Here is a 55575-nt window from a genome sequence, read left to right as displayed (position 1 = left end):
CTTCCCAGGCCTCTTGCCGGGCAGCCTCGGCGCCATCCAGGCCATCAATCGGCCAACCTTTGGGGATGATCCAGCGTCCGGTGTCCCGGCTGGTGATCAAAAGAACCTGCAACCCGTCCTGTGTTTCGCGGGTGCACAAGGCGCCAAACTGCACCCGATGGGGGCGCAGGAACAGAGGCCGGGCGACCTCTTCCCAAATATTTCGCAGCCATTTTGTCATGTTTGTCGTTCGCGAACCCGGGTTTTACCTGAGCAGCCCACATAGCAATGAAACAGATAATCTTCAATGAACGCCCGGAATCTCCGTGCTTTCCGCATCTTCATGCCAAGAATTTTCGACGAAAATTCCCGACGGCTGCCTAATTTCGACGTTTTGCGCGCAAGGTGGGGTCGGCCTTGGTCGGATCTTCGGGCCAAGGGTGTCTGGGATATTGCGCGCGCATGTCTTTGCGCACATCCGCGTATGACCCAGCCCAGAAACCGGGCAAGTCGCGCGTGATCTGGATGGGTCGTTGGGCCGGTGAAAGAAGCGTGATCTTGAGGGCCTCACCGCCAATGACCGGATGGCGCGTGACGCCAAACAGTTCCTGCAGCCGCACCGAGATTTCCGGTACTGCACCGCCATAATCTATCGGCACCTTTCGCCCCAGAGGAGTTTCAAACGACCCTGGAGCGCGCCGGTCCAGTTCCTGCGTCTGGGCCCAGTCCAGTCGGGCGCGCAACGCTGGCAAAAGGTCGAAACGTTTCCAGTCTTCAGCATTGCGGACGCCGGAAAGCATCGGCAACAGCCAGTCTTGCAGCGTGTCGGTCAACCCCTCGATCGAGAAATCAGGCAGCTCTGCGCCTTCGGTCCGGACCAGTTCCACCCGTGCCGCCAATCGCGCAGCGGCCCCGTTCAATCGCAGGCCAAGATCACGGACGCCATCCAGCATCGCCAATGCAACTGCTTCGTCCGGAACCTCTTTCCAAACACGATCACTCAACGTGATTGCGCCGAGCCGTTCTTGTTTGCGCGCAACGACACGGCGGTCACGTTTTGACCAGTCGCAGACCTCGATCCAGGTGATCTGATCCTCGAACAGGTCACGAATTTCCTTTTCCGAGATCTGTGCGGCCATGCGCACCTTTGCTTCGCGGGGGTTGCCATCGGTATCGGTCACAACCAGATAAGGCGCGGTGGCCAGCGTATCGCTGCCATCCAGCACAACACCCTTCCCTCCTGACAACACATAACGCGGCTCATCCCCTTTGCGCCGTTGTCCAATGCGATCGGGATAGGCGAGTGCGGCTGTTGCCGCTGGGCTGAAGTCGGATGGGGTGCCTTTGGATCGCAGTCGCTTGGCCTCGGTCTTTATCCGTTCCAACGCACCAATGTTGACCTGCCAGACACGGTTACACTGAAAGGCGCGCACATCCCGTATGGCTTCGAGCCGGAGCAGCATATCCACCGGCGCACCGCGCAGAGGGTCGCGTTCGGCCATCAGGGCGGCCAAGGGCGCAGCGCCGGGGCCTGCCTGTTCCAGCATATGCCCCAGTCGCGGGTGCAGAGGTAACGCAGCCAGTGACCGCCCGTGGTCGGTGATCCGCCCCTTTCCATCCAGCGCGCCCAGCATTGTCAGCAACGTGCGGGCCTCTGCCATCGTGCCCTCGGGTGGAGGGGTCAGGAAAGACAGTTCTTCGGGGTCCGCCCCCCAAAGTGCCAGTTCCAGCGCCAGGCCGGTCAGGTCGGTTGCCTCGATCTCGGCCGGGGGATAGGCGGCCAGCGCGCCTTCTTCGCCCTTCGACCATAAGCGATAGCACTTGCCTTCGGCGACACGACCAGCGCGGCCAGCGCGCTGCGTTGCCTCGGCGCGCGTCACCCGCTCGGTCACTAGTCTGGACATACCCGAACCCGGATCGAAACGCGCCCGCCGAGCCTGTCCCATGTCCAAGACCACGCGAATGTCTGGAATGGTCAACGAGGTTTCGGCAATGGACGTAGCCAAAACCACTTTGCGACCGGTTTCGACCGGTGCAATCGCTTGGCGCTGGGCAGCAAAAGGCATCGCGCCGAATAGTGGTCGCACCGTAGCTTTGCTGGATAACCGGCCAGCCAAGGCGGCCTCTGCCCGGCGGATTTCGCCTTCTCCGGGCAGGAACACCAACATCCCACCTTCTGTTTCGCGCTCGGCCTGAACCACAAGATCGACCAATGCGTCTAGCTTTCGCGCCTGATGTCCTAGCGGTCGGTCCAGCCAACGTGTTTCGACCGGGTAGCTGCGCCCTTGGGACGTAACAACGGGGGCCTCCATCAACCGTCCCACAGGCTCAGCGTCTAGCGTTGCCGACATTGCCAGCAGGATCAGATCGTCCCGCAATGCCCCGGCGACCTCAAGGCACAAGGCCAGGCCGAGATCCGCGTTCAGGGAACGTTCATGGAATTCATCGAAAATCACCGCACTAATGCCGGGCAGATCGGGTTTGACTTGCAGCATCCGGGTCAGGATACCTTCGGTGACGACCTCGATCCGGGTCGATTTCGATACCTTCGCCTCGCCTCGCACGCGATAACCAACTGTGTCGCCCACGCGCTGTCCCAGCGTATCGGCCATGCGCTCAGCAGCAGCCCGGGCCGCCAGGCGGCGTGGTTCCAGCATCACGATCTTGCCATCGCATAGCCCCGCCTCGAGTATCGCCAGCGGCACTCGTGTTGTTTTCCCCGCGCCCGGAGGTGCCTGCAGCACTGCGCGGCCCGAAGCCTTTAGGGCGGCAAGAAGGTCAGGAATGGCGTCGTCGATGGGCAGGCGTATCATGCGGGCTTTATCCGCCAACGGTACGACAAGGTCCAGTTCCGTCTCTTATGCCCGGAAAGCGTATATCCCAGAGGTAAATTCTTGTGCGCTCTGGTCTGGACAAACCCCTCATTGGGACGGCAACTAGAACTGCCGCAACTGATTGGGGGCGAAATGGAACTGGACAGCCTGAGTGACAGGATTTTGAACGGAGACCGGCGCGCGCTGGCCCGTGGCATCACGCTGGTGGAAAGCGGTCGCGCCGATCATCGTGCGCAGGCGACGGAACTGCTGACCAGATTGACCAAAGAGGGCCGCCAGGCCCTGCGGATCGGATTGTCAGGGACGCCCGGCGTCGGCAAGTCCACGTTCATCGAGAGCTTTGGCATGATGCTGACAGGGCAGGGGCTGCGCGTTGCGGTTCTTGCAGTTGATCCCAGTTCGACTCGGTCGGGCGGGTCCATTCTGGGGGACAAGACCCGGATGGAACGCCTGAGCCGCGAGAAAAACGCCTTTATCCGTCCATCACCCAGCCAGTCGCACCTGGGCGGTGTTGCCCGCCGCACACGTGAGGCCATCGCTTTATGTGAGGCCGCTGGGTTCGATGTTGTTTTGATCGAAACGGTTGGTGTCGGGCAATCGGAGACGGTTGTCTCCGAGTTGTCGGATCTGTTTATGCTGTTGCTTGCCCCGGCGGGCGGTGACGAACTGCAGGGCGTCAAGCGCGGTATCATGGAAATGGCCGACATGATCTTGGTCAACAAGGCGGATGGTGACCTGAAATCTGCCGCCACTCGCACCTGCGCCGATTATTCCGGGGCGCTGCGTCTGTTGCGTAAACGCCCCCAGGACCCGGAAGGGTTTCCCAAGGCGATGACTGTCTCAGCGGTCGAGGAACATGGGCTGGCTCAAGCCTGGGAGGAGATGCAGTCCCTCAGTAAATGGCGCCGTGAAAATGGCCACTGGGAGGTCAACCGCGCCACGCAAGCACAATATTGGTTCGAACAAGAGGTTCGGTCTGCCCTTCTGGCACGCCTGGCGACTCCACAAGCGCGCTCGGAAATGGATCGTCTGGGCTCGCAGGTCAGCACTGGTCAGCTCAGTCCGTCGGTTGCGGCGGAACATATGTTGTCTGCTTTAGTCGCTGGCTAAGGCCTTATTCAAGCCTTTGATCTCATTACATTTCTGATTTCGGATCGGTGGGTAATCGCCCATAGGTTGCAAGTTGACCCAAATTTGATGCAAACTCAGGTTAAGGCCGCGCATCTGTCGCCAGGCCGGATATGCGGGAACCGTCAGCTATGCCCGATATTACTGGGACCAACGGCAACGACGATATCGACGTTAACAATGACACGGGGACCCTGAACGGTTCACCGGCTGGAACTCCGATTGATAATATCCGCGGCCGGGGTGGCGACGATGACGTCGACATCAATAACAGCGCGATTACCGGGAATGTCATCGGCAATGCCGGCTCTGACACGATCACCGTCACCAGCAGCACCATTGGTGGCAGGATTGCCAGCGGGTCGGATGACGATACTGTCGATATCAGTGGCTCGAGTGTTGGAAACATCCGGCTGGGGAGCGGCAACGATACCCTGAATTTCACCAGCACCAGCGTCAGTGGCGATTTGAGTGGCGGCGGCGGAACCGACACGTTGAACTTGCCTGTGGGTACCGTCATCACCGATACCAATTTTGGCGTCATTAACGTCGTAGATGGCGTAGGCTATACCCTGTTCAGCGGGACATTCACCCTACCATCCGGTATCACGGTCACATATTCTGCCTTTGAGAACGGAAGTGGCGTTCCTTGTTTTACCCGTGACACGCACATCCTGACGCAGGACGGCATGAAAGCAATCCAAGCGCTGCGGATCGGGGACATGGTCCCGACCATGGGGTGCGACCCTCAGCCTATACGCTGGATCGGTCGTCGACAGTTTGACCGCGCTGCCTTGCTGGTAAATCCCAGGCTCTTGCCGGTACGAATCCTTGCAGGTGCGCTGGGCGAGGGTTTGCCGCATCGCGATCTTCTGGTCTCACGCCAGCACAGGATGCTGGTGCAGTCCAGAATCGCGGAATGCATGTTCGGCACCACCGAAGTTCTGATTCCGGCGATCAAACTGACCGCACTGCCGGGAATCTATATCGATGAGGCCGTGCAATCGGTTGAGTATTTTCACCTGCTATTTGATCGCCATCATGTCATCTTTGCCGAAGATGCCCCAACCGAAAGCCTGTTCACCGGAGTCGAGGCCCTGAAATCCCTCGGATCGGAGGCGCGGCGAGAAATTTTCGAAATCTTTCCGGAACTGATCGAAAATCATGATGAAAACCCGGCCCGGTTCATTCCATGTGGACGCCAACAGTCCCACCTGATCCAGCGGCATTTGAAGAACAACAAACCCTTGCTTCAACGGAATGGCGCCTAGGTCTTATAGAGTTTAAGATGGGTGCAAAGATTTCGCACGGCCCGTCTTGACCCTTCCTGTGATTCCCACTAAACGCATCCAACCAGTTTTCGGGCGCGACTTCGGGTTGCGCCCCTTGTGATTTGGCCACGGGTCCTGTACCCAGCCCGCAGATACAAAGGAAGAAACCATGTCGCGCCGTTGCGAACTGACCGGAAAAGGCCCGATGACTGGCAACAATGTCAGCCACGCCAAAAACAGAACTCGTCGTCGTTTTCTGCCCAACCTGAACGACGTAACCCTGCAGTCGGAAACCCTGGGTCGTGGCGTCAAGCTGCGTATCTCAGCCGCTGCCCTGCGTTCAGTTGACCACCGTGGTGGTCTGGATGCGTTCCTGGCCAAAGCCAAGGATGACGAGCTGTCCACCAACGCACTGAAAGTGAAAAAAGAAATCGCCAAGGCTCAAGCTGCGGTCTAAACGTTCTTTTTCATCAAAGATTTCGACCCTGTACCCGAACGGTGCAGGGTCTTTTCTTTTGTCTGATTGAGTTTAGACGATTTCGCCGTCAGAGCGTGATCTTGTTCACATACAGTGTTCTGATGTTTGAATATGTTTGTTCATATTCTATTGGCGGAGTTCGATCTCATGTCTTTCAAATCCTTTGATTCCCTCTCCCTGTTGGCGGCCTTTTTTGGCAAGACGTTTGGGACATGTGTGCGGATGCAGCGTCAGGTGAACAGGTTGCATACCAGCCTGACCAAAGGGTCTGTCAAACGTCCTGGATTGGACAACTGACCTCGTACTGACCAAAATGACCCGAGGGCTTCTTGCGCATTCGATTGTGCTTGAAGCCCTTTTTGTCTCGGGCATATACCGAAGGCAGGATGAAACACTTTCGGAACAGATTTCTATCATTTGCCCTGTCGCTGCTGGTCATTCTGACTGGTCAGGGGGTGGCTGCTTCGCGTGGCGTTGATACCGCAGTCGGACAGATGGTGCTGTGTACTGGTGTTGGTCCTGTTGTGATCTATATGGATGCCGAGGGGCAACCGGCGAAGCCCCCGCATTTCTGCCCCGACTATGCGCTGACGTTACTGGGTGCTATTGCCGTCGTTTCACATGTGCTGCCCGATGCACCAAGTTATGCCGGGCCATCTTTAGAGCGCGGCGACAGGAGCCTAATAGCAGCGCCCGTTCCGTTTCAGCCCGCCCGCGCGCCACCTGCAAGAGCCTGATTAAATTTAACTTTTTCAGACACTTGACATAGGAGAGGCGCAATGTCCCTCACTTCCAAACTTTTGGCAACCCTGGCTGCGGCCGCATTTGCCACCACTGCAATGGCGCAGGAAACCATCACACTAGAAGATGCCTATGCGCGCTCCGCTGGCAAAACGGCGAAAGCGGGCGCGGCCTTTATGGTGATTCAGAACACGGGCGAGGCGGATGACCGTCTTGTTCGTGCGGAATCGGAGGCGGCTGCACGGGTTGAGCTGCACACGCATCTGATCGATGCCAACGGCGTGGCGCAGATGACCCATGTCGAAGAGGGGTTCGTCATCCCTGCCGGTGGTGCGCATGCGCTCAAGCGTGGGGGCGATCACGTGATGTTCATGGGATTGGTTGCTCCGTTTGAACATGGTGCAACTGTGCCTGTGACGCTGGTTTTTGAAAAAGCCGGTGAGGTTGAGATCGACGTGCCGGTTGATCTGGAACGAAAAGACATGGGCGCCCACTCGAACTAAGGTCACGTCAACCTTCAAGCCGCTATGCGGCCGTCATCCACGCGTCAGGCCGGGCTTTGCCCGGCCTGTTTGCCTATCGCTTCAACGGTTAACAACCCGCATCGAAACGCGGTCATGCGCCCGTTTGAAGCGCACTGCCAGAAAGAACATCACGGCGGCGAAAGCCAGAGCGGAAAAGGCAATGGCCCACCCCAGTGCGACCATGCCACTGCCGGGCCAGAACAACAGCACCAACCCAATGATCAGCGCAATGATCCCCGAGTTTCGCACCGTCACGGCATCCGGGTTGTTGCTGGGTATCTGCCGCCATGCCAGCAACGAACCGATGCCGACGATCAGCGCCCAAGCACCCAGCAGGAAAAACGTCAGCCGCGCAACACCCTCGGGCCAGATCAACAGGACAAGTCCGATCAACAGTGCCCCGATGCCGACACCGCCGATCAATCCGCGCCGTCCAAAGCCCAGTAGGGTCAGGCCGCCATCTAGAACCAAAAGCAGGCCGACCAGTCGCAACAGCAAAGAGATACTGCCCGTTGGCCAAAACAGCGCGGCGATCCCCAATGCTCCGGCTAGACATCCGCGCAACAGGAAGGTCCACCACAGATTTGCCAGTTGGTCGCCAAATGTATCGCGGCCCTCCATACTGGAATCGTCCAGGATTTCTTCGCGCGTGTGGTGGGGGTCGGTCATGGGAGCCTCTTATTTCGATTGTCGTATCAATAATTTTGGTGCCGGGCTGGCGGGCTAAGATTCGCGCAGCAGCTTTTGAACCCAGCGTGGCACGGTTTCGGATGCAGGGCCAAGTATCACCTGATCGAAACTCGAGGCGCCGGATGACGGATCTAGGTTCAACTCGACGGTTCGTGCGCCTGACATTGTCGCCTCGTGCACAAATGCTGCGGCGGGGTAGACCTGACCCGAGGTGCCGATTGAAGTGAAGATTGTAGCATTGGCCAGGTGATCGTAGATCAGGTCCATAAAATAGGGCATCTCACCGAACCATACAACATCGGGTCGGGCGGTTGGGCCACCGCAGGCGGGGCAGGGTTCACCCACCGACATCTCGGGCGGGGCGACCCAGCGGTGATCGCAGGTGGTGCATAAGGCCCCAGCGAGGGTGCCGTGCATATGGATCACATTCTCGGATCCTGCGGCTTCGTGGAGGCCGTCGACATTCTGGGTCACGATGATAACCTTGCCGGGCCAGTTGCGTTGCAGATGGGTCAGCGCGGTATGGGCCGGATTGGGTTGCGCCTGTGCGGCCTGCACACGGCGCGCGTTGTAGAACTTGTGCACCACCGCCGGATTGCGGGCAAAGCCTTCGGGCGTGGCGACATCCTCGATCCTGTGCTGCGCCCACAGACCTCCTTCGTCGCGGAATGTGCCCAGCCCGCTTTCGGCGGAAATCCCGGCACCGGTCAGAATGACGATCTTTTCCATTTCCGCCTCACGCGTTACACCCGGTTGTATGACACACCGTATCCTTTTCGTCTGTTTGGGCAATATCTGCCGGTCTCCGGCCGCCGAAGGTGCCTTTCGCGCCCGTGCGCCGCATCATGCCACCGACAGCGCCGGAACCTCTGGCTGGCACATCGGAGACCCGCCTTATGGCCCAATGCAGCAGGCTGCTCATGCCCGTAGTATCGACATCAGCGATCTGCGCGCGCGCAAATTCGTGGCCGAAGATTTTGACCGCTTTGACCTGATCATCGGAATGGATGCAGAGAACCTTACCAATATCGAAAACTTGCGTCCCCGTGGCAACAAAACTCCGGTTCGCTTGCTGACTGATTTCGCTACTGAGACAGGCGCGGATCATGTGCCCGATCCGTATTACACCCGTGATTTCGAGGGCACGCTGGATTTGATCGAAAAGGCCGTCGCAGGTCTTGACGCACATCTGAGGGCTTAGTTGTAGATGCTCTGATGTCTTCGACATTCAGGTGTAAAATCAATCGACGCCTGCATCGGGGCCAAGCTCACCTGTTTGGTTCTTTCGCAATCACAGTGGATAAGGTACGTGTCGTCCGGCTTCTGGTGATCGCAATCGCACCCAAAACCAAAGCGCAGGCTACGGCCTGTGGTGTTGTGATTGCTTCGCCAAAGGCAAGAAAGCCCACAGCAAACATTGTCGGCAATTCAATGCTGCCGACGACCGCAGTTTGAGAAGCGCCGATCAACGGCGAGCAGATCGTATAAATGAGCTGTGGCACAAGCGCTGTGACCAGGCCAATTCCGACGATCAAAATCCAGTCGGATTGCCCCTGCGGGAGCAACTTGGCAACATCGGCGTTCAACATCAGCGGCAACAGCCCGAGAACCGATCCCAAGGAAACCGAAGCAATGCGCGCAAGCGGTGCGATGCGGGACAACCTGTGAACCAAGACACATATGCCGAAGCCGAACCCGATTGGCGCTGCTAGCGACATCAGAAGCGTTGGTATGTGCTGTATCGGAACGGATGCGGGCGATCCTGCAATGAGTGCCGCCAACGTAATGAGGCCCGAGGCGAACAATGCGCGCCTTGTGGGTGTATCGGCGAACAAAGCCCAGGCAATGATCAGCGTGAAAACCGGATAGGTCATATAGAGAACGCCCACAGTCGATGCGGGTAATGTCTCGAGCGCCGTCACATATCCAATCCATCCAAGGCCCATTACCGCTCCTGCCGAAAGCCCCCAAGCAATCTCGCGCCAAGCGTTTCGGTGTATAATAAGAACAGGCAGCAGCAGAATTGCCGTAACGATGTAGCGATAGAACGCGACGGCATAAGGCGCGACGCCTTGCTCGGTCAGCCCTCGGCTAAAATAAGGAACCAGCCCGAAACAAATTGAGGCGAAAAGAACGCCGGCAACCGCAATCGGATAGGGAATAGTTGGTCTGGTCTGTGTTGATATCGTTGCCATTCCAATTTGCTATCACAGGTTTGCGACTGCTGTAGCAGAGATTCGTCGAGCGGTTGCTTCGGTTCGCAAAGCTAACCCTAGTTCAGTTCTGTATGGAGATGGTGGCAGAAACACACGGCGCGTTGGTAAATATGCTTCCAATATCTGCGGTACCCTACACTAACTCATCACCTTCAACTGCCCGCCCAGCCACGGCACCTGCGCGACTGCCGGATCAACAATCTGGCTCCGCATCAGCCGTCGGATCATGTCTGCAACCTCTTTGGGTACTTGGTCCGACCAGTCAGAGCGGGTGAACAGCGAAATTGTGCGGGCGAAGTCACCGAACGGGACCGGATGCGCCTCCATCCCGTCATGAAACCGGGTCGCACGCATATATCCCAGTGGTGTTGTGATCGTCCAGCCAAGCCCCTGTGCGACCATTGCCATCAGCGCCTGGTGCGAGCCGATTTCAAACCGTTCCTCGAATTCCATTTGCTGGCGCGCCAAATGCGCCTCGATCTGGCGGCTGATCAGCTGATCTCGGGCGTATCGCAGAAAGGGCAGGTCCTGTATTGAATTCCCCACACCCTTTGGGGTCACCAGAATGAAAGGGTCCTGAACCAGAGGGTATTCAATCACACCCTTCAGGACCTCTCCGGAATGCGCGGATACAGCCATATGCAGCCTCTGCGCCTCTAGCTCGGCGAACAGGTTTAGGCTGGGCAACGTGATCAGTTTGAATTTCGACCGGGTCAGGCTGTCGGCCAGCAAGGTCGCCAGCCGCGGGGTCAGATCGTTGTCGAAATCGTCTATCAAACCGATGGAGAGGGTGGTCAGATGCCCCAGATCCATCACGGTCAGTTCGCTTTGGGCCATTTGCAGTTCGGCCAGCACGACCTCGGCCCGCGCCAGAAAGCTGCGGCCGGCTTGCGTTAAACGCATTGGTCGTCGCCCGTGATCGACCAGATCAGTGCCCAATGCCTTTTCCAGATTGCGCAACTGCTGAGAAACCGAAGGCTGGCTGAGCCCCGTGATCTCGGCGGCCTGTGCCACCGATCCTGTCCGCGCCAAAGCCTCGAACACCTCAAGGCCCCGCAGGGTCAGCCCTTTCATTACCATCTGATACACCTTTCGCTGCGCCATATCTGAGGTGCAGTGCGCATCAGGTCAAGCAGCGTGACCAGCTTAGTTGCAGATTGCCTGCGCCATCTGGCCAAAGTTCTTGTACCGATCCCACAGCGCATCATCGCGCGAAGTCTGCGACATCTTCAACTCCTGCGCCTGATGGGGGTCGGTGAACCACTTGGCGACGGTCTTCTGATCACCACGCGTCAACGCCTGATCCGCGACGCGCTGAATGCAGCTGCACCGCGCCCGCGTCGCCGCCGACCGATCAGACGCCAGACACGCCCGTTTGATCTGCGCAGCCTCGCTGGGTGCCGGAGCCATCGCCGTCAGCGATGCCGCACAAAATGCGATTAGGAGGAACTGTTTCATGCTCTTGCCTCGTTTTTGCCTGCCCGGACGGGTCTGATGCCCCTCTTGGTCTGTGGCGGAGTATGAATCAAAGTGGATTTCGGATCAATCATGTGCTGCGAAAAAGTGATTGCGCACATAATTGATGTCGCGTTTTCTGGCCTGACTTCGCTTAGAACTATATCGTGAGACCAAAATGCTAAAGAAATACGGGCGTACATTCCACTTGCCGCAATCTCCCGGTGCTACAAGCGATGACAAGATCATGTCGAGTGTTGATGAGTTGGCATCAGCGGACGAAGTCGTCTTTACCGAAAAGATGGACGGCGAGAATACGACAATTCACAGCCAAGGCTGCCACCCTCGCAGCATCGACGCAAGATATCACCCGTCGCGAGACTGGGTGAAGGCTTTCGCAGCTGGTATCGCACCGCAACTTACTTAGGATGAGCGCATTGTTGGCGAATATCTATTCGCACGTCATTCCATCGCGTATTTGGAATTGCCGACTTATTTTTTGGGATTCGCGTGGATCAAAGCTGGCGTCGTTCAGCCATGGGATGCGACGCTGTCACGCTTTACAAAACTTGGAATCAGCCCTGTTTCCGAACTGTATCGGGGACGGCTCTCAGCTCAGGTCGTCGCTGATGTAATTGCAGCCCTAGATCTAGACACACAAGAGGGGTTTGTCGTTCGCACAACAGCAGCATTCGAGGAAGAAAACATGCCCACTTATCTCGCGAAGTACGTACGTGAAGGTTATGTGCAAAGTGAGACGCATTGGATGAATGCTGAACTGGTTAGAAATGGGCTGGTCTGATCGGATCGAAGCCTAGCAACTAAAGGGTTTCGTCGGGTCTCGTCCTACCTTGACCGCAGCCCATTTCCGACGCATATCCCCAACCCATGACAGACCTCGCTCACATCCGCAATTTCTCCATCGTCGCGCATATCGACCATGGCAAATCCACCCTTGCTGACCGGCTCATCCAAGAGACCGGGACAGTCAAGGATCGTGACATGAAGGAACAGCTGCTCGACAGCATGGATATCGAGCGCGAGCGCGGCATCACCATCAAGGCCAACACGGTCCGCATCGACTATACCGCCGACAATGGCGAGAAATACGTGCTGAACCTGATCGACACCCCCGGCCACGTGGACTTTGCCTATGAGGTCTCGCGGTCGATGCGTGCGGTCGAAGGCTCTCTGCTGGTTGTGGACTCGACCCAAGGGGTCGAGGCGCAGACGCTGGCCAATGTGTATCAAGCCATCGACGCCGATCATGACATCGTGCCGGTGCTGAACAAGATCGACCTGCCTGCGTCCGATTGTGACCGCGTGGCCGAACAGATCGAGGATGTGATCGGCATCGACGCGTCTGAGGCGATTCAGGTCAGCGCCAAGACCGGGCAGGGCATCCATGAGACGTTGGAGGCCATTGTCACCCATCTGCCGGCCCCCAAGGGTAATCTGGATGCACCGCTCAAGGCGATGCTGGTCGATAGCTGGTACGACGCCTATCTCGGCGTCATCGTTCTGGTCCGCATCATGGACGGCACCCTGAAAAAGGGCATGCGCGTCAAGTTCATGTCGAACAACACCCTGCACCATGTCGACCGCGTTGGCGTTTTTCGGCCTGAGATGGAGATGGTCGACAGCCTCGGCCCCGGTGAGATCGGCTTTCTCACCGCCTCGATCAAACAGGTCCGCGACACCCGCGTCGGTGACACGATCACCAATGACCGCAATGGCGCAGAAATCGCGCTGGACGGCTTTAAACCCGCGCAACCGGTGGTGTTCTGCGGTCTGTTCCCCGTCGACAGTTCCGAATTCGAAGATTTGCGCGATGCGATCGACAAGCTGGCCCTGAACGACGCCAGCTTTAGCTTTGAAATGGAAACCTCGGCCGCACTTGGCTTTGGCTTCCGCTGCGGCTTCCTTGGCCTTTTGCACCTTGAGGTCATCCGCGACCGCATTGAACGCGAATATGATATCGAGCTGATCACCACCGCGCCGTCGGTGATCTATCACGTCTACATGAAAGACGGTGAGATGATCGAGCTGCACAACCCCGCCGACATGCCCGACCCGTCAAAGGTCGACCATATCGAGGAACCACGCATCAAGGCGACCATCCTTGTGCCGGATGAATTCCTGGGCGACGTGCTGAAACTGTGCCAGGACCGCCGTGGCATCCAGATGGACCTGACCTATGCGGGCTCGCGCGCGATGGTCGTCTATGACCTGCCACTGAATGAGGTCGTCTTTGACTTCTACGACCGCCTGAAATCGGTGACCAAGGGCTATGCCTCGTTTGACTATCAGATGACCGGTTATACCGAGGACGCGCTGGTCAAGATGTCGGTGCTGGTGAATGACGAACCGGTCGATGCGCTGTCGACCATGGTTCACCGTGACCGGGCCGAGATGCGGGGCCGGGCGATGTGCGAGAAGCTCAAAGACCTGATCCCGCGCCACATGTTCAAAATCCCGATCCAGGCCGCCATCGGCGGCAAGGTCATCGCGCGCGAGACCCTCTCGGCCCTGCGTAAGGACGTTACTGCCAAGTGTTACGGAGGCGACGCCACGCGGAAACGCAAACTGCTGGACAAGCAGAAGGCGGGTAAGAAGAAGATGCGTCAGTTCGGGAAGGTCGATATTCCGCAGGAGGCGTTTATCTCAGCGTTGAAGATGGATAGTTGAGGCCTGCCTACCTCTTTTGGAATTGCTTGGGCTGCAAGAGGAATATGTCTCTGACGCCCTTTCGCCGAAATTCAACGAAACGATATGTTATTCCGGAAACGAGAAGCAATGCCAAAAAATAAAGCATCAGTATTGGCGTGAATATCCAGTTCTGGCTTCCCCAGATGTGATTGAACACATGAATGATCTGCCAGTGCCAGATATACACGCTAAAGCACATCATGCCCAAAACCTGAAGTCCTCGGATCTCTAAGAAACTCCGCAGAGTTGAGTTGGTTTTTTGGGCGCGAAGGGCTAAAATCAGCAGCGCGATACCCAGAGAGAGAAATAGATTTGCGAATGTCTGGGAAATGGCTGGAAAATCACCTGTGACGCGTCCGACGGAAAGTACAAAGGATAGATATATCATTAACACCCCACTTGGTAGTAAGATGCGTCTTTTCAAGGCGAGTGCATGATTGTCATCGGTAACGTGTATCCAAAAATGTGCTGCGAGCATACCAATACAAAAGTCTGAAAGCCTCCCAGGCAATGTGTCGGAAACACTGTTTAAGTATTTCCCGTTAACCTGAAATTCCACCGATCCATAGACGTTTACCGCAAGCGAAAGAATGATCAAAAGAGCGGACGCATTGGCAATACCCAAGTAACGCATTAGTATCAGGATCGCTGGAAATAAGATGGAAAACCAAATCTCGATACCCAAAGACCACAATGGAGGGTTCATTGGCGGGAAAAATAATTCTGGACTGGGAAAGAGGACAAGTACATAGGCGATTGAATGGATCAAGAACCTTGCGATTGGTTCGCCGACAAATGCGACAAGACACACAAGAACGTTCAGGTAGTAGAGTGGGAGCAGGCGCACGGCCCGCTTTTTTAGAAATCTCACGCTGTCGATTTGTAGATTGGCGGATCGCGCGAACGGAAGGAACAGAACGAACCCGGACAGCACGAAGAATATGTTTACACCCAACCAGCCGGAAAACTGAAATGGTTGGATCGCGAAAAAGTAAAACGACGAAGTTTTTTCTAAGGGTATTGGTGTATAATGAGGCTGAATGAGATGGTGATACAGGACCATCAGAATAGCAATGCCGCGTAACCCGTTAACGTACCCTATTTTGTCCTGATCAGCCATTCTGGTCATGTAATAAACTCAAACTCACAAACACTTACGACCCGCAGCATAGTAGACTGGCGCTAAGTGCACCAGCCCCGCATAGGGACACGCGATTTTGGTTGCGCCGCACGAGATAAAAGTCGCGAAAAGGTTTTTTTGTTTCAACCAAAGCAGTGTTTGGATGATGTCTTGAAAAAATTGTATTAGACAGTTAAAGACTGTGCCAATCAGGAAAATGGCAACTATTCTTTTGACCTGCTCTACAGAATTGTTACCAGATCATATCCTGCGAGTATTCGTTTTGAGGTACTATCTGTGCTGATACCATGTTCCTCTCACTCTGACCCAGATCAAAGACCGCATGCGCTCTCAATCCTAGGATCCGCGGAAGTTGAATCCCTGATATGAGGCCCCCATGCTTCCCCTGATGCTGATCGTACATATCTTCCTTGGCTCCACCTTTGCCGGGTCCGCTGTGATTGCGGTTCTGTCGATGGGGTATACGACGCTATACCCTATCCTGATCGCTGCCGGAGCTGGCTTTATTGCGGCTTTTCCGGTTTCGTATCTGGTGACCCGAAAGATCGCGGGATAAGGCCTGTTCGGCCCATTGTGACCAACCTCACAGCCGCATCCCGGCTGGCCTGCTAGAGTTTAGTTGCGGAACCCTAGCAGGAGGCGCAGATGTCCACATCCATGATCCCCTTCATTGCCCTCGGGTCAGCGGGTCTCTATTCCGTTGCCATGGTCGCGATGAAGTTCTGGTGGAAAATCCCTGGCCTGGGGCTTGGCCTGCTGATCGTCGCGACCCTGCTGGCCGGGGCGACGCTCGAACTCGCCGCGCTGCGCGACGAACGGTTGGGCATAATCTATACTGGAATTCTGGGGGCCGAGGTTGTTCTCATCGCCATCGCCTCATTCTTTCTGTTTGGCGAAAACTTCTCGCATCGCGAAGTGTTTGGCATTTCCCTGGTCGTGATCGGCACCGCGCTGGCCTGGGCCTAAGCGCGACAAACTGGTTAGGCTTTTTTAAAGCCTTCATGAAGCTTCCTTTAGGTAAGTTGCAACCGGCCCTCAGCCACCCAATCTGTGTAAAAGGCCAGCGAAAGGCCCAGCACAGGAGGTGAGCCAGTGACAGCAATTTCAACTATCGAAGCGGTAAATGCCCCTTCATCTAGGTTGGCTGCGTGGGCTGGCGCAAGATCCTTGGGCTGTATGTAATCTTGAATTTGCGTAGCCTGCGCGATCGAACGAGTTCCGGGCTCGTCTCTGGTCTCCAGGTGAACTGAAGCGTCTCTGGTCCGGTTGGAATTTAGGGGGTACTGGCTGCGAATTGCCGCAGCGCTTAGTAGGTAGCCCAACCGGGTCGGAGCGCTTCTCAAATTCAGAACAGGCTTTCAGCGCAAAATGCGGGCAGGTGGCCCTGATTGGTCAGAAAATGCCTCGGTCCTCGGAGGCCGTGGCCAAAGAGCGACCCGTTCACGGCGGGTTTGATTCGAAATATCAGGGATCGGATCGGCGCAATCGCTCACCAAAACCCCCAGAAGGGTCGTGCAGCCCGTTTGCGCCTGCAGAAAGAGTCCAAAATCCCGGGCCAAGCACGCAATTTCACTTGTCCAATCGCAACTCTGCGCAGGAACGTAAAATCTAGAGTTATCCACATTACTCTCCAGCGAGATATCAACAGTTTATCCCCGACTATTTTTTATGCTGCAGTGCTATTTTCTTGCCCGTTTATGACCGCGATGTAACAGTCAGGTTACCGCAGAGGTTCTTAGGATCCTGGGTGGGACGCAAAGGCCAAGGGGGTCGCTGCGGTGAAGGGAAATCTTAGGATTTTGTTCTACTGCAAAGACTTACCGGTGCGTGATCCGCTGATTTGGGCGTCAAGTTTGAAACAGGTGATCAAGCTCTCAGAAGGTTAATGCGTGCTGTGCGGGGCCCTCGGGCTCTGTTCAGCGGCTGTGGCCCCTTAGGGGGACAAAGCAACTGGATCGGGGCGTCCCTCGGGCGTGTCGAACCGGTAAGGCGTCAGGGGTGCCCTATGGGCACATGCAAAGACCGCGTCTGCGCACCTGACGCCTTTTCCTTTTTCCGGGCCCCGGATTCATACAGGCAGCGATTTAATTCCCCCTAAAACGGGAACGGGGTTCTTGCGTTTAAGCAAGAACCCCGTGATCGTGTCAGAAATGCAATGCCGCGTCTATGCACCTGTGTCCGCAAGGATAGCGGGTCCGGGTGCAGAGAGCAACTATATCTTGTATGTCGCCCGATCTTGATCGCTACATTCCGAATGGAATCAGATGTTTTCCTGAACCTCGGTGGCTGCGCCCTGAATTGCGTCACCTGCTTTTTCAATATCTTTACCGGCGCCTTTAGCGGTTTCACATGCGGCGAGTGTGCAAAGGGCCAGTCCAATAAGTGCGGCTCGGATCATAGGTCTCTCCTTTTGTATAAGTCCCGATTTTCGTAGCAGTTTTGCTAATGGTGAACCAGAGTTTTGAACCGGCATTCTATTCTTTACGAAAAAGTGGCCCGATGGCTGCTGTCACCAGAAAGATCACAGCTGCGGCGCAGACGATGCTGGGCCCGGCCGGAGTGTCGGCAAGATACGCACCGCACAGCCCGACAAGGGCGGCAGCTGATCCGATGATTGCGGCCCCGAATGCCATATTTTCAGGTGTTTTCACCAAAGATCGTGCACCGGCTGCCGGGATGACGAGCAGGGCGGCAATCAACAGAACCCCTACCACTTTGATTGCCACGGCAACGGCCAGCGCCATGGTCAGCGTCAACCACACCTCCTCGCGCTTAGGGTCAATGCCGGATGCATAGGCCATGTCCGGGTTCAGCGTGGCGACAAGTAGGGCTGACCAGCGCCAGATCATGACTGCCAGGATCAACGCGCCGCCGCCCCAAATGGTTGCCAAATCGCCTTTGGTGACAGCCAGGATATCACCAAACAGAAAGGCATTTAAATCCAGCCGGACGTCGGACAGCAAGGCGACGGTGACTAGCCCTGCGGCCAGGGCTGTATGCGCTATTACGCCTAGTAATGTATCCATCGCCAACCCCTTGCCACGCAAAAGCGTGACGGTAAGCCCCATGGCAAGCGCTGACGCCACAATCGACGGCAGCATCGGAAGCGAAAATGCCAGAGACAGTGCCACACCCAGAACAGCCGCGTGCGCTGTGGCCTCGCCCAGATAGGCCATCCGGCGCCATACCACAAAGCACCCCAAAGGGGCCGCCGCGAGTGCAACGCCAATACCCGCCAGCGCCGCACGAACCATAAAATCGTCTAACATCAGTTGGTTGTTTCCTGGTCGTGGTGGTGGTCATGGTCGTGCGAATGGCTGTGTTGATGTTGGTAAAGGGCCATCATGCCCTTGGTTCCGCTGCCAAATAAGGCCCGGTATTCAGGTGCGTCCGCGACGGTATGAGGCGACCCCTCGCAGCATATATGTCCGTTCAGACATAGCACACGGTCTGAGGCCGCCATGACAACGTGCAGATCGTGACTGACCATCACGATCGCGCAACCAAGGTCGCGTCTGACCTGCTCAATGCGTTGATAGAAGGCAGCTGCACCCGGTTGATCCAGGCCTTGCGTCGCTTCATCCAAAAGCAAGACCTGAGGATCGTCAAGGAGTGCGCGCGCCAGCAGAACTCGTTGAAATTGACCGCCCGAAAGCTGGGTCATTTGCCGGTTGCGCAGATCCGGGACGCCCGCTCGTTCTAGTGCATCCAGCGCTTTGCGGGCCGAGATCCGTTTGGGTAAGCCCAGGAAACGTTGCACGGTCATCGGAAAAGCGGCGTCCAAAGCCAGTTTTTGCGGGACATAACCGATGCGCAGGCCGGGCGCGCGGCTTACCTGGCCTTCTGATGGGGTAATGGCCCCAATGATCGCCCGTAAAAGAGTCGACTTACCAGATCCGTTGGGCCCCACAATGGTCACGATCTCTGCTTCGGAAACTGCCGCATTCACATGTTCAAGGATCGTGCGGCCGTCGATCCGAATGGACATGTTTTTCAATGAAATAAGAGGGGTATTCATGCCGCCGACCCTACACATTCGGGACATAGGCCCTCGGCCTCGACCACTACTCGTTCGATTTGAAACCCCGAGGTGTTCGCCGCAGCGCCCAATCGACCCTGTGTCAGCTCGGTTTCCGTTTCAGCCACTGCTTTGCAGGACCTGCAGATCAGAAACGCGGGGACATGGTCATGGGTCGGGTGGGCGCAGGCTGTATAGGCATTCAGTTGCTCGATACGATGCACGAACCCGTTTTGCACAAGGAAATCCAGTGCACGATACGCGACCGGAGGTTGCGACCCGAGCCCTTCTGCAGCTAGCACAGCCAGAATGTCATATGCGCCCATTGCCCGGTGCTTTTCCAACAGGATCTCAAGAACACGGCGTCGGACAGTGGTGAATTGCAGGCGCTTTGTTCTGCACTTGTTTTCGGCCTGAGACAGCGCAGTGTGAACGCAGTGGGCGTGATCGTGTTGTCTGAATCCAACAGTGCTCATGGCGGGACTCCAATGATTTTCAACTTGATATGTAATAACGTCCGGATTAACAAGCGTACAACGAATGTAATAACATATCATTTCGGAGGGAATATGTTCCGACCCACACTGTATTTGTTCTCAATCGCGTTTGCAGGCCAAGCTATTGCTGAAGCGCCAAGCGTGGCCGTCGATATTGCGCCTGTTCATTCGCTGGTCGCCCGTGTGATGGATGGCGTGGGTGAGCCCAGTCTGATCATTCCGCCCGGGGCGTCACCTCATGATCACGCTATGCGGCCTTCTGAGGCGCGGTCTTTACAGTCCGCCGAGATCGTATTCTGGACTGGAGAAGAGCTGACCCCTTGGCTGGCTAAACCCTTGGGTGCGCTGTCGCCGGATGCACTGCACGTCTCTTTGTTGGATGCCGATGGAACAATTCTCTATGAATTCCGGGATGCGACCGATCATGATGACCATGATGACCATGATGACCATGCGGATCATGATGGCCACGACGATCACGCGGATTACGACGATCATGCGGGTCATGACGATCACGACGACCATGCGGGCCATGCAGACGACCATGGCCATGATCACGAAGGGGTTGACCCCCACGCCTGGCTGGATCCCGAAAATGCACGTATCTGGGTTCAGGTAATTGCCGCAACGCTCTCAGAGGCGGACCCTGAAAACGCCGATTCTTATCAGCAGAACGCGGCGACCGCAGATCGGGAACTGATTGAACTGAAAGAAAAAATTATGACAGATCTGACAGATATGCAGACGCTGTCATTCATAACGTTTCATGATGCCTATCAGTATTTCGAAAAGCGATTTGGGCTGGAGTCATCCGGCGCAGTCAGTCTTGGCGATGCGTCCTCTCCCGGGCCGGCGCGATTGGCGGCTTTGCGTGAAAAGGTTGAGCATGAAGGAATTGTTTGTGCCTTTTCCGAGCCACAATTTGACACAAGGCTGGTACGGACAGCGATCGAAGGAACCGGGGCCACGATCTTTGAATTGGATCCCGTAGGCGTGAGTCTTGACACGGGAATTTCGCACTATGACAGTTTGCTAATGGCCATGTCCGCCGGCTATCAAGACTGTTCCAAAAGTAAGTCGTAAGTAGCCGGGATAGCGGATTGCTCTTATTCTTCGTTGCAAAAGAGTTCGTAGACAACCTCTAACATCCGGCGTGGCCGTTCATCGGCAAGTCTATAAAAGATCGCCTTGCCTTCGCGGCGAGGCGTCACCAACCCTTCAAGTCGCAACCGCGACAGTTGTTGCGAAACAGCGGCTTGCCGCGCCGAAAGCAGCTCTTCCAGTTCTGTTACTGACTTTTCTCCCGATACCAGGTGGCACAGGATCATGAGACGCCCTTCGTGGCTGATTGCCTTGAGAAAATTTGCAGCATGCGTTGCATTCTCAACCATTTTGTCGAAATTTTCCGGAGATATTTCCTTTGAAAGTTGTGGAAGGGCCATCCTCTGTTTCCTTACCAGCCCACACTTTGGGCGCCTGTTTGTGTTGCTGCCTGGAGAAGGTCGCAAGTCAGCTAGTTATGAACATTTACTCTCATATGCATGAATCAAAATGAGGTGAGGGGAAAAGGGGAACTTGTGAGAGTTCGACGCAGATTTCGACTTTGAAGAGCGTATCGCTTTAGTCACCGCTGAATATCTATTTGCATTTGCAGGGCATGAAGTTTCCTGCACCCCTTGCAGCCCCACTGTGGCGATACTAAGACTCAGGTAACAGATTTTCGGGTAGTGTCCCGATCCATAGCAAAGCAGGCAGGTTTCTTATGTTCGATCCCGTTGACACATACATGAACACGCTTGTCCCAATGGTCGTTGAGCAGACCAGCAGGGGTGAGCGCGCATATGATATCTTCTCGCGCCTTCTGAAAGAGCGGATCATCTTTATCAACGGCCCGATCCACGACGGGATGAGCCATCTTGTGGTTGCTCAGCTGCTGCACCTTGAGGCGGAGAACCCGAACAAGGAAATCTCGATCTACATCAACTCGCCGGGTGGCGTGGTCACCAGCGGTTTGTCGATTTACGACACAATGCAGTATATCAAGCCGAAATGTTCCACATTGGTGATCGGTCAAGCGGCCTCGATGGGGTCGGTTCTGCTGGCCGGTGGTGAGAAGGGCATGCGCTTTTCCCTGCCGAATAGCCGCATCATGGTGCACCAGCCCAGTGGCGGATATCAGGGGCAGGCAAGCGATATCATGATCCACGCAGCTGAGACGCAAAAGCTGAAGGATCGCCTGTATGATATCTATGTACGCCATACTGGACAGACCAAAAAGGCCGTTGAAAAGGCGCTGGACCGTGACAACTTCATGAGCCCGGAAGAGGCTAAGGAATGGGGTCACATCGACGAGATCGTTGAAAACCGCGCCAAGATGAGCGGCGAAGAGAGCTAAGCCCAGACCCCTCGTGTCGCCGATACGGGGGGTATTTTGAGATTGTAGCCGCCACAGTGCTGGCCTAAGCTGCACGAACAGGCGCAAGCGCGGCCCCGCAAGGGGCATAGGATGGAGCCCGAAAGGTAGATCATGGCGACGAATTCAGGCGGTGACGGCAAAAACACGCTCTACTGCAGCTTCTGTGGCAAAAGCCAGCATGAGGTGCGTAAGCTGATTGCAGGTCCGACCGTGTTCATCTGTGATGAATGCGTCGAGCTGTGTATGGACATCATCCGCGAAGAGACGAAAGCCAACGGGCTGAAATCTTCTGACGGAGTGCCGACGCCGAAAGACATCTGCGAAGTTCTGGACGATTATGTGATCGGTCAGGCTACGGCCAAGCGGGTTCTGTCAGTAGCGGTTCACAACCACTATAAACGATTGAATCACGCTCAGAAGGCCGGCAGCGATATCGAGCTGGCCAAATCCAACATCCTGTTGATCGGCCCGACAGGCTGCGGCAAGACGTTGTTGGCGCAAACTCTGGCGCGCATTCTGGATGTGCCCTTTACCATGGCCGATGCGACCACGCTGACCGAAGCCGGTTATGTGGGCGAGGATGTCGAAAATATCATCCTCAAGTTGTTGCAGGCCAGCGAATACAATGTCGAACGCGCGCAGCGCGGCATCGTTTACATCGATGAGGTCGACAAGATCACGCGCAAATCCGAGAATCCCTCGATTACGCGCGACGTGTCGGGCGAGGGCGTGCAGCAGGCGCTGCTGAAGCTGATGGAAGGCACCGTCGCCAGTGTTCCGCCGCAAGGTGGACGCAAGCATCCGCAGCAGGAATTCCTGCAAGTGGACACGACGAATATCCTGTTCATCTGCGGTGGTGCCTTTGCGGGTCTGGATAGAATTATCGCACAGCGCGGCAAAGGCTCGGCCATGGGCTTTGGTGCCGATGTGCGGGACAATGATGACCGCGGCGTGGGTGAGATTTTCAAAGAGCTGGAGCCTGAAGACCTGCTGAAATTCGGTCTGATCCCGGAATTTGTCGGACGTCTGCCAGTTCTGGCCACGCTTGAAGATCTCGACGAGGATGCGCTGGTCACCATTCTGACCAAACCCAAGAACGCGCTGGTCAAACAGTATCAGCGTCTGTTCGAACTGGAAGATGCCGAGCTGGGCTTTACCGACGATGCGCTCAAGGCTATCGCCAAACGCGCCATTGAACGGAAGACCGGTGCACGCGGGCTGCGCTCGATCCTTGAAGATATCCTTCTGGACACGATGTTCGAATTGCCTGGCATGAAGAACGTGACCGAGGTTGTCGTTAACGAAGAGGCTGTATCTTCGGACAAACAGCCGCTGATCATCTATGCGGATGCGGCGGAATCGGCTTCGGCCGGGTAATCACAGAATTTGAATTGCAACAGATGGCGCGGTGATCCCGCGCCATTTTGTGTTTGGGAGGGCAGGATGACGATAAGGCGAATTTCCTCGGGCGGCCAATATGAGGCCAAAGTCGGCTATTGCCGGGCAGTGGTTGCAAACGGTTTTGTCTTTGTTGCCGGGACCTGCGCACAAGGCGAAATCATTCCCAAAGATATCGTCGGACAGTGCAAATCCGCGCTGCAGGCGATTGAAAAGGCCTTGGATGAGGCTGGATCAAATTTGGCGCATGTGGTTCGGGTAAACTACTACCTTCCGGACATGTCAGAATTTGAACTGTGCTGGCCCTTGCTGGTTGAGGCATTTGGTGAAAACCCGCCGGCGGCGACAGTGACCGAATGCAACCTGATCACGCCAGAGGACCGCATCGAGATTGAAGTGACCGCAGTTTTGCCGGATTGATGCGCAACGTTACCCTAGCACTGGACCTTGGCGGACCTTTGGTCCATATCTGCAGAGACAAAAATGCCGGAGGCAGCCGATGGGAATCCTGAACAGTCTTTTGCGCGCCGTGACCTGGTGGAACGGGGCCACCCTGAACACCCAGATTTACACCGCGCGCAAAGGCGTGAAAGTCGGTGAAGATAATGAAGGCAATATATTTTATCGTACCGCGGATGACAGCAGGCGTTGGGTGATCTTCAACGGCGAGGCCGAGGCCAGCAGGGTTGATCCCGATTGGCACGGTTGGTTGCACCGCACCTGGGACGAACCGCCAACCGACAAACCTCTGGCACATAAATCCTGGGAAAAACCGCACCAGGAAAACCTGACAGGAACCGCGCTTGCTTATGCACCGGCGGGGTCTTTGCGCCGCCCGGATCCGGTCGAGCGTTCGGATTATGAGGCCTGGAACCCGGAATAAGACGAGGCGAGCAATGTCATCTTACAAAGTTTCAGAAGTTTTGGTCGGAGGCGCGGTCCTGGCCGGGGCAATAGCGTTTGGCGTTTATGCGAGCCAGTCGACAGGCCTGTCCCAGGGCGGTTCTGGTTATGAGCTTAACGCCTCTTTCCGCTCGCTCGAAGGCGTCGGCGTCGGAACGGACGTGCGGCTTGCCGGGGTCAAAATCGGCACCGTGACAGGAGTGGCCCTGAACCCGGAAACCTATCGGGCGGACACGACTTTTGCGATTTCTGATGGAATTTTGGTCCCCGATGACAGTGCTATCGTGATCTCATCCGAAGGGTTGCTGGGTGGTAACTTTGTAGAAGTCATGCCAGGCGGATCGCCCTTTAACTTTGAACCGGGCGATCAGGTCGAGGATACACAGGGCGCAGTCAGCCTGATTTCGCTTTTGGTTAAGTTCGTCGCCGGAGATGGCGGCGAATGAAGCGATATGCTCTGATCGCGGCAATACTGGCAGCCTCTGGGGTAGCGGCACAGCAAAAGGTTCAATCCGGACCGGGTGCAATGCTCAGAGGGCTGGATAAGGTCAATGGCCAGACCGTTGATGTCGAACTGCAAAACGGCCAATCCAAGACAGTCTTTGGGCTGGATGTCGCACTGGGTGATTGCCGCTATCCTGCAGATAACCCAACAGGGGACGCGTTTGCCTACCTGACCATTTGGGAACAAGGCGGAACGGATCAACTGTTTGACGGGTGGATGATTGCCACCTCGCCAGCCCTGAATGCGCTTGATCATTCGCGCTATGACGTCTGGGTGATCCGCTGTATCACGCCATCCGGCGATTGATCGAGATCAGCAGAGAAATCTGCTGCAATAGTCACTGCCTCTTCCAGCGCGTTCCGATACTGTGCCCGTGGCACCTCGATCGCGCCGAGCGAGGCGAGATGCGCGGTTAAAAACTGTGTATCGAACAGTTTGAACCCGCAGGACCGCAACCTATCGACCAAATAAGCCAGTGCAATTTTTGAGGCATCCTTGCGCCGGGAAAACATGCTTTCGCCAAAGAAGGCAGCGCCAAGAGTAACGCCATAAACGCCCCCAACCAAATTCGGGCCGTCCCAGATTTCCAGTGAATGGGCGTGACCGGATTGGTTCAGCTTTTGGTAAAGGGTGCGAAGTTCCTGATTGATCCAGGTATCCGTGCGATCAGCGCAGCCATCAACAACGCCGGGAAAATCCCTGTTGATTGACACCGTGTACCCACAGTTCCGAATCCTGCGGGCCAAGCTGCGTGAGATGTGAAATCCGTCCAGAGGGAAGATGCCGCGAAACTTAGGATCAACCCAGAACAGGTCCGGATCATCGCGATGTTCAGCCATCGGGAAGATACCGATGGAATATCCATGGAGCAGTAATTCCGGGGAAAGGCTCATGCCAGGCGCCTCAGGGTCGGAAAGCGATAACCTTCCGACCCAGCAGAGTTAGTCGGCCATATTCTCCGCAAGCCAGTGCTCCAGCCAGTGGATGTTATAATCACCGCTTTGGACGTCACTTTCTTGCAGAAGTGCGTGGAACAAGGGAACCGTCGTGTCGATTCCGTCCACGATCAACTCACCCAATGCGCGTTCGAGACGGGCCAGTGCTTCGGGCCGGTCGCGGCCCTGCACGATCAGTTTGGCGATCAGTGAGTCGTAGTAGGGCGGGATCGTGTACCCGTCATACAACGCTGAATCCATCCGCACACCCAGACCGCCCGGCGCATGGTAGGCCGAGATTTTTCCGGGGCAGGGCGAGAAGTTTGGCAATTTCTCGGCGTTGATCCGAACCTCGATGGCGTGACCATTGATTTTCAGATCATCCTGACCGAATGACATTGGCTGACCAGCCGCAACGCGGATTTGTTCGCGCACCAGATCCACGCCAAAGATGCCCTCAGTGACCGGGTGTTCGACCTGTAGGCGGGTGTTCATCTCGATGAAATAGAAGTCGCCATTTTCGTACAGAAATTCGATCGTACCTGCACCGATATAGTTGATCTTGGCAACCGCATCGGCACAGACCTTACCGATCCTTGCGCGTTCTTCGGGGGTGATGCAGGGGCCGGGTGCCTCTTCGAATACCTTTTGGTGGCGGCGCTGCAGGGAACAGTCGCGCTCGCCCAGATGAACCGCTTGGCCCTTGCCATCGCCAAAGACCTGAATCTCGATGTGGCGCGGCGTGGTCAGGTATTTCTCAATATAGACCTCGTCATTACCAAAGGCGGCTTTGCCTTCGGCGCGCGCGGTCATAAAGGCGCTTTCCATCTCATCCGCACTCATCGCGACTTTCATGCCGCGTCCGCCGCCACCGGCGGTGGCCTTGATGATTACAGGATAGCCGAATTCTTCACCGATCCGCTTGGCTGCGGCCAGATCCGGCACGCCACCATCTGAACCAGGCACACAGGGAACGCCCAAGGCCTTCATCGTGTCCTTGGCGGTGATCTTGTCACCCATCACGCGGATATGCTCAGCGGTGGGTCCAATGAAGGTGATGTCGTGATCTTCGACGATCTGCACAAACTCGGCATTTTCAGACAAAAAGCCGTAGCCTGGGTGGATCGCCTGAGCGCCAGTGATCTCGCAGGCTGAGATGATCGCAGGCACCGACAGATAGCTTTGTGGGCTGGGCGGGGGGCCGATGCAGACCGATTCGTCCGCCATGCGTACATGCATCGCGTCACTGTCTGCGGTTGAATGGACGGCGACTGTCTTAATCCCCATCTCGCGTGCGGCGCGGATGACGCGCAGGGCGATCTCGCCTCGGTTGGCAATCAGGATCTTGTCGAACATGGGGCCGCCTTACTCAACAATGACCAGAGGAGTGCCGAATTCCACAGCATCGCCATCACCCACCAAAATACGCTTGATAGTGCCGGATTTAGGCGCGTGGATGTGGTTCATGGTTTTCATCGCTTCGACGATCAGCAGCGTGTCGCCTTCGGAAACACTGGCACCGACGGAGATGAAGGACGGCGCACCCGGCTCGGGCTGCATGTACACGGTGCCGACCATGGGCGAAGTCACGGCGCCCGGATGGCTGGCTGGATCGTCACTTGCTGTGGGTGCTTCAGCTGCTGCAGGTGCGGCTGCCGGGGCTGCGGCTGGCGCGGCCGCCGGGACCGCAACCTGGACCGGAGCGGCGACGGGTGACATGCGGCTAACGCGTACGTTCAGGCTGTCATCTTCGCCATAATCGCGCTTTACCTGCAACTCGGTCAGGTCGTTTTCCCGCAGCAGTTCGGCCAGTGCCTTGATAAACGCCACATCCGCTTCGTGTTTGGTATCTGTCATGAGTGTCCTCGACGGTTCCCCTTTGGCCCGTCTGTTTCGCGCGGGCTTTGGTCTGATTACGCAGCGTTATAAGCTAAGCGTACGGCCATGAAAAGCACAGTCTCGGCCTGTCAGATGGGGGTTTTGCTGAAGATTACCAGTGGTAAACAGCGTTACAGCGGCATTCCGGAGAGTTTCGCAACCAGTTCAGGCAGTTTACGTGCCCCGAATTTTTCAAGCAGCCGCGCACGGTAGGCTTCGATTGTACGATAGCTCAGGTTCAGTTCCGCACCGATTTCCTTGGCCGACAAGCCCTTGCAGGACAGAATGGCAACCTCGCGCTCACGGCTGGTTAGCTCGACCAAAGGGCGTTCCTCGGAAATATCCGAAAAACTCCAGATGCCATGGCGGAATGGATCTTCAGGCGTTAGCGAACGTCCGCGCGCGCGGCACCAGAATAAGTCGCTATCGCGGCGACGCATGACCCTCTCATCCGTGTAATATCCGGTGTCGCGCATGATTTGCAGGCTCCGTGCGCCGATACGTTCCCAATCTGCGACAGAAGGGTAGAGATGTAGCAGGGGCATGTTGCGGTAATCGGCCTCTTCACCGCCGAAAGTGCGTGCGAACTGCAGATTGCACCGGCGGATCACGCGGTTCTCCAACTCGACCAATCCGATCGGCGCATATTCAAAGGCTGGGTCGCTCATATGTCCATGGTGCAGGTGTTTTTCCGAAAATAGAAGGGGAAGGCCTGTGTTTTTCGAAATATGCAAATGGGTTACACCGCGGTCCGGGTGTTTGGAATTGCGGGATGCGTTTGTGAAGAAAGTAAACTGCCCAAGAAAATTTATTGCTAAATACTTATATTTAAATAATACTTTTGAAAATGCTCCTGAAGTTGACCAAAGGAGCCAGCGGAAAAAGAGGAAATTTTGCGGGACACGTTAACAGGCAGCCGTATTCGCGAAAGGCGGCAGATCGCCGGATTGCGTCAGGCCCAGCTTGCACGGCAGGTTGGAATCTCGGCATCTTATCTGAACCTGATCGAGCATAACCGCCGCAGGATCGGAGGAAAGCTGTTGGTGGATATCGCTGCGGCCCTGACCGTTGAGCCTTCGGTGCTAACCCAGGGGATCGAGGCGACGCTGATTTCTGCGCTGCGCGAGGCTGCGGCAGATGCTGTTGGCCAGAAAGCCGAAGTGGACGGGCTTGAGGAGTTCGCAAGTAGGTTTCCAGGGTGGGCGGGCGTTTTGGCGCAAATGCACAGCCGAGTGGTGTCGTTAGAGCGAACGATTGAAACCCTGTCGGATCGTTTGACCCACGATCCTCATCTGGCAGCATCCATGCACGAGGTCCTTTCGACAGCCGCCGCGATTCGTTCCACCGCTGCCATTCTTGCTGAAACGCAAGAGATTGAACCCGAGTGGCAAGACCGATTCCACCGGAACCTGCACCAGGATGCCGAACGGCTGGCCGATAGCTCCAAATCGCTGGTGGCCTATCTGGATGATTCCGAGGGGGCCGAGGATCGTCGCGGCGTCCCTCTGGAAGATGTCGAAGCATTTTTTGACAGGCATGATCACCATTTCCCGGAAATCGAATCCGGAGGCGGAAGCGCAGATGTTAATCTGAATGAGATTGATTCCTCTGCCGCGCGAAAAGTGGCGCGGGATATTCTGGACGTTTACGAATCCGACGCTCGGCTTTTGCCTCTGGATGCGCTCAAAGGGGCTTTGGATCGGGGAGTTACAGATCCTTTGCTTTTGGCAACAGAGTATTCAGTCGACATCGCCACCGTGCTGAGGCGGCTGGCCGCCTTGCCCAAAAGGTATTTGTCGCGCCCGACCGGGCTGGTGATTTGTGATGCCTCGGGCAGCATTTTGTTCAGCAAATCGGTGCCCGGTTTTGCCATGCCCAGATTCGGCGAGGCGTGTCCTCTGTGGCCGCTGTTTCAGGCGCTGAACCGGCCGCTGGTTCCGATCCGAAAACGGATCGTCCAGTTGGGGCGAACGGCTGCGGAATTCGATTGTTATGCCTATGCCTGGCCGCAATCCATTTCCGGCTATGATGATGCGCCGGTTTATCGTTCTGTCATGCTGGTTCGATCCGTCGAAGAAAGCCCTCAGGGCAGTCAGGCGGTTGCCCATGTTGGCCCAAGTTGCCGGGTCTGCCCCAATAAGGACTGTGAATCGCGCCGAGAGCCCTCGATTCTGAGCGAAGGTTTTTGACAGTTTCGTGACACTGCGCATAAGCTGTTTCGGACAGGTTGACAGTGGTGCAGCCCGTCTCGGGGAGGAATGAAATATATGAGCCGAAAGGTTCTGTTGATCGAGGATGAGCCGAACATTGCTGAAGCCATTCGGTTTTTGCTGACCCGCGAGGGATGGCAGGTTGAAACGCATGCTGAAGGGACGGATGCGCTGCTGGTGATTCAGGGCGCGAAGCCCGATCTTGTGATTCTGGATGTGATGCTGCCGGGCAAAAGCGGGATGGAGATTTTGCGCGACTTGCGCGAACTCGAAGAACTGCGAAATCTTCCGGTTCTGATGCTAACGGCTCGTGGCCAATCGAAAGATCGTGAGATGGCCGAGAATGCAGGGGTCAGCCGGTTCATGACAAAGCCGTTTTCCAATGCAGAAGTTCTGACCGCCGTCCGCGATTTGCACGCGCAGGCCTCGCGGTCATGAGCATGCAGGACGACCGCCAACCATCTGGTGCGCGGCCGTCGCTGTTTCTTGAGCGCCAAAGTTACCGCCGACGCAGGCTAACCGACGCCGCCCGTTTATTGCCCATATTGGGGGGCGCGCTGATTGCGATTCCGTTGCTGTGGCCGCGTGGGGGCGATGCAGCGGACGGAGTGCCGCTGTCTTCTGCGATTCTCTATATCTTCACATGCTGGGCGGTTTTGATCGTTGTCAGCGTTCTCTTTGGGTTCGCCGCAAGACGCATATCAACCGGCGATGATTCCGAGCCAGGTCAAGACTGATGGCAACGCTGAACGTGCTGATCCTGGTTTGTTTAGGCTATGTGGTGCTGTTGTTCAGCGTCGCATTTGCCGCCGACAGAATGGCCGCGGCGGGCAGGGGGGCGTGGCTGCGATCTCCGTTGATCTACACGCTGTCGCTGTCGATCTATTGTACCGCCTGGACCTTTTATGGCGCGGTAGGGAACGCCGCCCGGTCGGGGCTGGAGTTCGTAACGATCTATCTGGGACCCACGTTGGTCATGATCTGTTGGTGGTGGGGATTGCGCAAGCTGGTTCGAGTTGGCCGCAGCCAGAGGGTGACCTCAATCGCTGACCTGATTTCGTCTCGCTATGGCAAGTCGAACACTCTGGCGATTTGCGTCACAATTCTGGCCGTGTTGGGCGGAACGCCCTATATTGCGCTGCAACTTCAATCCATTACGCTGTCATTCTCAATCTTTGCCGAGGCCGACCCAAGTGGTCTTTACCGCGAAGGGTCCAGTGTGTTCTGGGTAGCGGCGGGGCTGGCGGTGTTCGCCATTCTGTTCGGTACCCGCAATCTGGATGCCAACGAACGCCATCATGGCGTTGTCACAGCCATCGCATTGGAATCTGTCGTTAAACTCTTTGCGCTGCTGGCCGTGGGCATTTTCGTTGTCTGGGGTATAGCCGGAGGAGTCGGTCCGATGATGGACCGCATCGATGCCTCTGAGATCGGGCAGTGGAATGTGAATGCCGGACGCTGGACCACGTTTATATTTCTATCGGCTGCGGCCTTTGTGTGTCTGCCGAGGATGTTTCAGGTGATGGTGGTGGAGAACGCCGATGAAGGGCATCTGAGGACAGCCGCATGGGCCTTCCCCCTGTATCTGCTGTTGATGAGTCTCTTTGTCGTGCCAATCGCGGTCGTAGGATTGGACCTTTTGCCCGAAGGATCGAATCCGGATCTGTTCGTGCTGACGGTGCCCCTGTCGCAGGGCAATGAATGGCTGGCGATGCTGTCCTTTATTGGCGGCTTTTCATCCGCCACATCGATGGTGATTGTCACGGCAATGGCCCTATCGACCATGGTGTCAAATCACGTCGTGATGCCGATCTGGTTTAGCCGGCAGGAGGGCACTGGCGCCGTATCCGGTGATGTCCGCAATGTGGTTTTGCTGTCCCGGCGGATTTCAATCGCCGTGATCATGGTGCTTGGGTTCTCGTATTACCGCATTTCCGGCGGCGGGGCCGCGCTGGCCTCGATTGGTCTGGTGGCCTTTGCCGGGATTTCCCAGATTTTGCCTTCGCTGGTTGGCGGGCTGTTCTGGCGCGGGGCGACGCGAACAGGGGCTCTGATCGGACTGACGGTCGGGTTCTTGTTGTGGATCTACACGCTGTTGTTGCCCGGCATGGGCAGCGCGATTATGTCGGATAGTGTCCTGCAGAACGGACCGTTCGGATGGGGCTGGTTGCGCCCGCAGGCCTTGTTCGGGATCGACGGAATGGACCCGATGGTGCACGCTGTGTTGTGGTCGCTGTCGCTGAACACGCTGGCATTTTGCGCGGCCTCTTTGCTGAGTTTTCCAAGCCCGCTCGAACGTTTGCAGGGGGCGCAATTCGTCAACGTATTCGACCATTCGGTTGCGCTGCGCGGTTGGACCGGATCGGTAGCGCAAAGCGAAGACCTGATGATCATGACCCAGCGCATTTTGGGCGCAGGTCCGGCGCAAGAGTTCTTTCAGGCGCAGGCGGAACAGCAGGGTGGGCGTTCCAGCCTGCCCGAACCTACGCCTGGGTTTTTGGAGCGGTTGGAACGTGAACTCAGCGGCTCGGTCGGGGCGGCGACAGCGCATGCGATGATCGGGCAGATTGTTGGTGGTTCCTCCGTTTCGGTCGAGGATTTGCTCGCCGTGGCCGACGAATCCGCGCAGATGTTGGAATACTCCAGCCAACTGGAAGCGAAATCCGCTGAACTCAGCCGTACGGCGCGCCAACTGCGTGAGGCGAACACCAAGCTGACGCAAATTTCCGAACAGAAGGACGGGTTCCTCAGCCAAGTCAGCCACGAATTGCGAACCCCCATGACCTCGATCCGAGCATTTTCCGAGATCATGCGGGATACCGAAGGTCTGACCAGCGAAGAAAGAACGCGTTACGCTGCCATCATCCATGACGAGGCGCTTCGGTTGACACGGCTGCTGGATGACTTGCTGGACCTGAGCGTTCTGGAAAGTGGGCGAGTCAATTTGAACAAGAGCGGTGACACCCTGCGGTCGGTTTTGGATCGTGCTGTGTCCAGTGCCTTGGCTGGAACCAGCCAGAAACTAACCGTCCGGCGGTCGAAAACCTCCGAACGCGTTCTCCTGCATACGGATTTGGACCGTCTGGGGCAGGTGTTTATCAACCTGATTTCGAACGCTCAGAAATATTGTGATGCCAAAGAACCGGTTCTGACCATTTCCGCGCATGATGTCGGCGGACAAGTCGTCATTGATTTTGCTGATAACGGCACCGGCATTCCCCCGGATGCCCGGCAGATGGTTTTTGAGAAATTTGCCCGCGTCGGAGGCGACAAGGCAGGTGGTGCGGGGCTGGGATTAGCGATCTGCCGTGAGATTATGCAAAGACTGGGGGGCGATATCAGCTACTTGCCCGGCCATGGTGGGGCTGCGTTCCGGGTCAGGCTGCCACAGGCCTACCGACAGGCTGCGCAGTGACGGCTGTATAAACAGGTTGGTAACTATCACCGGGTTAGACCTGAAAGAGAATGCAGGAACAATCAGCGGTTTTAGGCATGACGCAATCTGTCAGCGCGGCTCTGGCGCGCAAGCTTTCGATCAGTCAGGAGGAAAAGGGTGACAAGCCTCGCTCGATCCTCCGTGCGCTGCGTCTGGCTTTTGCTCGCGCGGCAGAAGATCGTTTGCAGCTGCCGTTGTCGGTAATCGGCGCCAAACAATCCTGTCGGCCACCAGGTGGGCTGACACAGTCTTTGGATGAGGATTGGATATTGCTGCTCTTTTCAGGCTCAGACAGCAGCTTGGCTGCGATCTGCATGGATATAGGGTTAGTGTCGGCTGTCGTGCAGGCTCAGACAATAGGCGAGGTGATGCCGGGAGCGCCTTCTGCGCGGGGGTTCACCGATACGGACGCGGCCATGGTGTCCCCTTGGATCGAAGAGGGGCTGTCCCGCGCGGCATCACTTGTCGAAACGGCGAGTGACCGCATGTGCCTGATCGGTTTTGAATATGCTTCGCGCCTTGCGGATCTGCGAACTTTGACCCTGGCGATGGTGGAAGAGGAATACCGAGTTTTTGAACTGACAGTCGAACTTGGCGGTGGGCTGAGACAAGGTCAGCTTTCAGTACTGTTGCCTATCCGACCGGCTGAAACGGCCGAGACGGAGGTGATTCATGATGAGCCAGAGGGCAGGCTTGATCAGGCATCGGGCGTGTTGAGAGCAGATTTGAATACGGTGGTCTGCCGGATGCCCTTGTCCCTGGCGACGCTGACAGAACTGGCGGTGGGGGATGTGTTGCCATTGATCGGGGCGCGGCTGGATCGTACCGAGATTGTGGCGATCGACCGCAGCCGGGCCGCGATCGGACGGCTCGGCCAATGCGGAGGACTGCGTGCGGTGCGCCTGAACGAAACCTACCAAACTCAGACATTTTCCCAGCCCGAAGCAAATGAGTTCCTTGAGGCGAGTTCAGCCAGTATACACGAAGAGGGGCCAACCGAACACGGGCAGGAAACAATGCCATTTTCCCGCGGCGCGCTGGGCCTAGAGGGGACAGAATTGAACCTCGAGAATTCGGAACACATGGTTGCCGAGATATCTCAACTGGCTGGTTTATCTGGGGATGAAAGCGCGCTGAAAGGCAGTTAGCAGACGGCTCAAGTCACTGATCTGCGTATTTCTTCCAAGGTTGGACGCAGGTTGTCCAACGCATAGCCTGCCTTGGTCGTCGCCTGAAGGATGTCTTCGGTGCTCATGCTTTCGCACTGCCCCAATGCCCAGATCACAGAACAACGCGTGCCCGATGCACAATATGCGAGAACCGGACCGGCACAGGATTCTGCCAGGTCACGTTGCAAGGAGACGTTTTCGGGCGTCATGGTCTGATGCGTCAGCTCTAGCACTTCGTATTCCAACCCGGCAGCACGCACGGCCTGTCCGATAGCATCTGACTGGAGATCCTCGGGAACTTCGCTGTTCGGCCGGTTGCAGATCACTTTGACAAAGCCTGCCTCGACAATAGTGGGAACATCCTCGACCGAAATTTGCGGCGAGACGGCATAGCGGGGGGTTATCGGTCGAATCTCCATGGCTACTGCTTAGGTCGCGTTTACGGTTCTGTCCAGTTTTGCACCTACGGCAGGAGCGGCATACATCCCTGCGAGCATGGAAATCAGAAACACAACGCCTCCGGTTCCGCCATACGTAAGAGACGCGATGGCTGGACCGGGACACAGTCCCGCTAATCCCCATCCCATGCCAAACATGACCGATCCGATGATAAGGCGGCGATCCAGTTCATGCTGCACCATTGTCGGGAAATTCCCACCCGACAGCGGTTTGCGATCTGGAACCAGCCTCCATGCGATCATCATGGGCACAATGGCTCCCCCCATCACAAATGCGAGTGTCGGATCCCAGTTGCCGAAAATATCCAGCCACCCCTGCACCTTGGTTGTGTCAGTCATGCCGGAAATCAACAGGCCTGCTCCGAACAAAGAGCCCGAAAGAAGCGATATCAGATTGCGCATCAGATCAACCCCCAGACATGGCGAAACAAGGCCAGCGTCACTGCCCCGGCCGCAATGTAAAGGATCGTTGCCACGATCCCGCGCACCGAAAACCGGGAAATGCCGCACACCCCATGTCCAGAGGTGCACCCGTTGGCAATTCGTGTCCCGATACCGACAAGCAGCCCAGCCCCGATCACAACCGTCAAATTCGAGGTCAGGTTTGTCTGCGGCCCCGGCGACAAAAACAGGCTTAGCATCAACGGCGTCCCAATCATCCCAGCGAGGAAATACAGCCGCTCGGCCGAGCGGTCAGAGCGATCGACAAGCCCTCCCAGGATACCGCTCGCCCCCATTACACGACCGTTTCCAAGCAGGTAAACTGCTGCGCCAAGACCAATCAACAGGCCGCCTACCAGTCCCCATATCCATTCTGAATACACTGATTTGTTCCCCCAAGAAGTTCGGCTCTAGCCGTCTAAAGTTTGTTCACTGGTAGTTTCAGGAACACGTCGCCATTCTCATCCTCAGGCGGCATCTGACCCGCCCGCATATTGACTTGTAAAGAGGGCAGGATCAGCCGCGGCATGGCCAAAGTGGCATCGCGGGCGTCGCGCATTTCAACGAATTCCTCGATAGGTCGACCTTGCCCGATATGCACGTTCAAGGCCTTTTGCTCTTCAACAGTTGTTTCCCACGCAAACTCGTCCCGCCCAGGAGCTTTGTAGTCATGCCCGACAAAGATGCGTGTCGCATCCGGCAGTGAAAGGATCCTTTGGATCGAGTTGTACAAATCTCCGGACGATCCGCCGGGAAAGTCGCATCGCGCGGTGCCAAAATCCGGCATGAACAGCGTGTCTCCGACAAATGCCGCGTCGCCGATGACATAGGTCATGCAGGCGGGCGTATGCCCGGGGGTGTGCAAGACGTCCCCTTTCATTTGACCGACATGAAATCCGTCGCCGTCGCGGAACAAGGCGTCGAACTGGCTACCATCGCGCTGAAACTCGGTACCCTCGTTGAAAATTTTCCCGAAAGTTTCCTGGATGGCGACGATTTGATCACCGATGCCAATCTTGCCTCCGAGTTTCTGCTGCAAATAGGGGGCTGCTGAAAGGTGGTCGGCATGGACATGGCTTTCCAGAATCCATTCGGTTCGCAACGAATTGGATTGGACATATCCGATGATCTCATCCGCAGATCGCGTATTGGTCCGGCCGGATGCGTGATCGAAATCCAGAACACTATCTATGATCGCGCAGGCATCGCCTTCAGGATCCTGAACCAGATAAGACACCGTGAATGTCTCGGCGTCAAAAAATGCTTTCACTTTGGGCGTCATGGTTTCCTCCGCCGGTTAGGTCTTAGTCATATATTAATAACGGAATGTGAAGCAATCAACATTTGGTGATTTGATGCCGGTCAAGGCAGAAGCGGCAAAGTCGGGCTAAAATTCAGGCATCCTGCGAAAGCGCGCCGATGTTAGGGGGCGGTCGGGCGAATTTTCGCGCGATAGAATAACCGAGTGATGTAAGTCTTAAAACCGTTACTAAACTATAGGTAACTGATGACATTTGGGAGGATGGATATGCCGAGAATCGATTTGTATTCCGAAGCCGAACAACTTGAGAAAAAACTGAAGGGCGCCAGTGTTGATACCCGCCTTGCCCTTCAGCCCAGTGTCACAAAGGTCATCGAGAAGATGCGTCTGCAGGGTGTTGAGGTTCCTGCGCGCCTGCGCCGTCTGGATGCGGCCCTGTGCGAGGACGTTATCGAAGCGCGTTTCGACAATCTGCCGGTATGATAGCCGCAGTCAACCGAACGAGATTCCAAGTATAACCAGCATAAGACCTATCACCGACAAAAAGAGCGCGCCCATGTTCCAGGGCAGCACCCGTTGAACAACGGCGCGCAGTTCATCGTCAGACAGGCCGGATTTGCGGGCTTTCATGACATGCAGAATGCACCAAACCAGCCCAGCCAGGCCGATAAGTGACAGGGCGGCACCGCCCCAGGTGATGAATTCGAACATCGTTTTCCATTTTTCAGCGTCTGACATGAGCGCTTAACTGATAGCGCTGGCCCGCACAAGCGAGACTGGTTTTTTGCATGCTTGCGGCTTGGCTCGCACCGATGTATCCCGCTTGTTGCCCACCTTTTCAGCATGACAAACCAGCCTCCGGGAGAGACTTAGATGGAAGAGAATACCGAAGATCAGGCCGCCGCGAATTACCGTGTAACCGCGGGTGAGTTGCGCCAGTTCATCGAACGGATCGAGCGTCTGGATGCGGAAAAGAAAGATTTGGCGGAGCAACAAAAAGAAGTGATGGCCGAGGCAAAAGCGCGGGGCTACGACACCAAGGTGATGCGGAAAGTGATCGCATTGCGCAAACGTGACAAAGACGACATTGCCGAGGAAGAGGCGGTGTTGGAAATGTACAAAGAAGCGCTGGGAATGTAACGGCTGCTTTCCCGCTATAGACTCAAGGTCTTAGAACCTGCACTCCGGGCATGGACTCAAGTCGGTCCATGTCCTGCGCATATAATTCTGCAAACGCGTCGACGATTTCCATGCTCCAATCTGGCAGATCAAGCTCTTCTGTTGTGAGCTCGGTTTTGGCGTGTTCCTCCAAAACCGTGGCAAGGTCGTCACGCAAATGTTCGTCCTGTTCCAGGCTTTGATCAATCAATGCCAGACCTTTGGATTTGCCTGAATCGTCTAGAAGTGACAGCAGTAAATCAAACTCGTCAACCAGCGTGTTGTCCGGGGGGAGGGCCGCGATTGCACGGATTATATCTCCCCAGATCAGAGGTGCGTCCTCATTGCTCCAGAGTGTGATTTTGACATTGGGCGCAAGATCTCTGATGTCCTCGACCATGCTGATCCAGCTGAGGCAGCTGATATCGGTACTTCGCATTTTGTCGAGGCGACTCTGTTCAGGTAGCGACATCAGAGCTTTGGGAATAAATCTGCCAGGGCTTAAAAAACCCATACAAAGCTCAATTTCGTGGTCAGGAAAGGACTTTTCAAGCAACTCCATTCGGCGTCCCGCATTTGGGTATAGCTGCCCGTCGTCCAGTGCATTTCCAACATCGCCTGCAAAGCTGGCGCATGAGTAAATCAAACGATCGACCTTCGGAGCCGATCGCAACCCAGCCCGAAGCATTTCCTTTGCGGCACCGATTTCATCCTGGTTTTCAATGGCAGCAAAGGCGGGTTCGAAAATTTGCCGATAACGGCGCGGGCCAAATACGGATGCACCATTTTGATGCAACGCGCCGGTGTTGCGTTGAAGGGACCGCAATACGAGACCTTCATCGGTGAACGCAGCACCTGCGTGGATTGCAACCTGCATATTCGGTTTTTACCCTCGCGTTCGTGCACATTATCTGTTGGGTTACAGGCTGTACTCCGCACAGTCAAACCAGGCGGAGTAAAATCTCTGGGCCAGACCCAGTGCCATGAATACAGAAAATCGTTAAGCGGCGGCAAAATTCTGTCTTGAAGTCCGTAACAAGAGGCATTAATCGACACCAAGTGCCCCTATAGCTCAGCTGGTAGAGCAACTGATTTGTAATCAGTAGGTCCGCGGTTCGAGTCCGTGTGGGGGCACCACTTTTCCAATAAAAAACAATGCGTTGCGCAGCGTCTGGCCGCGCGAGTTTACTGCCCATTGCGCAGTCAGACATATAGCAGACATTCTGCGATTCAGGCCCCGAGTGCCCTGCGCCACATCAGTCTGACATGTTCGATACGTTCTAGTAGATTGGGAGCCAGTTCTCGTACCCAGTTTTTGTTTTTATTTTCAATATCTTGATATGCTTTGATATGAAAATACGTTGTTTAATGAGACATCAGATTTCAACACAGGAATCGGGCACAAAAGGTGACGAATGAAGTCGTATAAGAAGCTCAGAGTTTCTTGTATTTTGATATCAAATTATTGCTTTTAAACATAAATATGGCGCTCACCTATGTGGATTTTCTGTAATCATTGCCAAATTGCAAGGCTTTTACTCAAGAATAGTCAATGCCCTTTACAGCTATATGTAGTTCTGGGCGCGACGTCATTATCTGCCTCGCCATAGAATTCAAATGGCTGACCACCTCCGGAAGAGACATCCATGCGTTGGTATCAGGATGTTGCCAACGCTTTCCATTCGCTTGGCAAATAAGTAGGCAGCCGGTTCGACACATTTCGTGTTGCAAATATTGGCCAACCAATTGATTGACAAGCGCGTCTTCCAACTGTGGTACGCTCCAAACTTCTCGTTTCAACTCCACAGTGGCATAGCCTTGCATAGCGTGAGGGTGGAAACGGATGTCCGTACGGTTTTCGTCAATCACGACAGCCTCTTGCGTAAAATCGAAGACACCTCGATCTCGACCGCGCAACCAGTTTGCGATGGATCTGCGTAAATCGGTTTCCTGATCCAAGCGACGCAGAGCTTCGATAGGCGTATCGTCAGCATGCAGGACATCGTGTTCAAACGAGTCTAGTCTCGTCATCATTGCTGTCAGCAGTGATCTATTGTCGAACGGTATGAAAGCACCCTCCCGATCCATTGCTTGAAAGGCGGTTAGCGGATGCGGTGTCACGTCACTCATCTGAGCTGCAATTTCATAAGCCATTTGACGCAGTCGATCTGGCATATGCCCAAATTCGGGCTGGTCGGCCAATTCATGAATGACAGCTAAAGTTTCAGGCAATTTGGTATTGAGGAGAGACTCAAGCAGAAACGATCTTGCGTCTTGTGCGTTGTCACGCAAATCTGGCGTATATGTGCCTTCATGCTCGACATCATCTTCTCGGCGAACAGTTTGGTAAGCACGTAACACTAGATTTCTCAGAAGCGGCACACGACGTTCTTCGGGAATCTTGGCCAAGTCTGGCACCCGTCGGGTGTGCCTATCGCCAAACACATTGGCAAATGCATTGATAGCATTCTCAATGCTTTCCGCTGTTCCTAAATTCTCTGTTTCAAGTAAGAGGCGTTGGCACCCGGTTTCGGGATCCAGCATTGCCATGAGCGAAAGTACAAAGTCAGTAGGTAGAATTGCACTCTGTTCGAGTTGTTGCTCGAGAGACCTGATTGCCAAGGTGCAAGCCTCGGGGTTCCCATCTTCAGCAATTATGCGAATGGCATACTCCAGAGCACTTTTTGCCCCTTCCTGTTCCGCTGAAACAAAGTCCGCTATGTGTGGCGCTACTCGAACCGCCACTGCGGTCTTCATATTTCCAGTTCCGTTATACAGTACATCATGGAACATTTCGGCCTGTCCCACTTCTTCCAGCTGTTCTAGTTGAGCAAAAGCCTCACCGGCAACCACGTCAGCCACAGCTTGTGGATGCACCTCGTCCAACGTCGCCATGTATCCGCCAAAGCCATTCAGTTCGATGCATGCAATCCGCGCAGCTCTAGTCGCTTCATCGTAGGAAAGGGATTTTGCCCAACCAATTGTTTCTGCCTCAGATTTCACTGCGACCAGAGCAAGCAACCAACTCTGGGGGTAGCTATTGCGTTGCTCTTGCGCCCGCTCGCTCCGGAGCTGAACGTCGGTTGACCGCCAGAATACTGACAGTTCGCGGCGATAGCATTCCAGAAAGTCATTCCCGAGCGTTCGGGCAATCGTTGCACTATCCCAATGCCCCCAAGTGCTATCTCTGTCGACAGCCTGACTTGTGACTTTCTGTGCGTCGTACAAAACACCGAGCCGACGCTCACCATTCAAGAGGTATTCGGGATCATTCAGAACTTCAGACCGCCATTCAAGCCATCCGGCGACACGTTCGGATTCCTCTGTCTCGCGTTCGGCGTCACGAGCCTGCATTTCAAGATCAAATTCGTCGAGTTCCCGAGGCTGTGGGTTCAATATGCGATAAATGGTTTCAGTCCAATCTTGCCTATCTTCCACCCGGTATTGCAACGTCTCGGAAAGAGCTTGATCTTCTTTAATGTCGAAAAACTGTGTGATTGCATGGAACGCTACGCCCCTACGGTTTCTGTCAGCGTCTGGTGCAACTGCCTCAAGCAGCCAAGCTTGGTCACTGGTGTCATAACGGAGCGACCGTCTACTATCCGACGTGGCCCTAATAAAACGTGGCCAATCATCTTCATTCCCCTCCATCTCATCCGCTAAATGCAGGCACGCCCAAAAATAGGCCTCTCGAAGTCTGGAGTTCGCTCCAAGTGCTGACCAAATTGCTTTCGTTTCCTTCTCCGCAATGATGCTTTCGTATCGCTCTCCGAAGTGGATGGCGATGGAAAGCGCCCGTGCCCAAGCTGAGGGATCTTCTGTCTCTGTTGGGACCGTCGTTTGACAACACGCAATGAGTCCATCCTGATAGTGATCCTTTTCCGCGTGCGCTTGATACATTCGGCAATCGTCTCCGCGCGATGCCCAAATTCCATCGGCTAATCGATCCCGCAAAACGGCTTGTTCTTCTTGGCTGAGTTGGTCGTTTTTGACGGTCTGATAAATCGTATAATTCAAACCATGAACAGAGTTTGGAACGACATCTAAACCATCGATAAGTGTCAAGAACGCCTCTGAGTTTATAAGGTTTGGCACCATTTCTGGTAGAATGTTCCTGATAACCCGCTGTGGTAAGACCCTGTTTAGGACCGCTTCTGCGAGAGTGCGTTTTTGATCCGATGTTCCGGCAACAAGGACACCTCGCGATGCGTAGATTCGATGATACGCGTCTAAGTTTTGATCCAATGCTGCTGTCAGTGCCAAATCTGTACAGTCCGGCATCGGTCCAAGCCAAATCAATTCAAGCAGGAGTTCCAAGCTGTCATGACCGGTACAAGCATCCTCCCAAAGTTCGCGAACGACGGCACCAAGGCTTGCGTGAGCGACACGCCTGAGTTCTTGATGCCCAATGCCAGAACGACACCAACCTTTTCCGGAGTATTGAAGTGTATATCCACGCAAAACTTCGGCTCGGATGTCCAATGATAGTGCACTCGGTAGCCCTTGCTGAAACAGCAACCCCGGCTCTCGTTGCAACAAGGTCCTTCGAATGTCGGCATGCCATAGGGCCAACCAAGCAGCTACCGGGGCAATGCTTGGTTTGACAACCGCTTCGCCACCGACTTCGCCAAACAAGAGAGCGAATAGGTCGCGTTCGTGCATGCCATCTTCACGTAAACGATGCAGTCGCGTTGCTGCCAGATATTCTTGTGTTGACCGATGGTGGAACCGCACTGAGCCAACACCACTCGGGTCGAATAGGGTTTTCCCAATAAGCTCCTTTTGTTGATCAGGCGTCCAGTCCGTCAGGATGTCCCCTACATCCAGCGCGTCAGGACTGTCGCTCTTCTCGACATTTAGCGTACGCCTCTTTAGCAGAAACATGGCTAGTGCAATTCGTTCGGCACCATGCTGGGCTTTCTCAGCGCTCAGTGCTCGAGGTTTATTTGGTTGTTCTTCCCGTAGTTTTCGCTGAATGCCTAGCTTCAGCTGATCTTCTAAAGAACCCAATGGAACGCCGGTAGCAAGCTGATCTAAAGCATCAATGATCTCAGCAGGCAGTCGGTAAAGATGCCAAAAATCATGTGCTTCCAAATGGGTGCAAAAATTATCGGCAAAATTCGGAGAATAGTTTTGAGCGAAATCTCTTACCTCGGCTTGGCTAAGAGGTAAAAGCGTGACGATGAACGGCGAGATGTTCTCATTCTTGTTTTCGGGCTCTGTTTCGGAGCTGACTTTCCCTTGCACTGATCCCGATTTCGAAACCACCTGCAGAAAATAGGCTTCACTACCGTGGTCTTTTTCATCAATTGGATTTGATCCACGTGAAGAAAAGGTGCGTTTTAGCCCTATTAACAACCGACCGGCAATGCGTCTCAAGCACCCAAATGGGTCAGAGTGGCTGCTACCGCTCTGACCCACCGCCTCCGGGATGTTTCTTAATTCTGAGGCGGGACTAAACGAATTCCGAGCCACGCAAAACGGCTCTAATTGCTGGCTGTCGATTTGGGACTGCCAATCGGCAGGTCGACAGGAAAGCACCAAATTCATTCGTGCAAAGTGCGGTTCACAAGCTGAATGGAGCTTCTTGACCGCCGTGCGCAGCGAACCCTCTCTGAGTTTTAGTTCATCTAAGGCATCTAAGAAGAAATAGGCGGTAGCCGTAGGACTTCCCTTCCAAGCCTCGAATGCCACGGCATCTTTCTCAGTCAACGCGTCTTCGAAATTTTCGTCATGCAATAGCTCCAGTGGAACGAAAAACGCAAAACTTCCGGACTTGCGCAGTAAATCCACTTGCCTTTCAAACTCGTATGTCTTGCCCGAACGCCCCTCACCCAAGACAACCAAGGGGGTTTGTTCCAAGAGGTCAGGCCACTTGTAGACACCATCGGGTTCTGAACCGAAGTAAGATAAATAATCGGGGTCTCTAAGTTCTTGTTTGTCGGCGCGTGCGAACCGGCGTGCGACAGCGACGTTTGACACCATTAAATTGAAACTCCGATATTCGATGACGCTTCCCAACAAACAATTGGTTGAGGGCAACTAGCTTGCAGAAAAGTATAAGTTTTCTGCTGCAAGTTGAAGTGGTTGATTGATTTTTTGGGAGTTCGGTGCGGCTTGATGGTTTCAATATCTGCTGTGCTCGTCATACTGGGCTTGAAAATTGATCCTAGTTGTCCACCGATAACCGCGATGTGTGGACAAACTCAGTGTCGCGCGTGAAGTTTCAACGCGGTCTGCGAGCGCAGCGCTTCGGCTTCCCAGTCGGTCGTTGATATGACTGGGACTAGCATCAGACCGGACACTCGACCTAACTCCTTGCTGTGTAGAACTCTGACCTCTTCCTGCGCGACCATCAGTTTGAATAAACGGTCGAAGGCCTTAGTTGCATGCTCAGACTCAGCCTTGGTAATGTCGGCTTGGGCCATGTACTGCTCGAATGCCCGTTTCAGCTGATCCAGGGTTTCGCAATCGCTGAATTTGACGGGACGAATACGCTTCGATTTCTCGCTGAACAAAATACGTGCTGCGTCAGCATCACCGCCTTGCGCCCTCAGAGTCAATGCATGGCACACTTTGGCTTCTTCTTCAGGGGTCATTGCAGCTGCCTCCATCGTTTTGAGGGTCATTGTAAAACAGATGTGAGCTCCGCGCACTGGGCCGCAATACGACCTGACGCAAATTATCGAAGACGCAAAAGCATCTTATTTTTCATTGGGTTGAGCGTGAAAGCCAAATACATTGGTGGAAGTTCAACAATGAGGGTGAGATCATGATCAGCGCGGTGCCTGAGGGGTTGGAATTTGATGAAAAGAAGATGCGGTTTGACCTGAACCACGCAATGAGAAATGACCGCGTTTTCGGTGCTTTTCGCTTGTACGGAAGACCTGCTGAGGGAGGTTCACTGTTGTCCAACCCTCTCTATGGCCGCAAGTACTACGCGTTCAACGATTTCGAGTTGGCATTGGCAGATATGCAAGACAGTTGCCCGAAGTGGAGCGAAATCGACCTCAATATTCAGATCAGCCATGCGCTTGTCTATGTGATGGATGGAAGCGGGCGCAAACCCAAGTTTCACGCTCATCTGTGGAAACCCGACATGGGCCGCAAGCTTGCCAAGATCGACTATTCACGCATGCATGATGGCACAAATCCCTACGAGCGAAATGCTCTAGCAACATTGCTTAAGCAGGATCGCCCTACGAAAGTCTCCACAATTGCTAACGCTGCATACAACTTCATCGGCAGCAGGATTTCAACTTTGCATCCATCAGTTGAGGGATATAGCAAAGACATTCACCTTTTGATGCTAAGGAAGACCCTGACAAGGCTTATGCACTTGAATCCGATGGTCATGTTTGAGCGAGGCAATGACCCACGGGGATCTGATGCCAAGATTGAGCATCTCGGAGCTTATGACACCGGTAGGAACTGTCATTTGAGTTGAATGTGTTTCACTAAGCTGACGCTGACCGGATCCCGTGTGAATGTGTACTTAGTCGTCTCAATCACAAGACTGATTGTATACTGTGATGGGTGAACGTATGAAACACCACATACCCAGAACAATACGACCGTTTAGTTCACAAGGAAGATTTTATGACTGCTACAAACCCAATCGAAACACTGTTGCATCGGGCTAAAGAGGCAGGTCTAAAAACTGAATGTCGTGAAGTTCAATACGAAGACGAAATGAGAACTTGGAATTACCTCTTGATGCCAGCAGGAAAGGAGCCAAGGCGTATCCCAGTTTCATCAGCCGAGAAAGCGGAAGAGTTTCTAACGGTTGAATTCGAGCGTTTTTCCTTTCTGGGTGACTATGATGCGATAGCGGATCTTGAAAAAGGAGAAATTGAAGTAGCCCTTTCATCACGCGACCCAATGGGACCGTCAATGATTGAAAGAAGGCTTGGGTTCTCTCCGCTACCCACAGGTGACGATGAAGAAGGTGAAGATGAAATCGAAGAGTTCGCTTTGCGCGCTGAAGGTCCGGGCGGGGTTAGACTGGAAATTTCCCAGGGCACCCGAGAATTACAAGTTTTGACTTCGAGGCCCGGTAGGCGTAATCCATTGAGCCTTAAGCTTTTTCTTGACGGCTCCCATAAGTACGGCTCTGCGCTCAATGCACTTGAGACTGTTTCGAATTCGTTATTCTTTCAACTGGATTTGGAGCGAGGGGTCACTCTTTCGTTAAGAAAATCACTTCGTAGGCGTCGACCAATCAGACGCAAAATCTCGAGTGCCGGCGAAGTTGCAAAACTACAATTTCCTGATTTCGAGTACGACAACGCACCAATCTCACTATACTGGTATGGGAAGAGTGCACGGGGGATGCCGCTACTGCAGTTTTTGGCATATTATCAAGTTGCCGAGTATTATTTCCCCAATTTCGCAAAACTAGAGGCCGTAAGAAGCGCAAGGAAGATTCTAAAACACCCCACTTTTAGAGTGGACCGAGAGTCCGACCTCACAAAACTCATTGCCTCAATTTCTGGAAACGGTCGTGTTGGAAGTAGCGAGCGCGAGCAAATGAAGGCAACCGTCTCGGAAGTCTTGTCCTTGGACGATGTTTCGCAATTTTTTGAAGATAATGAAGATATCGCTGCAATCGTAGGAAAGAAACAAAGAGGTATAACTGACAAGACGGTAAACCTAAACAGAAAAGACCACGATCATCGCCCGGACATCGCTGATCTGTTATATGATATCCGTTGCCGCATCGTTCATACAAAAAATGACTCGGACAGTACTCGATCAGAGATGCTTCTGCCATTCTCAACAGCAGAGGACGAACTTTGGGCCTATATAGACTTGATGCAATTTGTTGCTCAAAATGCGCTCATTAGGTCAAGCTCAGTTTTACGTTCTCTATAAAAGCATCTAGTCGCTGTGTATTCTGGGTGGAGGTTTTTTGCGCTTCCGCAAAGAACTGCTTTATCTTTGGAAAGTGGCACCAACGGCGATGAATGGCAGGTCACCGGTTTGCTATACGATGTGTGACTACCACCGTAAAACCCGTTCAAGTGTAATTCGAGACCTTACGCTTCTTGCGGCCCCCACCCCCACCCATATGGGGGTCATGACAAGGACCAATCCGCGTGGTCGGCGTCGCCCCAATCATGCGCAGCGACATTCATGTGCTGGAGGAAGGCCGAGCGTGCAGCTTGTAGGGCCGGGATGGTAATTACTCTGTGTGTCTGTGCCGTATCGCCGCTCACAGACATGGTGCGATTGCGGCCCGGTATCAGGGTAATCGGTTTCAACACCCTTGCAGGCTGCGGGGCATTTGATCCAACACGAATGCTAAAACTTCGAAAATGCTCAGCGAGCGCCTTAGTTCGCACTTCCCATGCTCCGCCGACATTGCGTGAACATGGCGGCAGAACGCCAGTTTCCAACAAGTCACGCAGAACCCGCTCTGGCCCAACCGCGGATTCAAGCTTCTGATCATCACGGCCTTGAGTGTGGGGGATAGCACCCGGGTTGAATGCAGAAATATCACGGGTTTGCAGAGCATGCATGAGTGCTTCCAGCTCATCTGGATACTGCCGTCTGAATTGCCCCCAATAATCCCAGTCTTTCGCATGGCGTGGGGAAACGACCAACACGAGCATACGGCGGTCGTGACGGGCGATATGAGCGACCTGCGATGCGTTAGATGTCATGAACACCCTCGCGCAATTCCGCGCCTCAACCGCGGCAATCCCCTTTGCATTGTAGGTCATAGTTTTGTTGGTGATGAGCGCCTTAACCTTGCTTTCCACAGCCCTATCATTCGGAGCAACGGCCTCTTCAAAATGCAGCAGGATCTTCTCTTTGGCGCTGCTGTTGAACTGACCAACCAGCGTATTGGCATCTGCGGTTGTGGCACAGTACCGCTCACCAAGAAGCTCTCGCAGTAGGTCCATGAATGTGGACTTTCCTGTACCCTGTTCTTCGCTTTGTAGGATGATTGCCGTTCCCGGCAGATGCATGGGCTTCTGAATCAAGTGGGCGAGGTAATTCAACAAATACTCGGAGGCTTGTTTGTTGCTGGCGCAAATCACCTCTCGGATCAGATAGGATATCGCGGGCCACTCGCCCATGACCGGCATCGTCGCCCATCCTCTAAAGGTGTTGAGGATGCTGCCAGTGTCGGTCGAAATGGTGCGGTTCAGAGTGTCATATCGCATTTCTTGTTTGACGTAGCGACGCGCCTTGTCGGATTTGCACCATTCGCCAGCGGCTGGTTTGATGATCGGCACATTCTTGTCGATATCCCAGCCACAGAACATGTCATCGTAAGATTTTGCTTGGCAGAACTGCGGCATCCGCCAGCTGATTTGTGAACCATTGAAGGGATCGAACCTGTCTTCGAACACCATTGGTGTGCCGCCGTGGTTCTCAATCAGATAGTAGTTTTCGTTGTACCATTTGATACGTGTTTGTCTGCAGATCTTTGCCTCTTTGGCAATCATATCGTTGATACAGTCGTCCAAGATAGTGACGGCGGATTTGTCCAATCGAGACGATTGCATTCTGGCCTCCATCAGCTTGGCCCCGAAGTCGTCATCTGCATCTTTCAAATCGTCTTGCAGCGCGTTGGCACGTTCTGGACGCATATAGAGGAAATAAGGAGCGAAAGTGGCTGGCTCGGATTTGTTCATCAGCGCCTGCGAAACCAACATAGCCGCGCGATTTTCCACCATGCGTTTGACGAAAAGAGTTTGATCCCAGAAGTTTGCGAGTGAAACCCTTGGTGCTAATGTCACTTCCTGAGATCGTTCGCACCGTGACTGCTCTGTGGTCGCGAGGGCTTTGGGCCATTCGCTAGGCCACAGTCGGCTGAACTTGTCCACTCGGCTTTCGCCACTGGCCGATGATTCGGCGAGCTGGACAAGGCCGCTACGTGAGAGGACGCGATAGACAGTCTGCTCATCTGTGCAGAATTGCGCGGCGGTGTTGGTGACCGCTGTCATAACGTCTGACCATCCGTTTCGCAGGTTGGAGCCTGTGCGGAATGCATCACCGTGAACGCTGCCGCCTATGATGGCCTGCAACCGGGCTTCAGTGCAGTGCGCCGGAGTAACTTTGGCCAGAGATGAAGAAAGCGCAGGAACGTTAGTCTTTCGGAACGCCTGCAGCGCCTGTGCGGTTTCCTTGCCTATGTCTGCGAGTGAATTAGTACTGAGGCAATTCCCGGTCAAAATCAGTGTGTGCCGCATCAGGAGGTCAATATTGTATTTCGAATGCCGGGCTTTGTGGGTTGCTCTTTCTTCTTCGGTTAGGTCAGGCGCTCTGCCGATGTAATGTAAACCGGCCCCGGACATAGAGGTTTCGCAATAGGTGACATCGGACAGGGCAAGTTTAATCTTTGTTCGAACTGTGATTGCTTCTTCCAAGTGTTCTTTGGCCACCTTCTCAAGCGGATCGACATCAAAACAAACGAAGTCATTTTCAAAGCCAAGTATTAGCGCCAGATTCAACGAGGGTTCACATCTGATCATTTCAACTGCGGTATCGAACGTGCAGTGATGATCCGGGTTGTTCCAACTGCCCGGAAGCACCTTGCCGTCAACGATACGGCACGGCTTCTTGGTCCCGGCACGCGCGACCATCCACCATTTACCGTCGCGCATCTTTTCCGGAATTTTCGCAAACCGGGTTGTAGTGTCATGCGGGAAGGGCGTGACATTGGACGCGTCAAAGACGGGGGTGAGCTTGGCCATTTTGACCTCTTGAGATGCGAAATTGGGCCTATTGTCTGACATGTGTCTGCTTGATCCACAGGTCAGGCGATAGATCTTTGGAAAGGTTAAGAATTTTGAACTAGGCCCGCTGATCGTTTGTCAGCGAGCCTATTTTTGAGGGCGATACAGGCTCAATGCCCACCGCTCGGCCCGTCCTTCTTCGCAGGGGGCTGTTCCGCGCCAATGGCTTTTTCAAGTTCGCGCTGTGCCTCTGCCAAGAACTTGCCGTTAGCCTGTTCTTGGACTCGTTTCAGGTCCACGTCGTTCATGTTTTGCCATGACGCTACAGTCTCAATTGTAACGCCTTGCGCCTGAGCCGTCACAGCGAACGCCTTGAGACGATTCTGGGCATGGGATTGCATTTCCCGAGCCTGCTTTACCTGCTCAATTTCGGAGGCGTGTTTAACGGTGTCCACAGGGTTTGCCGCCATCGGGGCTGGGTGGCTGGCCTTGGGTGTAGCGCCAGAATACAGAACAGCCCCGGTCATGTCGCATATAACGGATTGGCGGACAAAGGCGTCAGGGGCGATATGAGGCAGCGGCTCATATTTGCTTTCCAGTCGATCTTTCGGGTTGATGAACTGGTGGCCTGCCTGTGGTGGCTGATTGAAACGGCGGATGGCATCGTGATACCGCGCCGTGCGAGCCAACAGTCGCGCGAAACCGGGACAAGCTTGCATAAACTCACGCATCAAGGTGTGCAGTTCAGCACCCTCCTTTTGCAGCGCCGTGTAGTCGCGCTTTTGCTGTTCATCGCGCACCCGGACAGTGACCAGCCGATGCAATTCCTCCAATCGTGGCAAGGCATCGCTGAACATGTCCAGTTGCCCTTGCAACGCTAACAGATCACGTTTTGCACTTTCGCGGTCGTCGTCTTCGGTGGTGATGTCCCGGACAACCTTCTGTTTTTCGTTAATTTCGCCTTCCAGATCGCCAATGAGGGACTTGGTTTCGTCGGTGAGGTGTTGAACCGCGTCTGGCGTGAAGGACTTACCATGGGTTTTCAAAGCCCGCTTAATCTCGCCGCTCAAGTTCAGTTCTTTCGTAATTGCCTCGGTCATTTCAGCGTTCCACTTCTTGGAGTGATTTTACCCACGCCGCGACGTCTGAATATCGCCACGCCACGGTGTTTGCGCTCGTCTTGAGCGGTTTGGGAAATTCGTTGTTTCGGATTTTCGCGTACAGGGTCGAGACGGACAGACCCGTCAAATCGACAACCTGCTGACGCCGGAGAAGTCTGATCTCGTCCATTGTGTCGCCCTCAATTGCTGTTCTGCAATCAACGTAACAAGGGCGACCCGCGATGGCCTTGACGCGAATAACGCGACGCTATGTTCGTACAGAATTTTCAGTAGCAGTTGGTCACGACAGGGCGAGGCGTAATGTCTTCCGCGCCCCGCTCAATGCCTTCAGATTCAGCGTTGTAAGGCGGTTCTGGGGGAGTCGTGTATGTCGGGACGTTTGTGGACGTAGTCGCCTTGTGAACCTAGCAACAACGCGAACTGCGCGTCGTGTCGCACGTCACGCAGCCCGCTTTCGCGTAGTTGGGTAATACATGTCTTTGACGGTCCGGGGGCTGATGTTTTCTTTCGGAAAATATGCCGACCAAACATCAGCGACGATGGAAGAACTGCAAACCGTTTTATCGTTGCAGCCATCGTGCCAAACAGGAATGCCGAATATCGAATGAACGCCCCCAACTAGGTTTATAATCATCCGAGTTCGCTGATCCTTTTGGGGATGACAGAGTTTGGGAAACCGTTTCGGTTTAAGGTGATGAAACTCGAAGAAGACATCCCGATAGTGGGGATGTTCAAACCCCCGTTCGAACATCGCTTCCATATGCTCGACCAAGATTGTGGCTTCTTCCCAAATAACTTTGTTTGTCTTGCCTGCGGCTAACAAGCTGCGGACGATGTTTCCTTGTGCATCATGGTCGAGTTCGCAGTAATCGTTGAAAGCCCTTAGCCGATCTGGAATTGCCGGATAGCCAAGTTCACGGAGCAATAAAACGTCGTCGGAACGAATTGCGCCGATGCTGGGTTCAATAACCTTTGTTTCTCTGGGGCTATCTGACAGGTTTTCAACCGAATAGTCCGTCGGCCTATCCAAAACTATCGTTGGGAACATCCGGTTCAGCTCGCCCCGCACCCATTCGGCTGCGGACAAATGTTTTTCGCGGTTCATACTGCCAACCTCACAACATTGGTTTCCCGCTGCGTGATCAATGCGGCCCAATCATCCAGTACCTTGGCGCGCTGGGGCAATTGGCTGGACATGTTGTAAACCCGCGCGACCGCTGACGCCGCCGACCCTGTGGCGGCGTGATTGAGGATGCGATCCACCACACCTTCATTGGCCCCGGATTCCGCCATTACTGTTGCAAAGGATGTGCGGAAATCATGAAACCGCCAAGGCTCAAGATCAGGCAGAAGTTTGTCCAGTTCCCGCTTCATCTTGCTGAACCCCGAAACCGGGCTGTTTCCTGTGGTCGTGAAAAGCAAATCCCAATCGCCTTGCTCTGGCAGTTCCGCCAGTGCAGTCTCTGATAAGTGAACGATATGGGCGCGCCCTGATTTGGTGCGAGCAGCAGGCAGGGTAAAGCGCTGCTTCTCCAGTTCGACCTCAGACCAGCGTAGGTGGGCAATATCCGAGCGGCGTTGCGCGGTCAGGATGAGCAGGCGAACTATCGGTGTCCACAGGGGGCTAAGGAACTCGGCGGCGTCATAGATGGCGCGGATTTCGTCCAGCGTCAAAACCCGGTCGCGTGGTTTTTCCCGCACTGCGTTGGACAAACCTGCGCCAATGTTTTCATCCGTATATGACCGTTGCCATGCGAACTTGCCGAATGCACTCAAAGCCGCCTTGTACCGGTTTGCATGGATCGGAGCACTTGCTGCGGTCGCGTCAATGAAAGCCTGCATATCGCGTCGGGTCAGCTTGGAAATCGGTTTGGTCAGATGGTCAGCCAATGCGGCCTGTAACTGGCGGTAACGCTCAGCGCCAGATTTTAGGTTGTCGAGATGAAGCGTCTTGTAAGCGTCCAAAACTGTGGCGACCGTTGTGTTGCGGATTTGCTCGGCCTTGCGGTCGACGCCTTCCATGGCCTCTTTCTCAAGCGCGATTGCTTTCTCCCGTGCCTCAGACAGGCTGATGGCAGGAAAACGACCAAGAGTGTGGCTACGCAGGGGACCGCCACGAATGCGCTTTTCAAACACCCAAGTTTTAATCCCGGTTGGGGTTACTCGAACGCGAAGACCGACCCGCAGGCTGTCCGATACATCATAGCGCTTGTCCCGCGCCTTGAGCGCAGCAACCGAGCGATCCGTCAATCTGACACGTTCAACCATATCCAAACCCTTTCAAACTGGCCGACCTATTTCTGGTCTGGCCTCTTCATCCGTAGGGCGACGGGGATCTGCGCATCAACAAGAAATAAGATCACTTTTCCTGTGCTGCTGTCAGACATATGGCAGACAATTTCACAAATCACGCGTCGCATTCGCATGTAACGAATGATAACGCCTCGCAATGCGGATGGCACCGTTAATATAATGAAATCAATCTCTTAGATGCAACGCATCGCAATGGTTCGCACGCCTTTGCAACACCCTTGCTACTTGATTTGTAATCAGTAGGTCCGCGGTTCGAGTCCGTGTGGGGGCACCATTTCACTCTAAGATTCTTTCTATTTCTTGATTTTCCAAAAGTCAGAATGATTGGGACAGCGCAGGCGAATTGCGTAACGAAGAGTTTTTCCGAGGACTTTTTCTGATGACCTGCGTAAATGGGGTGGTGGTCAAAGGCGGCGATTGAATTTCCGCAAGTTGCATCGGCGAAACGCATTGTGTTCATAGCCTTATGGCCTTACTGGTGCTTTCAGCCTAAAAACTGGCCCAACGCGCTGTGCGGGCGTGATGGAATGGTAGACATATCAGACTTAAAATCTGAAGGGCGTATGCCCGTGTGGGTTCGAGTCCCACCGCCCGCACCACCTCTGCCAGCCTGATTGATTTTCAAGTCTCGATGCAGCAGAACCTCTCCCGATTTGCTTTGGTTCGGGTTCGGCGGGAATTGAATACCGGGATTGGTCCAGCGCAAAAATCGGTGTCCTGCATTAAATGTCCAATATCTATCCAGTCTAAGGTGAGGGCCTGTCAGGCTACACCTTCCAGTTCCTGCATGTTAGCATCCCGTAAATTTCTTCAGGAGACACCATATGCCGTTGACCGTAAAACAAATGATGGAAGCTGCGAACTCCACCGTCGAGCGAATCCAGAGAGCCAAAGCGGTCGAGATCCTGGAGCGAGGTGGCCTGCTTCTGGACATCCGCGATGCAGCGGAATTGCAGCAGACAGGGCGTGCTTCGGGGTCACATCATATCCCGCGCGGTATGTTGGAATTTCGGGCCGATGACACTCTGCAATCACATGATCCAGAGCTTCGCAAAGATCGCCCAATTGTCTTGTATTGTGCCTCGGGTGGCCGCGCTGCCCTTGCGGGAAAACTGTTGCAGGACATGGGGTATGAGCAGGTCTATAACCTGGGTGGCTTGGTCGATTGGGTGAATGGCGGGGGCGAAGTCGCCTAGCCAATAGGAAACGCCAGAACCCGAGCTGTGATCGTTCGAAAGGTCAGGTCAGGCGTTGAGGAACGTCCTGACGGCGGCCTCGAACTCACGCGGTTTTTCCGCATGCAACCAATGTCCTGCACCAGGTATTTTTGCAAAACGTGCCGAAGGGAACATTCCGCGGATCACAGAGCGATGTTCAGGCAGCACATAGTCGGACTCCCCCCCGGACAAAAACAGTGTTTGACCACCCCAGGATGCGTCTATTTCAGGAAAGCCCATGATCTTGGGCATTTCAGAGGCCAAAGTATCCAGGTTCAAAAGCCAACGCTGTCCGTTGATGTCGAGTGACTGCGTGAAAAAGCTCTGAAGGGCTTTTTCGACTCCGTTGTCGGCCAGTTGTTGTTCAGCGTCCGAGCGACGCTCGACCCGGGAAAGGTCCACCGCGCGCATCGCTTCAATAAACTGAATCTGACTGTGGCTATAGGCCACCGGGGCGATGTCTGCCACCACCAGTTTGCGCAGCTTCGCGCTGTGCAGCAGGGCTAAAGTCATGGATGCCTTGCCGCCCATCGAATGTCCGACGACATCTGCCTGTCCGCCGAACTGGTCGATAACTTCGGCCAGATCATTCGCCAGATCGGAATACCCATGGTCATGCGTCCACATGCTGTTTGCGTGGTTGCGCATATCAACCGCCACAACTTGCCGCTCGTCAGATAGCCGGCGGGCGATGACCCCCCAGTTCCGGGCCGAGCCATATAGGCCATGGGCGATCAGCAAAGGGGGCTTGTCGGTTGGTTCACCATGTATGATCGTGTTCAGCATATAGCCGTGATACCCGCCGCAATCTGAAACGGCCAGCCCCATTGTGGCTCCTATTCCACATGGGTAAACTGTCAGCTCAGGAGGCCGCAGCATGCCGCAAGACACAGATATACAAATCCAAATTGCGCAGACCATACAGCTGTTGCGTGACAAGTTGGGTGTGCGCGACAAAACGCTGACCGCCTCGGTCAAAAAGGCCAAAAGGCAACTGCCGCGCCGGATATACAAACAGGCAATGGTCCTGGCTCAAGCAGAGCAGATGGCGGCCCATCCAAAACTGCGACTTGTGCTGGACAATCCAAAACTGATCCAGGCCTCGGAAGAGGTTCAAAAACATCTGGGGGGCATCAATTTGGCGGATCGGCGGATGGGGTGGTTTCTGGGAATGCTGGGCGGGCTGACTTTTAACCTGTTGGCCTTTTCTGCTTTGTTGCTGATCTTCATGTTGTGGCAGGGGCTTATCTGACCACAAAAAAAACGGCGCCGGATTGGCGCCGTTTTGTTTCTTGGATGACTGAATTCTTACAAGTTTGGATAGATAGGGAATCTGGCGCAGAGGTTTGCGACTTCGGCTTTGACTTTGGCCTCGACCTCACCGT

58 protein-coding genes, 3 tRNA genes and 1 pseudogene (1 of these 62 only partly in view) are annotated in these 55575 nt (G+C 54.8%); 31 read left to right on the top strand and 31 right to left on the bottom strand.

The window, feature by feature from the left end:
* A protein-coding gene (locus tag AC2FH2_RS13615; RefSeq protein WP_282027762.1) for an NUDIX hydrolase crosses the window boundary here: on the bottom strand, window positions 1-220 show its start. The gene continues 239 nt to the left of window position 1, outside the view; only the first 220 of its 459 coding nucleotides appear in the window; the start codon lies at window positions 218-220; its stop codon lies beyond the left edge, outside the window.
* A gap of 139 nt (window positions 221-359) precedes the next feature.
* Entirely contained in the window at window positions 360-2792 is a 2433-nt protein-coding gene (hrpB, locus tag AC2FH2_RS13610) for an ATP-dependent helicase HrpB (protein WP_496823952.1), read from the bottom strand.
* 153 nt (window positions 2793-2945) lie between these two features.
* On the opposite strand from hrpB, the gene meaB reads away from it, so the two are divergent.
* The 5 genes from meaB (at window position 2946) to AC2FH2_RS13585 (ending at window position 6934) form a co-directional block, all read left to right on the top strand.
* Window positions 2946-3923 (top strand): methylmalonyl Co-A mutase-associated GTPase MeaB, encoded by a 978-nt coding sequence (gene meaB / locus AC2FH2_RS13605; RefSeq protein ID WP_496824009.1) that lies wholly within the window; start codon window positions 2946-2948, stop codon window positions 3921-3923.
* 149 nt (window positions 3924-4072) lie between these two features.
* Window positions 4073-5212, top strand: a complete 1140-nt coding sequence (locus AC2FH2_RS13600; protein WP_496823950.1) for a Hint domain-containing protein — start codon at window positions 4073-4075, stop codon at window positions 5210-5212.
* A gap of 169 nt (window positions 5213-5381) precedes the next feature.
* A complete protein-coding gene (gene rpmB, locus AC2FH2_RS13595; protein ID WP_142638086.1) occupies window positions 5382-5669 on the top strand; it encodes a 50S ribosomal protein L28 in 288 nt (95 codons plus the stop codon).
* Between the two features lie 407 nt (window positions 5670-6076).
* Window positions 6077-6427 carry a hypothetical protein gene (locus AC2FH2_RS13590; RefSeq protein ID WP_496823948.1) on the top strand — a complete coding sequence of 117 codons (351 nt, stop codon included), beginning with the start codon at window positions 6077-6079 and terminating at the stop codon, window positions 6425-6427.
* Window positions 6428-6469: 42 nt separating this feature from the next.
* The gene (locus AC2FH2_RS13585) at window positions 6470-6934 is read left to right on the top strand and encodes a copper chaperone PCu(A)C (protein ID WP_142638090.1); all 465 of its coding nucleotides are present in this window, start codon (window positions 6470-6472) and stop codon (window positions 6932-6934) included.
* A gap of 81 nt (window positions 6935-7015) precedes the next feature.
* Here AC2FH2_RS13585 and AC2FH2_RS13580 read toward each other — a convergent pair whose 3' ends face one another.
* A complete protein-coding gene (locus AC2FH2_RS13580; RefSeq protein ID WP_142638092.1) occupies window positions 7016-7624 on the bottom strand; it encodes an HdeD family acid-resistance protein in 609 nt (202 codons plus the stop codon).
* Between the two features lie 54 nt (window positions 7625-7678).
* Window positions 7679-8374: an NAD-dependent deacylase gene (locus AC2FH2_RS13575; protein ID WP_496823946.1), complete on the bottom strand. Its 696-nt coding sequence runs from the start codon at window positions 8372-8374 to the stop codon at window positions 7679-7681.
* A gap of 28 nt (window positions 8375-8402) precedes the next feature.
* On the opposite strand from AC2FH2_RS13575, the gene AC2FH2_RS13570 reads away from it, so the two are divergent.
* Entirely contained in the window at window positions 8403-8846 is a 444-nt protein-coding gene (locus AC2FH2_RS13570) for a low molecular weight protein-tyrosine-phosphatase (RefSeq protein WP_142638096.1), read from the top strand.
* A gap of 67 nt (window positions 8847-8913) precedes the next feature.
* Here the strand turns inward: AC2FH2_RS13570 and AC2FH2_RS13565 are convergent, their stop codons facing one another.
* The 3 genes from AC2FH2_RS13565 to AC2FH2_RS13555 all read right to left on the bottom strand — a co-directional run bounded on the left by AC2FH2_RS13565 (window position 8914) and on the right by AC2FH2_RS13555 (window position 11319).
* Window positions 8914-9840: a DMT family transporter gene (locus tag AC2FH2_RS13565; protein WP_281973238.1), complete on the bottom strand. Its 927-nt coding sequence runs from the start codon at window positions 9838-9840 to the stop codon at window positions 8914-8916.
* Between the two features lie 159 nt (window positions 9841-9999).
* Window positions 10000-10941, bottom strand: coding sequence for a LysR family transcriptional regulator (locus AC2FH2_RS13560; protein ID WP_281973237.1), 942 nt, complete (start codon window positions 10939-10941; stop codon window positions 10000-10002).
* A 66-nt stretch (window positions 10942-11007) separates the two neighbouring features.
* Window positions 11008-11319 carry a hypothetical protein gene (locus tag AC2FH2_RS13555; RefSeq protein ID WP_142638101.1) on the bottom strand — a complete coding sequence of 104 codons (312 nt, stop codon included), beginning with the start codon at window positions 11317-11319 and terminating at the stop codon, window positions 11008-11010.
* 175 nt (window positions 11320-11494) lie between these two features.
* Here AC2FH2_RS13555 and AC2FH2_RS13550 point away from each other — a divergent pair.
* Together AC2FH2_RS13550 and lepA are read left to right on the top strand one after the other, a co-directional pair.
* Window positions 11495-12118, top strand: a pseudogene (locus AC2FH2_RS13550) (RNA ligase family protein).
* A gap of 86 nt (window positions 12119-12204) precedes the next feature.
* Window positions 12205-14004, top strand: a complete 1800-nt coding sequence (gene lepA / locus AC2FH2_RS13545; protein ID WP_496823944.1) for a translation elongation factor 4 — start codon at window positions 12205-12207, stop codon at window positions 14002-14004.
* A 7-nt stretch (window positions 14005-14011) separates the two neighbouring features.
* Here lepA and AC2FH2_RS13540 read toward each other — a convergent pair whose 3' ends face one another.
* Window positions 14012-15145 carry an acyltransferase family protein gene (locus AC2FH2_RS13540; RefSeq protein ID WP_281973235.1) on the bottom strand — a complete coding sequence of 378 codons (1134 nt, stop codon included), beginning with the start codon at window positions 15143-15145 and terminating at the stop codon, window positions 14012-14014.
* Window positions 15146-15542: 397 nt separating this feature from the next.
* On the opposite strand from AC2FH2_RS13540, the gene AC2FH2_RS13535 reads away from it, so the two are divergent.
* Together AC2FH2_RS13535 and AC2FH2_RS13530 are read left to right on the top strand one after the other, a co-directional pair.
* Window positions 15543-15722, top strand: coding sequence for a CTP synthetase (locus tag AC2FH2_RS13535; protein ID WP_142638109.1), 180 nt, complete (start codon window positions 15543-15545; stop codon window positions 15720-15722).
* An 89-nt stretch (window positions 15723-15811) separates the two neighbouring features.
* Window positions 15812-16132 carry a hypothetical protein gene (locus AC2FH2_RS13530; protein ID WP_142638110.1) on the top strand — a complete coding sequence of 107 codons (321 nt, stop codon included), beginning with the start codon at window positions 15812-15814 and terminating at the stop codon, window positions 16130-16132.
* A gap of 1294 nt (window positions 16133-17426) precedes the next feature.
* Here AC2FH2_RS13530 and AC2FH2_RS13525 read toward each other — a convergent pair.
* From AC2FH2_RS13525 to AC2FH2_RS13510, 4 genes are all read right to left on the bottom strand, one after another.
* A complete protein-coding gene (locus AC2FH2_RS13525) occupies window positions 17427-17564 on the bottom strand; it encodes an entericidin A/B family lipoprotein (RefSeq protein WP_142638111.1) in 138 nt (45 codons plus the stop codon).
* Window positions 17565-17640: 76 nt separating this feature from the next.
* Window positions 17641-18435: a metal ABC transporter permease gene (locus AC2FH2_RS13520; protein ID WP_142638112.1), complete on the bottom strand. Its 795-nt coding sequence runs from the start codon at window positions 18433-18435 to the stop codon at window positions 17641-17643.
* Complete coding sequence (locus AC2FH2_RS13515; RefSeq protein WP_142638113.1) at window positions 18435-19184, bottom strand: metal ABC transporter ATP-binding protein; 750 nt, start codon at window positions 19182-19184, stop codon at window positions 18435-18437. Before AC2FH2_RS13515 ends, AC2FH2_RS13520 begins: the two co-directional genes overlap by 1 nt.
* Window positions 19181-19660, bottom strand: a complete 480-nt coding sequence (locus AC2FH2_RS13510; protein WP_142638114.1) for a Fur family transcriptional regulator — start codon at window positions 19658-19660, stop codon at window positions 19181-19183. The genes AC2FH2_RS13515 and AC2FH2_RS13510 overlap by 4 nt, the downstream gene beginning before the upstream one ends.
* Window positions 19661-19753: 93 nt before the next feature.
* Between AC2FH2_RS13510 and AC2FH2_RS13505 the strand changes: the two genes are divergently transcribed.
* Complete coding sequence (locus AC2FH2_RS13505) at window positions 19754-20764, top strand: zinc ABC transporter substrate-binding protein (RefSeq protein ID WP_496823941.1); 1011 nt, start codon at window positions 19754-19756, stop codon at window positions 20762-20764.
* A 23-nt stretch (window positions 20765-20787) separates the two neighbouring features.
* On the opposite strand, the gene AC2FH2_RS13500 is transcribed toward AC2FH2_RS13505, so the two are convergent.
* On the bottom strand, window positions 20788-21123 hold the full coding sequence (locus tag AC2FH2_RS13500) for an ArsR/SmtB family transcription factor (RefSeq protein ID WP_496823939.1): 336 nt from the start codon (window positions 21121-21123) through the stop codon (window positions 20788-20790).
* A gap of 320 nt (window positions 21124-21443) precedes the next feature.
* Here AC2FH2_RS13500 and AC2FH2_RS13495 point away from each other — a divergent pair, with 320 nt between their 5' ends.
* The 6 genes from AC2FH2_RS13495 (at window position 21444) to AC2FH2_RS13470 (ending at window position 25209) form a co-directional block, all read left to right on the top strand.
* Entirely contained in the window at window positions 21444-22076 is a 633-nt protein-coding gene (locus AC2FH2_RS13495; RefSeq protein ID WP_271950384.1) for an ATP-dependent Clp protease proteolytic subunit, read from the top strand.
* Window positions 22077-22208: 132 nt separating this feature from the next.
* Window positions 22209-23474 (top strand): ATP-dependent Clp protease ATP-binding subunit ClpX, encoded by a 1266-nt coding sequence (clpX, locus tag AC2FH2_RS13490; RefSeq protein WP_142638118.1) that lies wholly within the window; start codon window positions 22209-22211, stop codon window positions 23472-23474.
* 66 nt (window positions 23475-23540) lie between these two features.
* Window positions 23541-23915 (top strand): Rid family hydrolase, encoded by a 375-nt coding sequence (locus tag AC2FH2_RS13485; protein ID WP_142638120.1) that lies wholly within the window; start codon window positions 23541-23543, stop codon window positions 23913-23915.
* A gap of 79 nt (window positions 23916-23994) precedes the next feature.
* Entirely contained in the window at window positions 23995-24378 is a 384-nt protein-coding gene (locus AC2FH2_RS13480; protein WP_142638122.1) for an NADH:ubiquinone oxidoreductase subunit NDUFA12, read from the top strand.
* A 13-nt stretch (window positions 24379-24391) separates the two neighbouring features.
* Window positions 24392-24844 carry an outer membrane lipid asymmetry maintenance protein MlaD gene (gene mlaD / locus AC2FH2_RS13475; RefSeq protein ID WP_496713951.1) on the top strand — a complete coding sequence of 151 codons (453 nt, stop codon included), beginning with the start codon at window positions 24392-24394 and terminating at the stop codon, window positions 24842-24844.
* On the top strand, window positions 24841-25209 hold the full coding sequence (locus tag AC2FH2_RS13470; protein ID WP_142638127.1) for a DUF2155 domain-containing protein: 369 nt from the start codon (window positions 24841-24843) through the stop codon (window positions 25207-25209). The genes mlaD and AC2FH2_RS13470 overlap by 4 nt, the downstream gene beginning before the upstream one ends.
* Here the strand turns inward: AC2FH2_RS13470 and aat are convergent.
* From aat to AC2FH2_RS13450, 4 genes are all read right to left on the bottom strand, one after another.
* A complete protein-coding gene (aat, locus tag AC2FH2_RS13465; RefSeq protein ID WP_142638129.1) occupies window positions 25164-25796 on the bottom strand; it encodes a leucyl/phenylalanyl-tRNA--protein transferase in 633 nt (210 codons plus the stop codon). The genes AC2FH2_RS13470 and aat overlap by 46 nt on opposite strands.
* A 48-nt stretch (window positions 25797-25844) precedes the next feature.
* Entirely contained in the window at window positions 25845-27194 is a 1350-nt protein-coding gene (gene accC, locus AC2FH2_RS13460; RefSeq protein WP_271950374.1) for an acetyl-CoA carboxylase biotin carboxylase subunit, read from the bottom strand.
* A gap of 9 nt (window positions 27195-27203) precedes the next feature.
* A complete protein-coding gene (gene accB / locus AC2FH2_RS13455) occupies window positions 27204-27695 on the bottom strand; it encodes an acetyl-CoA carboxylase biotin carboxyl carrier protein (protein ID WP_142638133.1) in 492 nt (163 codons plus the stop codon).
* A 152-nt stretch (window positions 27696-27847) separates the two neighbouring features.
* On the bottom strand, window positions 27848-28384 hold the full coding sequence (locus AC2FH2_RS13450; protein WP_142638135.1) for a helix-turn-helix domain-containing protein: 537 nt from the start codon (window positions 28382-28384) through the stop codon (window positions 27848-27850).
* 222 nt (window positions 28385-28606) lie between these two features.
* Between AC2FH2_RS13450 and AC2FH2_RS13445 the strand changes: the two genes are divergently transcribed.
* From AC2FH2_RS13445 to AC2FH2_RS13425, 5 genes are all read left to right on the top strand, one after another.
* The gene (locus AC2FH2_RS13445; protein WP_496824007.1) at window positions 28607-29905 is read left to right on the top strand and encodes a helix-turn-helix domain-containing protein; all 1299 of its coding nucleotides are present in this window, start codon (window positions 28607-28609) and stop codon (window positions 29903-29905) included.
* A gap of 78 nt (window positions 29906-29983) precedes the next feature.
* Window positions 29984-30364 carry a response regulator transcription factor gene (locus AC2FH2_RS13440; protein ID WP_142638139.1) on the top strand — a complete coding sequence of 127 codons (381 nt, stop codon included), beginning with the start codon at window positions 29984-29986 and terminating at the stop codon, window positions 30362-30364.
* The gene (locus AC2FH2_RS13435; RefSeq protein ID WP_282027767.1) at window positions 30361-30663 is read left to right on the top strand and encodes a hypothetical protein; all 303 of its coding nucleotides are present in this window, start codon (window positions 30361-30363) and stop codon (window positions 30661-30663) included. The genes AC2FH2_RS13440 and AC2FH2_RS13435 overlap by 4 nt, the downstream gene beginning before the upstream one ends.
* Window positions 30663-33341, top strand: coding sequence for an ATP-binding protein (locus AC2FH2_RS13430; protein ID WP_496823936.1), 2679 nt, complete (start codon window positions 30663-30665; stop codon window positions 33339-33341). The genes AC2FH2_RS13435 and AC2FH2_RS13430 overlap by 1 nt, the downstream gene beginning before the upstream one ends.
* A gap of 50 nt (window positions 33342-33391) precedes the next feature.
* On the top strand, window positions 33392-34510 hold the full coding sequence (locus tag AC2FH2_RS13425) for a FliM/FliN family flagellar motor C-terminal domain-containing protein (protein ID WP_496823934.1): 1119 nt from the start codon (window positions 33392-33394) through the stop codon (window positions 34508-34510).
* An 8-nt stretch (window positions 34511-34518) separates the two neighbouring features.
* On the opposite strand, the gene AC2FH2_RS13420 is transcribed toward AC2FH2_RS13425, so the two are convergent.
* From AC2FH2_RS13420 to AC2FH2_RS13405, 4 genes are read right to left on the bottom strand one after another with little or no spacing between them, the layout of a single operon-like run.
* On the bottom strand, window positions 34519-34950 hold the full coding sequence (locus AC2FH2_RS13420) for a protein tyrosine phosphatase family protein (protein ID WP_142638147.1): 432 nt from the start codon (window positions 34948-34950) through the stop codon (window positions 34519-34521).
* 9 nt (window positions 34951-34959) lie between these two features.
* Window positions 34960-35391: a DUF6691 family protein gene (locus AC2FH2_RS13415; RefSeq protein WP_142638149.1), complete on the bottom strand. Its 432-nt coding sequence runs from the start codon at window positions 35389-35391 to the stop codon at window positions 34960-34962.
* On the bottom strand, window positions 35391-35813 hold the full coding sequence (locus AC2FH2_RS13410) for a YeeE/YedE family protein (protein WP_142638151.1): 423 nt from the start codon (window positions 35811-35813) through the stop codon (window positions 35391-35393). The genes AC2FH2_RS13415 and AC2FH2_RS13410 overlap by 1 nt, the downstream gene beginning before the upstream one ends.
* A gap of 35 nt (window positions 35814-35848) precedes the next feature.
* Window positions 35849-36712 (bottom strand): MBL fold metallo-hydrolase, encoded by an 864-nt coding sequence (locus AC2FH2_RS13405; protein WP_496823932.1) that lies wholly within the window; start codon window positions 36710-36712, stop codon window positions 35849-35851.
* 246 nt (window positions 36713-36958) lie between these two features.
* Here AC2FH2_RS13405 and AC2FH2_RS13400 point away from each other — a divergent pair, with 246 nt between their 5' ends.
* Window positions 36959-37174 carry a hypothetical protein gene (locus AC2FH2_RS13400; protein ID WP_496823930.1) on the top strand — a complete coding sequence of 72 codons (216 nt, stop codon included), beginning with the start codon at window positions 36959-36961 and terminating at the stop codon, window positions 37172-37174.
* 9 nt (window positions 37175-37183) lie between these two features.
* Here AC2FH2_RS13400 and AC2FH2_RS13395 read toward each other — a convergent pair whose 3' ends face one another.
* On the bottom strand, window positions 37184-37402 hold the full coding sequence (locus AC2FH2_RS13395; protein ID WP_142638212.1) for a carboxymuconolactone decarboxylase family protein: 219 nt from the start codon (window positions 37400-37402) through the stop codon (window positions 37184-37186).
* Between the two features lie 162 nt (window positions 37403-37564).
* Between AC2FH2_RS13395 and AC2FH2_RS13390 the strand changes: the two genes are divergently transcribed.
* Window positions 37565-37831 (top strand): DUF2312 domain-containing protein, encoded by a 267-nt coding sequence (locus tag AC2FH2_RS13390; protein WP_142638157.1) that lies wholly within the window; start codon window positions 37565-37567, stop codon window positions 37829-37831.
* A 22-nt stretch (window positions 37832-37853) separates the two neighbouring features.
* Here the strand turns inward: AC2FH2_RS13390 and AC2FH2_RS13385 are convergent, their stop codons facing one another.
* Window positions 37854-38411, bottom strand: a complete 558-nt coding sequence (locus AC2FH2_RS13385; RefSeq protein WP_281973223.1) for a hypothetical protein — start codon at window positions 38409-38411, stop codon at window positions 37854-37856.
* A 499-nt stretch (window positions 38412-38910) separates the two neighbouring features.
* Here AC2FH2_RS13385 and AC2FH2_RS13380 point away from each other — a divergent pair.
* Window positions 38911-38986, top strand: a tRNA-Thr gene (locus AC2FH2_RS13380).
* Between the two features lie 402 nt (window positions 38987-39388).
* Here the strand turns inward: AC2FH2_RS13380 and AC2FH2_RS13375 are convergent.
* Entirely contained in the window at window positions 39389-43891 is a 4503-nt protein-coding gene (locus tag AC2FH2_RS13375; RefSeq protein ID WP_496823928.1) for an NACHT domain-containing protein, read from the bottom strand.
* A 164-nt stretch (window positions 43892-44055) separates the two neighbouring features.
* Window positions 44056-44478 (bottom strand): hypothetical protein, encoded by a 423-nt coding sequence (locus AC2FH2_RS13370; protein ID WP_496823926.1) that lies wholly within the window; start codon window positions 44476-44478, stop codon window positions 44056-44058.
* Between the two features lie 143 nt (window positions 44479-44621).
* Between AC2FH2_RS13370 and AC2FH2_RS13365 the strand changes: the two genes are divergently transcribed.
* Together AC2FH2_RS13365 and AC2FH2_RS13360 are read left to right on the top strand one after the other, a co-directional pair.
* Window positions 44622-45296 carry a hypothetical protein gene (locus tag AC2FH2_RS13365; RefSeq protein ID WP_496823924.1) on the top strand — a complete coding sequence of 225 codons (675 nt, stop codon included), beginning with the start codon at window positions 44622-44624 and terminating at the stop codon, window positions 45294-45296.
* Window positions 45297-45448: 152 nt separating this feature from the next.
* A complete protein-coding gene (locus AC2FH2_RS13360; RefSeq protein WP_496823922.1) occupies window positions 45449-46723 on the top strand; it encodes a hypothetical protein in 1275 nt (424 codons plus the stop codon).
* A gap of 203 nt (window positions 46724-46926) precedes the next feature.
* Here the strand turns inward: AC2FH2_RS13360 and AC2FH2_RS13355 are convergent, their stop codons facing one another.
* From AC2FH2_RS13355 to AC2FH2_RS13335, 5 genes are all read right to left on the bottom strand, one after another.
* Window positions 46927-49557 carry a DUF5906 domain-containing protein gene (locus AC2FH2_RS13355; RefSeq protein WP_496823920.1) on the bottom strand — a complete coding sequence of 877 codons (2631 nt, stop codon included), beginning with the start codon at window positions 49555-49557 and terminating at the stop codon, window positions 46927-46929.
* 152 nt (window positions 49558-49709) lie between these two features.
* Window positions 49710-50639 (bottom strand): hypothetical protein, encoded by a 930-nt coding sequence (locus tag AC2FH2_RS13350; protein ID WP_496823918.1) that lies wholly within the window; start codon window positions 50637-50639, stop codon window positions 49710-49712.
* Between the two features lies 1 nt (window position 50640).
* Window positions 50641-50829, bottom strand: a complete 189-nt coding sequence (locus AC2FH2_RS13345) for a helix-turn-helix transcriptional regulator (RefSeq protein WP_496823916.1) — start codon at window positions 50827-50829, stop codon at window positions 50641-50643.
* Window positions 50830-51099: 270 nt separating this feature from the next.
* Window positions 51100-51765: a hypothetical protein gene (locus tag AC2FH2_RS13340; protein ID WP_496823914.1), complete on the bottom strand. Its 666-nt coding sequence runs from the start codon at window positions 51763-51765 to the stop codon at window positions 51100-51102.
* Entirely contained in the window at window positions 51762-52928 is a 1167-nt protein-coding gene (locus AC2FH2_RS13335; protein ID WP_496823912.1) for a tyrosine-type recombinase/integrase, read from the bottom strand. The genes AC2FH2_RS13340 and AC2FH2_RS13335 overlap by 4 nt, the downstream gene beginning before the upstream one ends.
* Before the next feature lie 231 nt (window positions 52929-53159).
* Here AC2FH2_RS13335 and AC2FH2_RS13330 point away from each other — a divergent pair.
* The 3 genes from AC2FH2_RS13330 (at window position 53160) to AC2FH2_RS13320 (ending at window position 54169) form a co-directional block, all read left to right on the top strand.
* Window positions 53160-53247: transfer RNA gene (locus AC2FH2_RS13330), tRNA-Thr, on the top strand.
* Between the two features lie 239 nt (window positions 53248-53486).
* A tRNA-Leu gene (locus AC2FH2_RS13325) sits at window positions 53487-53572 on the top strand.
* Between the two features lie 225 nt (window positions 53573-53797).
* Window positions 53798-54169, top strand: coding sequence for a rhodanese-like domain-containing protein (locus AC2FH2_RS13320; RefSeq protein ID WP_142638196.1), 372 nt, complete (start codon window positions 53798-53800; stop codon window positions 54167-54169).
* A gap of 48 nt (window positions 54170-54217) precedes the next feature.
* Here the strand turns inward: AC2FH2_RS13320 and AC2FH2_RS13315 are convergent, their stop codons facing one another.
* The gene (locus tag AC2FH2_RS13315; protein WP_142638214.1) at window positions 54218-54976 is read right to left on the bottom strand and encodes an alpha/beta fold hydrolase; all 759 of its coding nucleotides are present in this window, start codon (window positions 54974-54976) and stop codon (window positions 54218-54220) included.
* Between the two features lie 91 nt (window positions 54977-55067).
* Between AC2FH2_RS13315 and AC2FH2_RS13310 the strand changes: the two genes are divergently transcribed.
* The gene (locus tag AC2FH2_RS13310) at window positions 55068-55442 is read left to right on the top strand and encodes a hypothetical protein (RefSeq protein WP_282027770.1); all 375 of its coding nucleotides are present in this window, start codon (window positions 55068-55070) and stop codon (window positions 55440-55442) included.
* The last annotated feature ends 133 nt before the right edge of the window (window positions 55443-55575 follow it).

The organism is Ruegeria sp. YTSA105, assembly GCF_059610225.1.
The sequence above is the reverse complement of the archived record's forward strand: the minus strand, read 5'-3'. Positions and strand labels throughout refer to the sequence as shown.

Coding starts and splice junctions, on each gene's coding strand:
- AC2FH2_RS13495 (WP_271950384.1), top strand. CDS start 21,444: ATGTTCGATCCCGTTGACACATACATGAACACGCTTGTCCCAATGGTC.
- AC2FH2_RS13540 (WP_281973235.1), bottom strand. CDS start 15,145: ATGGCTGATCAGGACAAAATAGGGTACGTTAACGGGTTACGCGGCATT.
- AC2FH2_RS13320 (WP_142638196.1), top strand. CDS start 53,798: ATGCCGTTGACCGTAAAACAAATGATGGAAGCTGCGAACTCCACCGTC.
- AC2FH2_RS13350 (WP_496823918.1), bottom strand. CDS start 50,639: ATGACCGAGGCAATTACGAAAGAACTGAACTTGAGCGGCGAGATTAAG.
- AC2FH2_RS13315 (WP_142638214.1), bottom strand. CDS start 54,976: ATGCTGAACACGATCATACATGGTGAACCAACCGACAAGCCCCCTTTG.
- AC2FH2_RS13415 (WP_142638149.1), bottom strand. CDS start 35,391: ATGCGCAATCTGATATCGCTTCTTTCGGGCTCTTTGTTCGGAGCAGGC.
- hrpB (WP_496823952.1), bottom strand. CDS start 2,792: ATGATACGCCTGCCCATCGACGACGCCATTCCTGACCTTCTTGCCGCC.
- AC2FH2_RS13585 (WP_142638090.1), top strand. CDS start 6,470: ATGTCCCTCACTTCCAAACTTTTGGCAACCCTGGCTGCGGCCGCATTT.
- AC2FH2_RS13555 (WP_142638101.1), bottom strand. CDS start 11,319: ATGAAACAGTTCCTCCTAATCGCATTTTGTGCGGCATCGCTGACGGCG.
- AC2FH2_RS13510 (WP_142638114.1), bottom strand. CDS start 19,660: ATGAGCACTGTTGGATTCAGACAACACGATCACGCCCACTGCGTTCAC.
- AC2FH2_RS13340 (WP_496823914.1), bottom strand. CDS start 51,765: ATGAACCGCGAAAAACATTTGTCCGCAGCCGAATGGGTGCGGGGCGAG.
- AC2FH2_RS13600 (WP_496823950.1), top strand. CDS start 4,073: ATGCCCGATATTACTGGGACCAACGGCAACGACGATATCGACGTTAAC.
- AC2FH2_RS13390 (WP_142638157.1), top strand. CDS start 37,565: ATGGAAGAGAATACCGAAGATCAGGCCGCCGCGAATTACCGTGTAACC.
- AC2FH2_RS13560 (WP_281973237.1), bottom strand. CDS start 10,941: ATGGTAATGAAAGGGCTGACCCTGCGGGGCCTTGAGGTGTTCGAGGCT.
- AC2FH2_RS13530 (WP_142638110.1), top strand. CDS start 15,812: ATGTCCACATCCATGATCCCCTTCATTGCCCTCGGGTCAGCGGGTCTC.
- AC2FH2_RS13425 (WP_496823934.1), top strand. CDS start 33,392: ATGCAGGAACAATCAGCGGTTTTAGGCATGACGCAATCTGTCAGCGCG.
- AC2FH2_RS13355 (WP_496823920.1), bottom strand. CDS start 49,557: ATGGCCAAGCTCACCCCCGTCTTTGACGCGTCCAATGTCACGCCCTTC.
- AC2FH2_RS13335 (WP_496823912.1), bottom strand. CDS start 52,928: ATGGTTGAACGTGTCAGATTGACGGATCGCTCGGTTGCTGCGCTCAAG.
- AC2FH2_RS13435 (WP_282027767.1), top strand. CDS start 30,361: ATGAGCATGCAGGACGACCGCCAACCATCTGGTGCGCGGCCGTCGCTG.
- AC2FH2_RS13430 (WP_496823936.1), top strand. CDS start 30,663: ATGGCAACGCTGAACGTGCTGATCCTGGTTTGTTTAGGCTATGTGGTG.
- AC2FH2_RS13360 (WP_496823922.1), top strand. CDS start 45,449: ATGACTGCTACAAACCCAATCGAAACACTGTTGCATCGGGCTAAAGAG.
- AC2FH2_RS13590 (WP_496823948.1), top strand. CDS start 6,077: ATGAAACACTTTCGGAACAGATTTCTATCATTTGCCCTGTCGCTGCTG.
- AC2FH2_RS13440 (WP_142638139.1), top strand. CDS start 29,984: ATGAGCCGAAAGGTTCTGTTGATCGAGGATGAGCCGAACATTGCTGAA.
- accB (WP_142638133.1), bottom strand. CDS start 27,695: ATGACAGATACCAAACACGAAGCGGATGTGGCGTTTATCAAGGCACTG.
- AC2FH2_RS13400 (WP_496823930.1), top strand. CDS start 36,959: ATGCCGAGAATCGATTTGTATTCCGAAGCCGAACAACTTGAGAAAAAA.
- AC2FH2_RS13470 (WP_142638127.1), top strand. CDS start 24,841: ATGAAGCGATATGCTCTGATCGCGGCAATACTGGCAGCCTCTGGGGTA.
- AC2FH2_RS13365 (WP_496823924.1), top strand. CDS start 44,622: ATGATCAGCGCGGTGCCTGAGGGGTTGGAATTTGATGAAAAGAAGATG.
- AC2FH2_RS13535 (WP_142638109.1), top strand. CDS start 15,543: ATGCTTCCCCTGATGCTGATCGTACATATCTTCCTTGGCTCCACCTTT.
- AC2FH2_RS13405 (WP_496823932.1), bottom strand. CDS start 36,712: ATGACGCCCAAAGTGAAAGCATTTTTTGACGCCGAGACATTCACGGTG.
- lepA (WP_496823944.1), top strand. CDS start 12,205: ATGACAGACCTCGCTCACATCCGCAATTTCTCCATCGTCGCGCATATC.
- AC2FH2_RS13395 (WP_142638212.1), bottom strand. CDS start 37,402: ATGTTCGAATTCATCACCTGGGGCGGTGCCGCCCTGTCACTTATCGGC.
- AC2FH2_RS13485 (WP_142638120.1), top strand. CDS start 23,541: ATGACGATAAGGCGAATTTCCTCGGGCGGCCAATATGAGGCCAAAGTC.
- AC2FH2_RS13575 (WP_496823946.1), bottom strand. CDS start 8,374: ATGGAAAAGATCGTCATTCTGACCGGTGCCGGGATTTCCGCCGAAAGC.
- AC2FH2_RS13370 (WP_496823926.1), bottom strand. CDS start 44,478: ATGACCCTCAAAACGATGGAGGCAGCTGCAATGACCCCTGAAGAAGAA.
- AC2FH2_RS13505 (WP_496823941.1), top strand. CDS start 19,754: ATGTTCCGACCCACACTGTATTTGTTCTCAATCGCGTTTGCAGGCCAA.
- accC (WP_271950374.1), bottom strand. CDS start 27,194: ATGTTCGACAAGATCCTGATTGCCAACCGAGGCGAGATCGCCCTGCGC.
- AC2FH2_RS13565 (WP_281973238.1), bottom strand. CDS start 9,840: ATGGCAACGATATCAACACAGACCAGACCAACTATTCCCTATCCGATT.
- AC2FH2_RS13525 (WP_142638111.1), bottom strand. CDS start 17,564: ATGATCCGAGCCGCACTTATTGGACTGGCCCTTTGCACACTCGCCGCA.
- AC2FH2_RS13310 (WP_282027770.1), top strand. CDS start 55,068: ATGCCGCAAGACACAGATATACAAATCCAAATTGCGCAGACCATACAG.
- AC2FH2_RS13500 (WP_496823939.1), bottom strand. CDS start 21,123: ATGGCCCTTCCACAACTTTCAAAGGAAATATCTCCGGAAAATTTCGAC.
- clpX (WP_142638118.1), top strand. CDS start 22,209: ATGGCGACGAATTCAGGCGGTGACGGCAAAAACACGCTCTACTGCAGC.
- AC2FH2_RS13385 (WP_281973223.1), bottom strand. CDS start 38,411: ATGGAGTTGCTTGAAAAGTCCTTTCCTGACCACGAAATTGAGCTTTGT.
- AC2FH2_RS13520 (WP_142638112.1), bottom strand. CDS start 18,435: ATGTTAGACGATTTTATGGTTCGTGCGGCGCTGGCGGGTATTGGCGTT.
- mlaD (WP_496713951.1), top strand. CDS start 24,392: ATGTCATCTTACAAAGTTTCAGAAGTTTTGGTCGGAGGCGCGGTCCTG.
- aat (WP_142638129.1), bottom strand. CDS start 25,796: ATGAGCCTTTCCCCGGAATTACTGCTCCATGGATATTCCATCGGTATC.
- meaB (WP_496824009.1), top strand. CDS start 2,946: ATGGAACTGGACAGCCTGAGTGACAGGATTTTGAACGGAGACCGGCGC.
- AC2FH2_RS13345 (WP_496823916.1), bottom strand. CDS start 50,829: ATGGACGAGATCAGACTTCTCCGGCGTCAGCAGGTTGTCGATTTGACG.
- AC2FH2_RS13570 (WP_142638096.1), top strand. CDS start 8,403: ATGACACACCGTATCCTTTTCGTCTGTTTGGGCAATATCTGCCGGTCT.
- AC2FH2_RS13515 (WP_142638113.1), bottom strand. CDS start 19,184: ATGAATACCCCTCTTATTTCATTGAAAAACATGTCCATTCGGATCGAC.
- AC2FH2_RS13580 (WP_142638092.1), bottom strand. CDS start 7,624: ATGACCGACCCCCACCACACGCGCGAAGAAATCCTGGACGATTCCAGT.
- AC2FH2_RS13420 (WP_142638147.1), bottom strand. CDS start 34,950: ATGGAGATTCGACCGATAACCCCCCGCTATGCCGTCTCGCCGCAAATT.
- rpmB (WP_142638086.1), top strand. CDS start 5,382: ATGTCGCGCCGTTGCGAACTGACCGGAAAAGGCCCGATGACTGGCAAC.
- AC2FH2_RS13480 (WP_142638122.1), top strand. CDS start 23,995: ATGGGAATCCTGAACAGTCTTTTGCGCGCCGTGACCTGGTGGAACGGG.
- AC2FH2_RS13450 (WP_142638135.1), bottom strand. CDS start 28,384: ATGAGCGACCCAGCCTTTGAATATGCGCCGATCGGATTGGTCGAGTTG.